Below are 57,671 nucleotides of genomic sequence, written 5' to 3'. Positions count from 1 at the left end.
GCTGTCACCCTGGCGGCTTTTGCTCAAACCGACCGACAGTTCGCGTTCGCTGCCGCTGTCTACCCGGCCATGCAGCACGTATTCCGACTGGTCATGGCGAATTACCCGCCCAGCCTGCAAGCTGCGAAAGGCGCGGCCGTGTCCGAGGGTATAAACCGCTTCAAGCACGCTGGTCTTGCCGCTGCCGTTGGCGCCCACCAGGAAGTTAAACCCCGGCGCCGGTGCCAAATCCGCCGATTCGATATTGCGGAAGTCTTTAATCAGTAAACGCGTTAATGCCATGCCAATTCCATCACCGGGAAACTACGCTCTATGTGAGGGCGTTATCGGCGCTGGCAGTTTACGTGCGAACAGCGCGCAGCAACCGGAGCGTACACAGAGTACGTGAGGATTGCGAGCACTGCCCAAGCGTAAAATGGCAAGCAAGGATAGCCCGGGTATCGATCAGAGACGCATTGGCATCACGACATAGGCGGCAGACTTGCTGGCGCCGTCTTCGATTTGCACGCTGGACACCGAGTCGGTCAACAGCAAGCGCACGTCTTCGCACTTCAACGCGTTCAATACGTCGAGCACGTAGCTGACGTTGAAGCCGATTTCCATTTCGGTGCCTTCGTAGATCACGTCGAGAATTTCTTCTGCCTCTTCCTGTTCCGGGTTGTTGGCGGTAATCTTCAGCTGGTTATGGCTGACGTACAACCGCACGCCACGGAACTTCTCGTTTGACAGAATCGCCGCACGGGCAAACGCCTGTTTCAGCAGATCGCAACCGGCCTCCAGCGTTTTGTCCGGGTTCTTCGGCAATACGCGACGATAGTCAGGGAAACGGCCGTCAACCAGCTTCGAGGTAAAGATGAAGTCGCCAACGTGAGCGCGAATGTTGTTGCTGCCGATCTGCAATTGCAGCGGCGTGTCTCCGCCGTCCAGCAGCCGCACCAGCTCCATGACACCCTTGCGCGGCACGATCACCGAATGCGACGGCAGTTGCTGGCCTATCGGCATCGCGCACACCGCCAGACGGTGGCCGTCGGTCGCCACGGTACGCAGCTCTTCCCCTTCGGTTTCGAACAGCATGCCGTTCAGGTAATAACGAACGTCCTGGTGCGCCATCGAAAACTGGGTCGCTTCAATCAGTCGTTTCAACGTAGCCTGTGGCAAGGTGAACTCTACTTCGCTCTGCCAGTCATCCAGGTTGGGGAAATCCGCCGCCGGTAACGTGGACAGCGAGAAACGGCTGCGGCCGGAGCGCACCAGCATCCGCTCACCGTCGAGCTGCACGGTGATTTCGGCCCCTTCCGGCAGGCCACGGCAGATATCAAAGAATTTACGCGCGGGGACGGTAGTCGCGCCCGCTTCATGGGGTTGGGATAGGGCAACGCGCGCCACCATCTCCATCTCCAGATCGGTACCGGTCAACAGCAGGGAGCCTTCCGTCACCTGCAACAGCAGGTTACCCAGAATCGGCAACGTTGGGCGGCCGCCCAGCGGGCTGCTCACCTGTTGCAGCGGTTTTAGCAGATGCTCACGTTCGACGATAAATTTCATAGCGCTATGAAGATAATGTTCTGATTAAGTTGGAGAAATCTTCTTTGATGTCGTGACTTTCCTCACGCAGCTGCTCAATCTTCCGGCAGGCGTGCAACACCGTGGTATGGTCGCGGCCACCAAACGCATCGCCGATTTCTGGCAGGCTGTGGTTGGTGAGCTCCTTTGCCAGCGCCATCGCCATTTGGCGCGGGCGGGCTACGGAGCGCGAACGCCGCTTGGACAGCAGATCCGCGACTTTGATTTTATAGTATTCCGCCACCGTCTTCTGGATATTGTCGATGGTGACCAGTTTTTCCTGCAATGCCAGCAGATCGCGCAGCGCTTCGCGCACGAAATCTATGGTAATGGCACGGCCGGTAAAGTTTGCGTTGGCAATCACGCGATTCAGCGCCCCTTCCAGCTCACGCACGTTGGAACGCAGACGCTTGGCAATAAAGAACGCCACTTCGCCCGGCAGGCGGATGTTGTTCTCGTCGGCCTTCTTCATCAGGATCGCCACGCGGGTTTCCAGTTCCGGCGGCTCGATGGCCACCGTCAGCCCCCAGCCGAAACGCGACTTGAGGCGATCTTCTACCCCGTTGATCTCTTTAGGGTAGCGATCCGAAGTCAGGATGATCTGTTGATTGCCTTCCAATAGCGCATTGAAGGTATGGAAAAACTCTTCCTGCGAGCGCTCTTTATTGGCAAAAAACTGGATGTCATCGATTAACAGCGCGTCGACCGAACGGTAATAACGCTTAAATTCTTCGATGGCGTTGTTCTGCAAGGCTTTGACCATATCCTGTACAAAGCGTTCCGAATGCATATAGACCACTTTAGCGTTGGCCTTGCGCGCCATGATGCCGTTACCAACCGCGTGCAACAGGTGGGTTTTACCCAGGCCGGTGCCGCCATACAGGAACAGCGGGTTGTAAGCGCCGCCAGGATTGTCCGCCACCTGGCGTGCCGCCGCGCGCGCCAGCTGGTTCGACTTACCCTCGACGAAGTTGTCGAACGTGTGCTTGGGATTGACGTTGGAGCGATAGGATAGCTCCGGCTGCGGTGCCGCATTATCCCAGCTCGGCCGCGAAGGTGCAGCAGTACGCGCCACCGGTGCCGCCGGTGCGCTGCGGTTTTCGGCCACCGCCTGGCTGACGGTTTGCACCATCGGTTTGCTGCCCACTTCAAAACGCAGCAACGGGGCGTCCGTACCGCAGAAATCATTCAGCAGTCCATTGATATTGTTTAAGTATTTATCGCGGACCCAGTCCAGCACAAAACGATTGGGCGCATACAGCGCCAGGGTGTTGTCACTCAGTTCCGCCTGCAATGGGCGTATCCACATACTAAATTCTGTGGCAGGTAACTCATCCTGCAATCGGGCAAGACACTGCTGCCAAAGCGAAAGTGACACGGCGGACTCCACTCGAACAAGATCAATAAAAGAAAAGAATCAGGCTACTTTTTTATAACTCATGATTTTTGACACACGCCCGGCATCGGCTGACCGCCTGGGGGCATGCGAACCGCCTTTCACGGTTTATGTCCTGCACGATCCCCGGCAGGAGATCGCGATCGGAATGACGGATCATAGCGCAAACGGAGCAAGAGATCCTCCCCTTCATCACAGATTAGATCCATTTTATCCACAGCCCCCGGCAGACGGCGATCTTTTCGCCCGTCAGGCGGCAATCGCCGTGCGATCTCGCGCGTTGCCACACCGGTGCGCCCTCGCCAACAGGTTATACCTGGTTATCCACGGAAGATCTTTCATTTATATGCCAGGATCGCGCGGGGATCCTTGCGATTTAACCCCGAGTCCGTATAATCTTCGCCCTACGTGTGATACCTGGTTCCTTATATGGTGCGTTATTAGCCAGACGGGATTCTGCGGTGACCACGGGCCAATAGCGGGTTTGACTCGCCGTTGGCAAGCAACCAGGTAGGCTATACCCAACGGATTTCACGCTGCAGGCAACACCCGCTGTAGCAGGAAAGATGACGGGATGGCGTGATGTGAATTGACTCAGGACTGTACAATTATTACAATCCCGCCTCTTTATGTATTGCGATTGAGGCGTCGGTCGTCTTCACGCCGAGTAGCCAAACGCGTTTACTGATCAGTAATCAATTTAAGTTTAGGTAGAAATCGCCATGAAACGCACTTTCCAACCGTCCGTATTGAAGCGCAACCGTAGCCACGGTTTCCGTGCTCGTATGGCCACCAAAAATGGTCGTCAAGTTCTGGCCCGCCGTCGTGCGAAAGGCCGTACTCGTCTGTCTGTTTCTAAGTAATAAAAGCTAACCCGCTGAGTGGTTAAGCTCGCTTTTCCCAGGGAGTTACGTTTGTTAACTCCCACTCATTTCACTTTCGTCTTCCAGCAGCCACAACGGGCCGGCACGCCGCAAATTACCATCCTCGGCCGCCTGAACCAGCTGGGGCATCCCCGCATCGGTCTTACCGTCGCCAAAAAACACGTCAAACGCGCGCATGAGCGCAATCGGATCAAACGCCTTACCCGCGAAAGCTTCCGCTTGCACCAGCACCAATTACCGGCGATGGATTTTGTGGTGGTAGCCAAAAAGGGGATAGCGGATCTGGATAACCGCGCGTTGACGGAAGCTTTGGAAAAATTATGGCGTCGCCACTGTCGCCAGGCTCCCGCATCCTGATCGGGCTGGTGCGAGCCTATCAGCTCGTTATCAGTCCGCTGCTTGGGCCACGTTGTCGCTTCCAGCCGACATGCTCTCATTACGCAATTGAGGCATTAAGCAGGTTTGGCATGATAAAAGGCAGTTGGTTGACAGTGAAACGCGTATTAAAATGCCACCCTTTGAACCCAGGTGGCGATGATCCCGTGCCGCCGAAAACCGACGATAACAGAGAACACTAACGATGGATTCGCAACGCAATCTTCTTCTCATCGCTCTGCTGTTCGTGTCTTTCATGATCTGGCAGGCTTGGCAAACGGACCACGCTCCGCAACCAGCCGCGCAGACCACGCAACAGACCACGAACGCCGCAACCGGTGATGCTGCCAGCCAGGCCGTGCCAGCCAGTGGCCAGGGTAAACTGATTACCGTTAACACTGACGTGCTGTCGCTGACCATCAACACCCGCGGCGGTGACATCGAGCAGGCTAAACTGTTGGCCTACCCGGATACTCTGGGTTCATCGACGCCTTTCCAACTGCTGGAAACCACCCCGTCGTTCGTCTATCAGGCGCAAAGCGGCCTGACAGGCAAAAACGGCCCGGACAACCCGGCCAACGGCGAACGCCCGCTGTTCCAGGCGGCACAGGATACCTTTACGCTGGCTGATGGCCAGGACGAACTGCGCATCCCGCTGACCTATACTCGCGACGGCGTTGAATACACCAAGACCTTCGTGCTCAAGCGCAACCATTACGCGGTTGGCGTTGATTACAGCGTTAACAACAAAGGCACTACTCCGCTGGAACTGTCTCTGTTCGGCCAACTGAAGCAGACTACCGAGCTGCCTAAGCACCGCGACACCGGCAGCAACAACTTTGCGCTGCACACCTTCCGCGGCGCGGCGTACTCGACCAGCGATACCAAGTACGAGAAATACGCGTTCGACAAGGACGAAAACCTGAATGTTTCCACCCAGGGCGGCTGGGTTGCGATGCTGCAACAGTATTTCGCCACCGCGTGGGTACCGGCAACGCAGGGTGCCAACACCTTCTACACCGCCAAACCGGGCGACAACCTGTCGACCATCGGCTTCAAGGCCACGCCGGTTGTAGTACAGCCGGGCGCGCAGCAGCAGCTGAACGCCACGCTGTGGGTCGGCCCGGAATTGCAGGATCAGATGGCGCAACTGGCGCCGCACCTGGACCTGACCGTCGATTACGGCTGGCTGTGGTTCATTTCCCAACCGCTGTTTAAACTGCTGAAGTTCATTCACGGCTTTATCGGCAACTGGGGCTTCTCGATCATCATCATCACCTTCATCGTGCGCGGCATCATGTACCCGCTGACCAAGGCGCAGTACACCTCGATGGCGAAAATGCGCATGCTGCAGCCAAAACTGCAGGCGATGCGTGAGCGTATCGGTGACGACAAGCAGCGTATGAGCCAGGAAATGATGGCGTTGTACAAAGCGGAGAAAGTGAACCCGCTGGGTGGCTGTCTGCCGTTGATCATCCAGATGCCAATCTTCCTGGCGCTGTATTACATGCTGATGGGCTCGGTCGAGCTGCGCCACGCGCCGTTCGCCCTGTGGATCCACGATCTGTCGGCGCAGGACCCGTACTACATCCTGCCAATCCTGATGGGCGTGACGATGTTCTTCATCCAGAAGATGTCACCTACCACCGTTACCGATCCGATGCAGCAGAAAATCATGACCTTTATGCCGGTGATTTTCACAGTGTTCTTCCTGTGGTTCCCGTCAGGTCTGGTGCTGTACTATATCGTCAGTAACCTGGTAACCATCCTCCAGCAGCAGCTGATTTATCGCGGGCTGGAAAAACGCGGTCTGCACAGCCGCGAAAAGAAAAAATCGTAAGCGTATTGTAGGGGCTCGGCACGCTGGCCCTTTGCAATAACACCAAGAGGCGGTCATTAGACCGCCTTTTTGCATATTGTCAGAACGGCAGCCAACGGCGCTGCAATGTGAAGGATTAGGCTATATGAGCACTAGCGATACCATCGTCGCCCAAGCCACCCCACCGGGACGCGGTGGCGTCGGCATTTTGCGTATTTCCGGCCGCGCAGCCCAACAGGTGGCGCAAACGCTGCTCGGCAAGCTGCCAAAACCGCGCCATGCCGATTATCTGCCGTTCCGCGATGCCGACGGCACAACCCTCGATCAGGGCATTGCACTGTGGTTCCCCGGCCCGAATTCCTTTACCGGCGAAGACGTGCTGGAACTGCAGGGTCACGGTGGGCCGGTGATCCTCGATCTGCTGCTCAAGCGCGTACTGGCGCTGCCAGGCGTGCGCATTGCGCGGCCAGGGGAGTTTTCTGAGCGCGCCTTCCTGAACGACAAGCTCGATCTGGCACAGGCCGAGGCGATTGCCGATCTGATCGACGCCAGTTCTGAGCAGGCGGCACGTTCGGCAATCAATTCGTTGCAAGGGGCATTTTCCAGCCGTATCCATCAGCTTGTGGAAGCACTTACTCACCTGCGAATCTACGTGGAAGCTGCCATCGACTTCCCGGATGAGGAAATCGACTTCCTGTCTGACGGTAAAATCGAAGCGCAGCTGAACGGCGTGATGAACGACCTGGACAGCGTGCGTGTCGAAGCACGCCAGGGCAGCCTGCTGCGCGAAGGCATGAAAGTGGTGATCGCCGGGCGCCCAAATGCTGGAAAATCCAGTTTGCTCAATGCGTTAGCCGGCCGTGAAGCGGCAATTGTCACCGATATTGCCGGCACCACCCGCGACGTGCTGCGTGAGCACATTCATATCGACGGCATGCCCCTGCACATTATCGACACCGCCGGGCTGCGGGAAGCCGGCGACGAAGTGGAGCGTATCGGCATCGAACGTGCGTGGAACGAGATTGAACAGGCGGATCGCGTGTTGTTTATGGTGGATGGTACCACCACCGAGGCGACCGAGCCCGGCGACATCTGGCCAGAGTTTATGGCGCGTCTGCCAGCCACGCTGCCGATCACCGTGGTGCGCAATAAAGCGGATATCACCGGCGAACCGCTGGGCCTAAAAGAAGTGAATGGTCACTCACTTATTCGTCTGTCGGCCCGTACCGGCCAGGGCATCGAGGTATTGCGCGATCATTTGAAGCAGAGCATCGGCTTTACCAGCAATATGGAAGGCGGGTTCCTGGCACGCCGACGCCACCTGCAGGCGCTGGAACAGGCGGCCCAGCATCTGCTTCAGGGCAAAGAACAGTTAGTAAGCGCTTACGCGGGTGAGTTGTTAGCGGAAGAATTGCGCCTGGCGCAGCAGGCGCTAAGCGAAATTACCGGCGAATTCACCTCTGACGACCTGCTGGGGCGGATTTTCTCCAGCTTCTGTATCGGCAAATAACCCTGCCCGGCACTACGGCGCCGGGTACGCCAAGCGGGAGAACGGCAACCATGAGCGATGCAAAGAACCATTGGGTAACGGCCAGCGACGTTGCACGTCTGGCTGGCGTTTCTCGTTCCGCCGTGTCGCGCACCTTTACGCCCGGCGCCTCGGTGTCGGCCAAAACGCGCCAACGGGTGGAAGCCGCAGCGGCTGAGCTGGGCTATCAGGTGAATATCATCGCGCGTTCGATGATTACCGGCAGCAGCAATTTTATCGGCCTGGTAACCGCCGGCTTTGATAACCCGTTCCGCAGCAAATTGCTGGCGCCGTTGGTGCATCACCTGGCGTTACAGGGCTTTATGCCATTGCTGCTGAATGCCGATGACCCAAAACAGCTGGCACCGCGGCTACGTGAGTTATTAAGTTATCATGTGGCCGGCGTGATCCTGACCTCTGGCGCGCCGCCGCTGTCGCTGGCGGAAGAGTATCTGGCGCGAAAAATCCCGGTAACGCTGATCAATCGTCAGGTTGAACTGAGCGGCGCCGATCAGGTTTACAGTGATAATCACCACGGCGCAGGGTTGGCCGCACGCCAACTGATGCAACACCGCGTGACCTGCCCTGGCTTTATTGGCGAAAGCGCCTCCTTCAGTAGTCAGCAGCGCCAACTGGCGTTCGAAAGCCAGTTCGACGCTCAACGCCAGCCGGTGACCAGCGTGATTTGTCCCCATGGCGGCTATCAGGCCGGCTGGGACGCCGCCGCCGCCCTACTGGCGCAACAGCCGCGGCTCGATGGCCTGTTTTGCGCCACCGATATGCTGGCGATGGGCGCCATGGACTTTATGCGCCAACAGCGCCCTGGGCAGCCATTACCGCTGGTAGGCTTCGATGACATCCCACAGGCCGCCTTCGCCCCCTATCAGCTCACCACCCTACGGCAAGACACCGAAGCATTGGCCAGTACCGCAGTAGCGTTGCTGATCGGCCGCATGCGCCATTTCGACCAGCCGGCGGTACGCAAGAGCGTGCCGGTTGAGCTTATCGTGCGCCAATCCGCCTAAAACGAAAGATCTGTTTTATGCGTAGCCGATCACGGAATAAGTTTTTCACTTTAGCCATTATCCTGTAGCACCACTGCAACAAAGCAAGGTTATCATCTTTTTTGCACACGAGTGCAATTAGTGACGGAGGGGAAATGACGGCAACAACAGAACAGGAAATCAGCACGCGCTATCACTTTGCATGCGACGTGGCGCGCCAGGCCGCCGAGCTGGCTTACGATTTTTATCAACGTCGCCAGCAGCTGGCGGTGGAACACAAGGGCGATGATTTACAGGACGTGGTCAGCCAGGCCGATCGTGAAGTCGAAGCGTTGACGCGCCGGCTGATCGCCCAACGCTTTCCGCAGGATGACTTTCTGGGCGAAGAAAGCGGTGGCGGTGGCGGTAGCGCCACCTGCACCTGGGTCGTCGATCCGATCGACGGTACCGCGTGCTTTCTCAATGGCTTGCACACCTGGTGCGTGTCGATCGGCGTGATCGTTGACGGCGATCCGGTCATTGGCGTGGTCTACGATCCCAACCATCGGGAAATGTTTCACGCCTGCAAGGGCCGGGGAGCGTTTCTCAACCATGATGCTATCCGCGTGCATGCGGGTAGCTCGTTACGCGACGGCGTGATGGGCGTCGGCACTTCCCACCGCGTCACGCCTGAAGATTTCGTGCCGTTTATCAGCCGGTTACTGCACGCCGGCGGCATGTTTATTCGCAGTGGTTCTGGCGCGTTAATGACCGCGCAGGTCGCCGCCGGGCGCCTGCTCGGCTATTACGAACCACACATGAACGCCTGGGACAGCCTGCCCGGCATCGTACTGGTGAGAGAAGCGGGCGGCGTCAGCAATGATTTCCTAGCTGACCACGGTTTGCAACGCGGTAATGTGCTTTTAATGGCCAACGCGGAAATTTATTCCCAGCTGAGCGAATTGATTCAGCAAAAAATAAAATAACGGCGTTCCCCAATTAACTCATGGAAAAGCAATTTATTCAGATTACGTGCCCTATAAATTAAATTAACAAGGATGAGTTTCTCTGCCAATGGAATAACCAGAGAGCGCTTAATCAGCGTGTATTTTGCCAATCCGCCCTACGGAGTGAAATTATGTCTGGTATATTCGCTTTTTTTAAAGCGGCGCCGGCCACGCCTTCTCATGGCCCGCTGAATGAAAAGAAGTTCCTTACCCTGCGTTGGCGAACCTTTCTGGCGATGACGGTGGCCTATGTGATGTTTTACGTTTGCCGGCTGTCGTTCACCGTGGCGAAAAGCGCCCTGGTGGATATTGGCATCAGCCCGACCGAGTTGGGCATGATCGGTTCCGCGCTGTTCTTTTGCTACGCCATTGGCAAGCTGGTCAACGGCTTCCTGGCCGATCATGCCAACGTGGTGCGCTTTATGAGCCTGGGGCTGCTGCTCAGCGCAGGCATGAACTTTATGATGGGCACCACCAGCAATGCGTTGCTGCTGACGCTGTTCTGGGGCATCAACGGCTGGGCGCAGTCAATGGGAGTTGGCCCATGCGCGGTGTCGCTGGCACGCTGGTATGGCAATAAAGAACGCGGCACCTTTTACGCCATCTGGTCCACCGCGCATAACATCGGTGAAGCCATTACCTATATGGTGATTGCAGCGGTCATTGCCGCGTTTGGCTGGCATGCCGGCTACTTCACTACCGCCATGCTGGGTGGCGTAGGTATCGTATTGATCCTGCTGTTTATGTGCGACTCACCGCAGAGCGCCGGCTATCCGCCGATCGGCGTTATTCGCCACGAGCCGCAAACGCCAGGCGAAGATCGGGGGTCGGTGCTGAAAAATCAGCTGTGGTCACTGAGCAACCCGGCGCTATGGACGCTGGCGCTGGCATCGGCCTTTATGTATATCGATCGCTATGCGGTGAATTCGTGGGGAATTTTCTTTTTGCAACAGGCCAAGCACTACTCAACGCTGGAAGCCTCCAGCATTATCGGCGTCAACGCCATTGCCGGCATCGTCGGGACCATTATTGCCGGTATGTTGTCCGATCGTTTATTCCCGCGCAATCGCAGCGTCATGGCCGGGATTATCGGCCTGCTCAATACTGCCGGGTTCGCCCTGATGGTATGGTTACCGCGCAATTACTACAGTGACATTGCCTCGATGGTGATTTTCGGCGCTACCATTGGCGCACTGACCTGTTTCCTCGGCGGTTTGATCGCGGTGGATATTTCGTCGAAGAAGGCGGCCGGCGCGGCACTGGGCACCATTGGCATAGCCAGTTATGCCGGTGCCGGACTGGGAGAGTTCCTTACCGGCGTGATTATCGATCGCACCTCGGTAATAGAAGCCGGCAAAACGCTGTATAACTTCGATACATTATCGCTATTCTGGATTGCCTGCGGGTTATTATCGGCGGCACTGACGTTTATTACCGCCACGATTGTCGCACACCGCCATGCAATAAAACGCGTGACGAGCGCATCCTGATAATTAATAGCAATATCCTGTTTGTTCGTCGTCATAAATATATTTAACCTGAAGATACGTTAACGAGGAATATATTATGTTGCTATTGCAAAAGGACTGGTCACGTCTGTTATTTGCCGTCACGCTGGGCATGATTTCCACCGTAGCCCAGGCTGAGCCGCGCTACGTATTGGAAAAGGTGGTTGAGGTCAGCCGCCACGGCGTACGCCCGCCGACCTCAGGCAACCGGCAGGCGATGCAGGCGGGAACCGGCCGAGAGTGGCCGCAATGGCTGACGCGCGACGGCGAACTCACCGGCCACGGTTATGCCGCCGCCGCGCTGAAAGGACGCTATGAAGCCGACTATTATCGCCGTCAGGGGCTGTTGGCCAGCGGCTGCCCGAGCGCGGGAGCGGTGTATGTCTGGGCCAGTCCGCTACAGCGCACGCGAGCCACCGCGCAGGCGTTGATGGACGGCGCATTTCCCGGCTGCGGGGTTGCCATTCATGCGGCCGCCACCGAACAGGATCCGCTGTTTCAGACAGATAAAATGGGCCTGGCGCCGCTCGATGCCGAACGGGCCAGCACGGCAATAAGGCAGGCGATGGGCGGCAGCCCCGAGCAGGTGAAAACGCGCTTTGGCGCTGACATACGGCGTCTGCAAGCGGCGGTCTGCCTGCCGCAACAGGCCTGTCCGGCCTTTGAACAACCCTGGGAAATCACTCAGGAGCACGACGGCCGCTTCAGCATCAACGGCCTGGGGACACTGTCCAACATGGCGGAAAGCATTCGCCTGGCATACAGCGAAAACCAGCCGACGGCACGGGTCGCCTTTGGCCACGGCGTCAACGCATCGGCCGTCGCGCCGTTGCTGCCCCTGCTCACAGCCCGCTATGACTTTACCAATGACGTGCCCTACATCGCTCAACGCGGCGGTTCGGTATTGTTGAACCAAATTGCGCTGGCGCTGGCCGCCGACCAGACCTCAGCCGGTGCTCCGCCGGCCGCGCGCTGGCTGCTGTTTGTCGCGCATGATACCAATATCGCTTATCTGCGCACCCTGCTTGGCTTTAGCTGGCAACAGGGGCTTTACCCACGCGGTAATATTCCGCCGGCCGGCAGCCTGGTATTTGAACGTTGGCGCGATAGGCAAACTGACCAACGCTTCCTGCGTCTGTACTTTCAGGCGCAATCGCTGGATCAAATCCGCCAGCTGTCACCTCTGAGCGCGCTGTCACCACCGTTAAAAACCGAGTTTAGCCACCCTGGCTGCCGCCAGTTGTCACTGGGCGTACTCTGCCCCTGGGCTGAGGCGATGCAGCGGATGCACGCGGCTATCGACCCGACGGCGCTGCCTGCCGTGCAGTACCGACCGTAATCTCCCCGTGCGGCGCGCACTCTGCAGCGCCGCAGCACTACCCACGCAATAAATAGGATAAACCGCATATGCGTTTTTAATGAAAAATCTTAAGGTTACGCATAATCTACTTCTCCAGCGACGATGCTCTTACTGACATGGAGTGAATAATGGCATGCCATTTTGCCCGATGGAGCACGACACCCACTCAGTTGAATACCCAACGGTTGAGCGCGGAGCTGATCGCCAGTAGCGTGACATTCTCCGCCAAGCGCCGTCAGCGCTTTCTGCAGGGGCGCATTCTGCTCGCCGAGATGATGTTTTATCTGTATGGCCTGGCGAAATTGCCGCCGATCGCCACCACGCCCACCGGGCGCCCGTGTTTTGCCGATCATCACCTGCCCGATTTCAGCCTGGCTTACGCCGGTAACACCGTTGGCGTTTTGCTGAGCAACGAAGGCAGAGTGGGCCTGGATATTGAAGTCATGCGCGCACGCGTCGCCAATCAGCAAAAGTTGCAGCATCAATACCAGAGCGCCAGCGAAACCGCCTGGATCGGCATGCAGGACGATCGGTTAGAGGCGGAAACCCAGCTGTGGAGCATTCGCCAAAGCGTGCTGAAAATCTCCGGCCTGGGTAATAGCGGCCAGGCGACGCTCAGCCTGCGGCCGTTTTCCGGCCAATTGCGCTCCAGCGTCACGCCTAAGGTGCAGGTGGTAAGCGACGCCGATGCATATCAAAGCTGGGCCTGTGCACGCGAACCACAACTGGAACGGTTGATATGCTGGCACTATGAACCGCAGTTGGGGCTGGAAAGAAAAGGCGAGCTCTCGGCACGTTCGTCGAGCGACTCGCTGCGCTTTATCAGGCTTTCCGGTGTGTAAAATTCACGCTAATGCCGGCAATAGACGACAAAAGGCTGGCGCAGCACCCATAGGCAGAAATAAACCACATACGGCTGTCCCCTGCGGTTTATTTGCCCTAGTATTTATCGGTGTTCCACGCTGAATCTGTTCATTAGAAAGGGAGAGTCATCATGTCAGACCAAGCATTAAAAATCGTCACTCTGCTCGGCAGCCTGCGCAAAAACTCCTACAACGCCATGGTCGCGCGTACGTTACCGAAGCTGGCACCGCCAGGTGTAACCATCGAGGCATTGCCTTCCATTCGCGATATCCCGCTTTACGACGCCGACCTGCAGCAGGACGAGGGGTTCCCGGCCACGGTCGAAGCCATCGCCGATCGGATTCGCCAGGCCGATGGCGTGATCATCGTGACGCCGGAATATAACTATTCCGTGCCGGGTGGCCTGAAGAATGCCATCGACTGGCTTTCTCGCCTGCCAAACCAGCCGCTGGCTGGCAAGCCGGTGGCCATTCAGACCAGTTCAATGGGACCCATCGGCGGCGCACGCTGTCAGTACCATCTGCGCCAGATCCTGGTATTCCTCGACGCCATGGTGATGAACAAACCGGAGTTCATGGGCGGCGTGATCCAGAACAAGGTTGACGAGCAAACCGGCGAACTGGTTGAGCCGGGTACGCTTGACTTCCTGACCGGCCAACTCTCTACCTTCAGCGACTATATCCGTCGGGTAAGATAAGGCTTGGTTAGCGGCGCCTTCCCTTACGTCAGAAGGCGCCGATGCTGGAACCCGCCACGCCTACCGCTATTTTGAAATAAAGACATAACGCCATGTATTGTTTTGTTTTAGCCTTATTGTTGGCTGTTATCACCAGACCCTTGCTTGCCGAACAGCTGCGCTACCCCGCCGGAGAGGAACCGGTGGAGTTGCCGGCACATCACCTATTGAACGCCAAATTGCCACGGGCGGCGCACAATCAGGAAGAAAAAAAGCTTGAGGCAATGTCGCTGTATTTGACCCTGATGCGCGAAGATCGGCACAACGTCTGGGCCCCCTATCAGCTGGCAGCCTCCTCTGCCGAAAAGGGGCAAACCGAGCTGGCGGAACGTTATCTGCAGCTGAGCGCCAAACGCGGACTGTGGTATTACTACAACCTGTTGGAAGACGATGCGTTCAGTAGTATTCAGCACCGCCGTACCTATCAATCTATTCTTGCACAAGCCAAAGCCCGCTATCTGCAGCGCGCCCAGCAATTTGAAGGGAAAGCCAGCTACGCCCTGCCAAGCGGCCCGACGCCCGCCGGCGGCTGGCCAACGGTGGTGTTTCTGCATGATTACGGCAAATCGGCCAGCATCAGCGCCGAAGATCGTCTGCTGTTCAGTTCCCTTGGCGCCGCCTACATTGAGCTGAACGGCACGCAAATGCTGTCGGAAAACAGTTTCCGCTGGTCCAATTACAGCGATGAAACCACCCAAAGCGCCATTCAGCGCGCGTTGGCACCGCTGACCACCGAACTGAATCTCAACCCGCAACAGGTATATTTGTCCGGTCGCGGCCAGGGTGCGTTGCACGCTGCCAACCTTCTGGCGAAGTATCCGCAGTTTTATGCCGGCGCGCTGCTGATCGCGCCGCACGGCGAAATCACCCCAGCCAGACAGACGCTGGCTGAAAACAAGCGCATCGTACTGGCCTATTACGATCGTCAGAACTTTAGCGCACGGGCGCTGGCGCTGCATTTCGCCGAACTGTTCAATACCGGCAATCAGGTGCAGCTACAGCGTTTTAATCAGGCGAAAAGCGCCATGGTTGGTTGGCAGGGGCGTTTTGCGCGGCCAATGGAATGGGTGCTGGGTAAGGCGCCGGATGCACATCCGGATGGATAAAAAACGGGCCCAGCAAGCTGGACCCGGCTTTCTGCCAACGGCATCAATGCCCGTCGACAAACACGATCTTCAGAACAAACAGCAGCGCCACCACCACCACGCAAGGGCTAATCTCACGCCAGCGGCCGGTGCCCAGCTTCATTACGCAGTAGGCGATGAACCCCAGCGCAATGCCCTCGGTAATCGAGAAACTGAACGGCATCATCACCGCAGTGACGAACGCCGGTACCGCCTCGGTAAGATCGTCCCATTTAACCCGCGCCAGACTCGAGGTCATCAGCACGCCTACGTAAATCAGCGCACCGGCGGCAGCATAGGCCGGAACCATGCCAGCCAGCGGAGACAGGAAGATCACCAGCAGGAACAGCAGACCGGTAACCACCGCGGTCAGACCGGTGCGGCCCCCCACCGACACGCCGGACGAACTTTCAATATAAGCGGTCACCGACGAAGTGCCGATAAACGCGCCGCCCACCGAGCTGATGCTGTCTACGTACAGCGCCTGCTTCATGCGCGGGAATTTGCCTTTTTCATCGGTCAGTCCGGCCTTGTCGGTGACGCCAATCAGCGTACCGGAGGAATCGAACAGGTTAACCAGCATGAACGAGAAGATAATCCCGGCCAGCCCGACGTTTAGCGCGCCGGCCAGATCGACCTGACCGACCACCGAGGTAACGCTTGGCGGCATCGAAAATACCCCGCCGTACTTCACGTCGCCCAAGGCCCAGCCAATCAGCGTGGTGACCACGATCGACACCAGCACCGCCGCGTGGATATTGCGCGAAGCCAGAATGGCGATGATAAAGAAGCCCAGTGCTCCCAGCAGTACGCTGTGTGAGGTCAGATTGCCGACCGTAACCAGCGTGTCCGGATTCGCCACCACGATCCCGGCGTTTTTCAGCCCCATCATGGCGATAAACAGGCCGATGCCGCTGGTGATGCCAATGCGCAGGCTCAGCGGAATATTGGCGATCATCCAGTAACGGATGCGGAAAATGGTCAGCAACAGCAAACCGACCGCGCCCCAGAAAATCGCCCCCATACCGACCTGCCATGAGATCCCCATCGCGCCAACCACCACAAAGGCAAAGAAGGCGTTGAGGCCCATCGCCGGGGCCAGCGCCACCGGCAGGTTGGCCAGCAGCCCCATCAGAATGCTGCCAAAGGCGGCAATCAGGCAGGTGGTAACGAACACCGCCTGTGTATCCATACCCGCAGCGCCGAGGATCTGCGGGTTGACGAATACGATGTACACCATGGTCAAAAAGGTGGTAAAGCCGGCAATCGTTTCCGTACGTACCGTAGTGCCATGCTGCTTGAGTTTAAACACGCGCCCAAGCAAGCCTTGCTCAGCGTCAAGGCCAGTGACTTGTTTGGTCATTATCAGAATTCCGAAGAAGGGAATGGACAGTCCGCCGGCTATCCTATAACAAAATTTCCGGCTTTTGACGTCGATCACAGGTTTTTTTCGCCTTTTCGGCGGTTTTGCTCGGTAATCCGATGGATTTATTGCGAATTGGCCGAAGCGGGCCATCTTGCTATCGCTTTCCTGGCGCAGCCGGTTAAAGTGGGAGTACTGTAGCAACCGCGAGGGCAAGGTTTCGATGACCCAGATTGACTGTATTCTGTTTGATTGCGACGGCACGCTGGTGGACAGCGAAGTGCTGTGCAGCATGGCCTATGTACATATGTTTGCCCAGCATGGCATCACGCTGTCGCTGGAAGAGGTATTCAAAAAATACAAGGGTATAAAACTGTACGAGATTATTGACCAGGTGAATGCTGAGCATGGCACCAGCCTGGCCAAAGAGCTGCTGGAACCGCAATATCGTCAGGAAGTTGCGCGCCTGTTTGACACCCAACTGCAACCTATCGCCGGCGCACGTGAGCTGTTGGCGCAGGTCAGCGTGCCTTTTTGCACCGTTTCCAACGGGCCGGTAAGCAAAATGCAGCATTCGCTCGGCCTGACCGGCATGCTGTCCTATTTTGATGACCGGCTGTACAGCGGCTACGATATCCAGCGTTGGAAGCCGGACCCGGCGATCGTCTACCACGCCGCGGCGCAAATGCGCGTACCGGTAGAACGCTGCATTCTGGTGGATGATTCCGCCGCCGGCGCACAGGCCGGGATCGCCGCTGGTATTCCGGTGTTTTACTTCTGCGCCGATCCGCACAATAAGCCGATCGATCACCCGCTGGTCACCCCCTTCGACGATCTCGCCCAGTTGCCGTCGCTGTGGCAGCAGCGCGGCTGGCAGTTAACTGGCCGGTAACGGCGGTTTGCGTCCTGCACGCACCAACGCTTTGGCCTGCGGGCTGAAGCGTTTGTTCAAGCCATTGGCCAGCAGATCGAGCGCCAGACAGAACGCGAAGTACACCAGCGCCACAAACAGGAACACCTCCATCGGATACGCCATGCTGCGGTTATTCACCTGGGTGGCCAAAAAGGTCAGTTCGCCGACGCCGACGATGTAGGCCAGCGAGGTATCCTTAATCAGAGAAATCCATTGGTTGATGAACGAGGGCACCATCATGCGTAACGCCTGCGGCAGCACGATCAGCGCCAGCGTTTGCCAACGCGTCAGCCCCAGCGACAGTCCGGCTTGCCACTGCCCGGGGCCAATGGCGACGATACCGGCCTTCACCGCATGGGCCAGATAGGCGGCGGCGATCAGCGCCAGCGCGCACACCACGGTGGTGATTTCCGGGATCTCCACGCCAAACACGATGGGTAACAGGAAATAGGTCCAGAAAATCAGCATGATCACCGGTATGGCACGGAAAAAGCCTAATACGGCAGCCAGTAGCCCGGCAAGCGCACCGCGTGACATCGCCAGCAGTATTCCCAGTAAAGTGCCCAGTAGTGCCGACGCCACGCCGGCCATCAGGCTGATGGCCAGGGTCAGCGCTGCGCCGCCCAGCGGGCCGTCCGGCCAGGTGCCCAACAGCAGATAACGCAGGTTTTCCTGAATAACGCTAAAATCCATTCTGCGCCCCTCGCTGCGATTTGCGCTGTTGATGCCACATGCCCCAACCTTCCAACAGCGCAATAATGGCGATGTACAGCAGCGTGGCAACGCCAAACGCCTGGAAGGTGCGTAGCGTTTCGGTTTCTACCTGGCGCGAAGCATACGACAGCTCGGCAACGCCGATCGCCATCGTCAGCGACGAGTTCTTGATAAGATTCATGTATTGGCCCAGCAGCGGCGGCAGGGCGATGGTCAACGCCTGCGGCAGCACCACATGGCGCATCGCCTGCCAGCCGGTCAGTCCCAGCGCGTTGGCGGCCTGTTTTTGCCCGACAGCCACGCCGCGTATGCCGGAACGGACTTCCTCGGCGATAAACGCGGCGGAATACAGCGTCAGCCCGCAGAAGCCGGCCAGAAACTCGAACGACGGCCAGGCCAGCCACCCAAGCTGATGTGGGGTATTCAGCCATTGCATGGCGGCAGACGGCAGCAATTGCCCGGCGGCGAAGTACCAGAAAAACAGCTGTACCAGCAGCGGCGTATTACGAAACAGCGCGCTGTAGGCAACCGCCAGCCAGCGCAGCGGCGGCAACTGGCTGGCGCGCAACGCGGCGACAGCCAGCCCCAGCAGCGTGGCCGCCAGTCCGGCACAGGCGGAAAGCCATAGCGTCAGCAGAAAACCGTGCCATAGCCAGCCAAGATATTGCGGCTCCAATAGCCAGTCCGCAAGAAATTGCACGCTCATCGTTGTTCTCTCGGCATCCATGCAGCAAGGGCACAGCTCACTGCGCCCTTGCGTTCAAGGCAGCATAACGCCTGCATCAGGCTTTAGGTTGCTGAGCCAACGGCGCAATTTTGAAGTCGCCGCGCGGTTGAGCGCTTTTGGTTTCCGGGCCGAACCAGCGCTGGTAAATCTTCAGCGCTTCACCGCCCTGTTCCAGCTTAAGCAAGCTGTCGTTGATGGTCGTCGTCAGGCGTTCTTCGCCCTTGGGAATGCCGATGCCTTGATATTCTTTGGTAATACTGAACGGTGAAATTTCAAAATCGGCTTTTTGCGCCGGCGTCAGGTTGCCGAGCAGGCCGACCAGCTTGGCGTCATCCTGAGTGATCGCCTGTACGTTGCCGTTACGCAGCGCCACAAACGCCAGTGGGGTATCGTCATAGGAAATCACTTTGGCGGTCGGGTAATGTTCGCGCAGGGTTATTTCCTGTACCGTGCCTTTATCCGCGCCGATACGCAGCGTTTTGATGTCCTCCGGGGTCTTCAGCACCCCTTTACGCGCGATGAATTTCTGCCCGGTGGCGAAATATGGCACGCTGAAATTCACTTCCTTGGCTCGTTGATCGGTAATGGTAAAGTTGGCGGCAATCAGATCCACTTTTTTGGCTACCAGCAGCGGAATGCGGTTAGCCGGGTTGGTGGCGCGCAGTTCGACCTTCACCCCGAGAGCCTTGCCTATCGCATCGGCAATGTCGACGTCGTAACCCACCAGCTTTTTGCTCTGCGGATCGATATAGCCAAACGGTGGATTGCTGTCGAATACCGCGATGCGCACCACGCCGGCCTGTTTGATGTCGTCGAGTTTGTCCGCCTGCGCGGCACCGCTAGCGAGACCGGCCAAGCCGGCCAACAAGGTTAAAGCCAAAGCGCGCTGTTTCATGAAAAGCTCCCAAGTGGTTGATGTCCTGCTGATGGATAAGCTAGCAACTGCCACTTAGGTCAGGAAATAATATAAAAAGCTATATTTATAACCGTTTTAACTTCAAGGTTATTGGTCGTAAAAAAGGCGCAGCACGCTGCGCCTTTGCCGGGAGAACGGAACCGTTACTCGCCGGTAACGTCCGGTGGCGTTTTGCCATCGGCCAACAGTTTATCCAGCGCATCACCGCCGATATGGCGGAAATCCTGCCCCTTAACAAAGTAGAAGATGAATTCGCAGATATTCTGACAACGGTCGCCGATACGCTCGATCGAACGCGCGCAGAACAGCGCAGTCAGCACGCTGGGAATGGTGCGTGAGTCTTCCATCATATAGGTCATCAGTTGACGCACGATACCTTCATATTCCTGATCGACCTTCTTGTCTTCGCGGTAGATACGCACGGCTTCGTCGAGATCCATGCGGGCAAAGGCATCCAGCACGTCGTGCAGCATTTGCACGGTGTGACGGCCAAGGGATTCCAGGCTGACCAGCAGCGGTTGATGCTGATGCGAAAACTTTTCCAACGCGGTGCGGCAGATTTTATCTGCCACGTCGCCGATACGTTCCAGCTCCGAAATGGTCTTGATGATCGCCATCACCAGACGCAGGTCACTGGCGGTCGGTTGGCGTTTGGCAATAATACGCACGCAGGCTTCGTCGATCGCCACTTCCATCATGTTGACCTTGTCGTCGCCGTCGATCACTCGCTTGGCCAGCTCGCCGTCCTGGTTGTGCATCGCGGTAATGGCATCGGTCAATTGCTGTTCCACCAGCCCGCCCATGGTCAATACCTGGGTACGGATGTGCTCGAGTTCAGCGTTAAACTGGCCGGAAATGTGTTTGTTTAAATTCAGGTTATCCATGATGCATCCTCATCAACCATAACGGCCAGTGATGTAATCTTCAGTCTGTTTTTTCTGCGGCGCGGTGAATAGGGTGTCAGTATCACTGAACTCAATCAATTCGCCCAGATACATAAATGCTGTCGAATCAGAACAACGCGCGGCCTGCTGCATGTTATGGGTCACTATCACCACGGTGTAGTCCGACTTCAGCTCACTGATCAGTTCTTCAATCTTACCGGTAGAGATCGGATCCAGCGCCGAACAGGGTTCATCCAGCAACAGCACGTCGGGTCGAATGGCAATGCCACGGGCGATGCACAGACGCTGCTGCTGGCCACCGGACAGGCTGTAACCGCTCTGGTGCAGCTTGTCTTTGGTTTCATTCCACAACGCCGCTTTGCTTAATGCCCACTGTACGCGCTCATCCATGTCGGCACGCGACAGTTTTTCAAACAGGCGAACGCCGAAGGCGATGTTGTCGTAAATAGACATCGGGAACGGCGTCGGCTTTTGGAACACCATACCCACCTTGGCACGCAACAGCGCGATATCCTGGTTATCGGTCAGAATGTTCTGGCCATCCAGCAGAATATCACCTTCGGCGCGCTGCTCCGGATACAGCTGGTACATTTTGTTGAAGGTGCGCAGCAGCGTGGACTTGCCGCAGCCGGAGGGGCCGATAAACGCGGTCACTTTGTTCTTGGCGATGTCCAGCGTGATATTTTTCAGCGCATGGAATTTGCCGTAATAAAAGTTCAGATCGCGTACCTGAATCTTGCTGGCGGAAGCGAGGTCAATATTACTCATCTAGACTTCTCTCTTTTCACAGCGCCGCCGCGGCGGCGCTTAAATTTTTATGAATGCTTTTTCTTGGCGAAAATCACACGCGCCAGGATATTCAGTAACAGTACGCACAGGGTGATCAGCAACACCCCGGCCCAGGCCAGTTGCTGCCATTCGGCAAACGGGCTCATGGCGAACTTGAAAATGGTGACCGGCAGGTTGGCGATCGGCTGCATCAGGTCGGTGGTCCAGAACTGGTTCGACAACGAGGTAAACAGCAGCGGTGCCGTTTCGCCGGCAATGCGTGCAATCGCCAACAGCACGCCGGTAATGATGCCGGACACCGACGCCTTCAGCGTAATGGCGGAAATCATGCGCCACTTCGGCGTGCCGAGCGCATAGGCAGCTTCTCGCAGCGTATCCGGTACCAGCTTGAGCATGTTTTCGGTGGTGCGAATGACGATCGGCACCTGCAGCAGCGCCAGCGCGATAATGCCCGCCCAGCCGGAAAAGTGCTCCATCTTCGCCACCACAATGGTGTACACGAACAGGCCGACCACGATTGACGGTGCCGACAGCAAAATGTCGTTAATAAAACGAATCACTTCTGCCAACCACGATTTACGGCCGTACTCTGCCAGATAAATCCCCGCCAGAATGCCGAGCGGGGTACCGAAGATGGTCGCCCACAGGATTAACAGCCCGCTACCGGCGATGGCGTTGGCCAGCCCGCCACCAGCGGTGTTAGGCGGCGGTGTCATTTCGGTAAACAGCGCCAGCGACATGCCGTCGATGCCCTTGGTGACGGTAGAAAACAGGATCCATACCAGCCAGAACAGGCCGAACACCATGGTGGCCATCGACAGGAACAGCGCGATGCGGTTCTTCTGGCGGCGCCAGGCCTGCATTTTGCGGCGGCTTTCCGCCAGTGCCAGGTTATGTTGCATATCCATCGTCGCCACGTTAGCGTCCCTCATTCTTGGCCAGGCGCATAATCATCAGTTTCGACAACGCCAGCACGATAAAGGTGATAACAAACAGAATCAGACCCAGCTCCATCAGTGCTGCGGTGTGCAGCCCGGATTCCGCTTCGGCGAATTCGTTGGCCAGCGCCGAGGTAATGCTGTTGCCCGGCATATACAGCGAGGCGCTGTCGAGCTGGTAGGTGTTGCCGATGATGAAGGTCACCGCCATGGTTTCTCCCAGCGCTCGGCCCAGACCCAGCATTACGCCGCCGATCACGCCGTTTTTGGTGAACGGCAGGACGATGCGCCAGATAACTTCCCAGGTGGTACAGCCGATACCGTAGGCCGACTCTTTCATCATTACCGGCGTCTGTTCAAACACGTCGCGCATTACCGCGGCGATGTAAGGAATAATCATGATCGCCAGAATCACCCCGGCGGCCAGGATGCCGATGCCGAAGGCCGGGCCGGAGAACAGTTCACCGACGATAGGAATACCGGACAGGACATCGCCAACCGGTGTCTGGAAATATTCGGCAAACAGCGGGGCAAATACGAACAGACCCCACATGCCGTAAACGATGCTCGGAATGGCCGCCAGCAGTTCAATCGCCACGCCCAACGGGCGCTTGAGCCAGTTCGGCGCCAGCTCGGTCAGGAACAGTGCGATGCCGAAGCTCACCGGGACCGCAATGATCAAGGCGATAAGCGAGGTAACGATGGTGCCGTATATCGGTACCAGTGCACCAAACTGCTCCGCCGGTGCGTCCCACTCTTTGGTCCACAGGAAGGAGAAGCCAAACTTCTGCATGCTCGGCCAGGAAGCGAAGACGAGTGAAACAATGATGCCACCCAGCAGCAATAGGGTAATCAGCGCCGCCAGTTTCACTAGCGCGCTGAACAGGATGTCACCATTTTTGCCTGGAGCCTTAATGGTCGGCTTGTACTCAGCCATAGATTACTCTTCTGTTTAAAGCTGGGAGGGCCCGGCATGCCGGGCCCCTATATGACGGCTAACCAAACGCTTGCCGCTTAGTACAATGCTTTGCCTGAGCTGTCTTTCACGTTGGTTTTCCAGGCCGCACGCACCTGTTCAACCACTTCTTCAGGCAGGGTGGCGTAATCCAGCGCTTTGGCTTCGTCGCCACCGGACTTGTAAGCCCAGTCGAAGAATTTCAACACTTCAGCGCCTTGCTCAGGCTTCTTCTGTGCCTTGTGAACCAGGATGAAGGTGGTGGAGGTAATCGGCCACGCGCCCTCGCCTTTCTGATTGGTCAGGTCCTGGGCGAAGGTTTTGCTCCAGTCCACGCCTTTGGCCGCGTTGCTGAACGCATCTTCCGTCGGGTTGACCGCTTTGCCATCGGCAGACACCAGCTTGGTGTAGGCCAGATTGTTCTGTTTGGCGTAGGCGTACTCTACGTAGCCAATGGCACCCGGCAGACGTTGCACGAATGCCGCAATACCGTCGTTGCCCTTACCACCCAGACCGGTCGGCCAGTTAACCGTTGAGCCAGCGCCGATTTTCTCTTTCCACTGCGCGTTGACTTTGGCCAGGTAGCTGGTGAAGACGAATGACGTACCGGAACCGTCAGCGCGGCGTACCACGGCAATGTTCTGATCTGGCAGTTTTACGCCCGGGTTGAGTTTGGTGATGGCTGGGTCATTCCATTTTTTGATGTTCCCCAGGTAGATGTCACCCAACGTTTTACCATCAAGGGTCAAATCACCAGATTTGATGCCCGGAATATTGACCGCCAGCACTACGCCGCCAATTACGGTCGGGAACTGGAACAGGCCATCAGCAGCCAGCTTTTCATCGGACAACGGCGCATCGGAGGCACCAAAGTCAACGGTATTGGCGATGATTTGCTTCACACCGCCAGAGGAACCAATCCCCTGATAGTTAACTTTGTTGCCAGTTTCTTTTTGATAAGAATCTGCCCACTTGGCATACACCGGTGCGGGGAATGTCGCACCTGCACCGGTCAGGTTGGCAGCAGCGAAAGCAGACACAGAGGCCAGGGAGAAAGTCGCTGCCACAATACTGGCGACGGTGGTACGCATCAGTTTCATAATCCCTCCTAATGGGATATTCAAAAATCGACTTCGAGTCGTTTTCATCAGAGTAAGTATTGCTGCAGGAGGGAAAATAGGACAGTTTGGTGACAGAAAAATGTATGAAATATGACAGTTATATGACAGGCGACGGCATTTAAAATTAATTTATTAAAAATCATCGCGTTATAAAAAAATCCGCCTGATTGGCGTGTTTTTTTAATCTGCGGACTTTCTGAAAATTGCGGTTTTTCTGGTGGTTAATCAACCGATTATCGTTGGAATTATTCTCGTTAAAACGGCGGTTTCGGCCGCCGAACGATAACGCTGATGCGACAATCGCTCACCCAGCGGCGCTACCGTGTCGGCAATCCCACCGCCATCTCATGCACTAGGTTAACGTTTGATGACGCTTCTACGCTGTGAGTTACTGCGCAGCGCTGTCAGCATGCGGATCATCAGCGTCAAGCATACGCGTGCGGCAAACCTGCAGGATCTCGTCCGCCAATGCCGAACCTTGCGGACAGGCACGCGACAGCACCAGCGCCCCCACCAGACGGGCAAGCGTGTCGATACCCGCAGCTCGGGTTTCGCCCGCGCCATCGCCCCGCTGCGTCAGCATGGCCAGCTGGCGTTCAATGCCTGCGGCAAATAATTCCTTAACCGACTCGGGCTGGCGCGCCGCATCGGTAGACAGCGCAGCCATCACACAGCCGTCGCCGACATGGTTGCGATGCTCGCGGGACAGATACTGTTCGACGATCTGCGCGACATCCTTTCCTTCGATTTTTGCCTGCGACTGGGCAAACCCGCAGGCTACCGCTTCCAACATCAGATCGGCTTTGGAGCCAAAGTGTTTGTAAAACCCGCCATGGGTAAAACCGGCGGCCGACATCAACTCGGCAATGCCGACGCCGTCGTAGCCGCGCTCGCGAAACAGCACCGAGGCCGTTTCCACGATGCGCATCCGGTTTTCTTGCGCCTGCGCTTTGCTCACTTTCATTTTTATCGCCCCTCACCCTTTGAAAATCATGGCGTCAGTATACATTGATGATGCTCGTAATCAAACCGATTGACAAGTTAGATTATGATCATCATTATTAATCGCGCCAGCCAGCCATAGCCCAATCGTGGAAAACCGGCTGGTTAGCCGTGATCCTACGCAACCCCCTTCGGCCCAAAGATGCATATCGCCGATACTCATTAAACAAGAGAGTGAATATATGACTACTTCTGCCATCCTGATTACCGGCGCATCCACCGGTATCGGTGCCGTGTACGCCGAACGCTTCGCCCGCCGTGGCCACGATCTGGTGCTGGTTGCACGGGATCAGGCACGACTTGATGCTCTTGCCGCACGCCTGCGGCAAGAAACCGGCGTGGCCGTTGATGTCTTGCCAGCCGATCTTACCCAATCTGACCATCTGGCCAGGGTCGAATCGCGTCTGCGTGAAGACTCGCGCATCACCACCCTGATCAATAACGCTGGCATTGGTCAGTCAGGTGGCTTCGCCGAGCAGACGTCGGCGTCGATTGAACAACTTATCATGCTCAACATTACCGCATTGACGCGGCTGGCCAACGCCATTACGCCACGCCTGGTGCAAGCAGGTAGCGGCTCGATCGTTAATATCAGTTCTGCCCTCAGCCTGATGCCCGAGTTCGGGGCGACGGTTTATGGCGCCACCAAGGCCTTCGTGCTGTATCTGTCGCAGGGCATGCATCTGGAACTGTCACCCAAGGGCATTTATGTTCAGGCGGTGCTGCCAGCCGGCACCTACACCGAAATCTGGCAGCGTGCTGGCATCGACAGCAGCACCCTGCCGCCGATGATGGAAGTGGGCGAACTGGTCGATGCGGCGCTGGTCGGTTTCGATCGTCGCGAACGGGTGACCATCCCCCCACTGCACAACGCCGAAAGTTGGGATGCATTTGATGGCGCAAGACTGGCCATGCTGGCAGATATCAAACAGGACGAAGCCGCTGCAAGATACAAAAACGGCCAATAAATCGCTGAAACCCGCCATGCAATACCGTGCCTTTCCTTAAACGCAGCGAGAAGAACATGCAATGAACAATCAGACGATGAAGGCACTCACCCTCAGGCGCTATGGCAAATCGCCCGAGGTAGGGTTCGACCAGGTTTCTCTGCCTGCGCTGCAGGCCAATGAAATCAGGGTAAAGGTTCATGCTGCCGGCCTGAATCCGATCGATAACATCATCCCGACCGGCATGTTCAAGGCGGTACTGCATTTGCCGCTCCCGACAACGCTGGGCAGCGATCTGGCAGGCGTCGTCACCGAGGTGGGCAACGGCGTAACCCGCTTCACGCCCGGTGACGCCGTTTTTGCCAGCCTGTTCGATCTGGGATCGGGATCCTTTGCCGAGTTCGCGACGGTGCCGGAAAGCGCCGCCGCACTCAAACCGGCCAATCTGAGCTTCGTGCAGGCTGCCGCCATGCCGATGGTGGCGTTGACCGTCTGGCAAGCACTACGTGAGCGTGCCAGGCTGCACGCCGGGCAGAAGGTGTTTATCCCTGCCGGATCCGGCGGTATCGGCACCTTTGCCATCCAACTGGCAAAACATCTGGGCGCAACGGTGGCTACCACCACCAGTAGCCATAATGTCACCCTGGTACGCAGCCTGGGCGCAGACCAGGTGATTGACTACCACCAGCAGGATTTCGCGAGCGTACTCAGCGGCTACGATGCGGTACTTGGCACCCTCAAGGGGGAGACGATTGAAAAATCCGTCGGTATTCTCAAGCGGGGAGGCAGCATCATCTCGCTGACCGGGCCATTGGACGTTGCCTTCGCCCGGACCAGAAAGCTTAACGTCTTTTTGCAGTTCATCTTCTCATTGATGAGCCACAAGATGATGCGTCTGGCGAAACAGCACGGCGTGAATTATTCATTCCTGTTTGTGCGCGCCGACGGCACCCAGCTCGCCGAGATCGGCAAACTGCTTGAAACCGAGCGTATCAAGCCGGTTATCGATACGGTATTCCCGTTCGAACAGGCCAAGGAAGCGCTGGCTTATCTTGCCCAGGGTCGGGCGAAAGGAAAAGTCGTGATCGAGATGCAGCCGTAGTCCAGCGTTCAGCCCGCCGGATACCGCCATGCTGCGTCCGGCATAAAAAAATCCGGTATGCGGGTAAACGGCATACCGGATTGGCTGTTTGCGGTTTCGCGCATTGCGCCGGCAATGGCGCGCAGCGCGACGCATTACTCTACGGTGACGGACTTCGCCAGGTTACGCGGCTGATCGACGTCAGTGCCTTTGATCAGCGCAACGTGATAGGACAACAGTTGCAATGGCACGGTGTAGAAGATAGGCGCGACGATTTCTTCGACGTGCGGCAGAGGAACGATGGTCATCCCCTCGCTACTGACGAAACCGGCATCCTGATCGGCGAACACATACAGTTGGCCGCCGCGTGCTCGGACTTCTTCAATATTGGACTTCAGCTTTTCCAGCAGTTCGTTGTTTGGCGCTACCACGATCACCGGCATATCGGCATCAATCAGCGCCAATGGGCCGTGCTTCAGTTCGCCAGCTGCATAGGCTTCGGCGTGAATGTAGGAGATCTCTTTCAGCTTCAGCGCGCCTTCCATGGCAATCGGATACTGATCGCCACGGCCGAGGAACAGCGCATGATGCTTGTCGGAGAAGCCTTCCGCCAGCGCTTCGATGCTCTTGTCCAGCGACAGCATCTGCTCAATGCGCGCCGGCAACGCCTGCAGGGCGTGCACAATATCATGTTCAACGCTTTCCGCCATGCCTTTCAGACGTCCCAGACGCGCCACCAGCATCAGCAAAACGGCAAGTTGGGTCGTGAAGGCCTTGGTCGACGCCACGCCGATTTCCGTGCCGGCCTTGGTCATCAGCGCCAGATCGGATTCACGTACCAGAGAAGATCCCGCCACGTTGCACACCGCCAGCGAGCCCAGGTATCCCAGCTCTTTCGACAGGCGCAGCGCCGCCAGCGTGTCGGCGGTTTCGCCTGACTGTGACAGAGTGATGATCAGGCTGCCCGGGCGCACCGCGGACTTGCGGTAACGGAATTCGGAGGCGATTTCGACATCGCACGGCACGCCGGCCAGTGATTCGAACCAGTAACGCGCTACCATGCCGGAATGGTAAGAAGTACCGCAGGCGATAATCTGCACGTGCTGCACCTTCGCCAGCAGTTGATCGGCGCCTTCGCCAAGCTCGCTCAGGTTGATCTGGCCATGGCTGAAACGCCCTTCCAGGGTGTTTTTCAATGCCAGCGGCTGTTCAAAAATTTCTTTCTGCATGTAATGACGATAAGCGCCTTTGTCACCCGCGTCATATTGCACCTGGGATTCGATTTCCGGGCGCTCGACCGCATTGCCTTGCTTGTCGAATACGTTGACGGTACGACGAGTCATTTCCACCACATCGCCTTCTTCCAGGAAGATGAAACGACGGGTCACCGGCAGCAGCGCCAGCTGATCGGACGCGATAAAGTTTTCGCCGACGCCGCGGCCAATCACCAGCGGGCTGCCAGAACGCGCGGCGACCAGCACGCTCGGATCGCGGCTGTCCATCACCACGGTGCCGTAAGCGCCGCGCAGCTGTGGAATAACGCGTTTGACCACTTCCAGCAGCGTACCGCCCTGCAGCTGTTCCCAATGCACCAGGTGCGCGATCACTTCGGTGTCGGTTTCGGACGCAAAGCGGTAACCGCGTTCAATCAGCAGTTCACGCAGCGGTTCGTGGTTTTCAATGATGCCGTTATGCACCACGGTGATGTAATCGGACACATGCGGGTGAGCGTTGGCTTCGGTCGGTTCGCCGTGGGTTGCCCAACGGGTGTGCGCGATGCCGGTACCGCCATGCAAAGGATGCTGTTCTGCAGCTTCAGCCAGTTTCTGCACCTTGCCGACGCGGCGTAAACGGCTGACGTTGCCTTGCGCGTCAACCACTGCCAAACCGGCCGAGTCATAACCGCGGTACTCAAGACGGCGTAAGCCTTCCAACAGAATCTCTGCAATATCACGTTGCGCTACTGCGCCTACAATTCCACACATCAGTTGTATTCCTAATGAAACGCCATGCTGGCGCTTTTCGATGTCTCGACCTGATTTTGCCGGTTTTACCGTGCAGCCCCCGAGCCTGTAGATGGTGGGGATTATTATGTTTTGTATTGGGCTCTACATTGGAGCCCAATACAAAACATATTATTTCTACTACATGTTACCGCCCAATAGATTTCGAGTTGCGGCCAGGCGGCAAATGTCAGAATCCCCAGGAGCTTACTCAAGTAAGTGACTGGGGTTCTGTCATAAAGGCAACAACGCTATAAAGGGCTGTCTCTATCTCTTTTTAATCGGGCGCTGCCAGCCCTGAATGTGCACCTGCCTGACGCGGCTCAGCACCAGCTCATCGTCGCCGATATCGCGAGTGACCGTGGTGCCGGCGGCGATGGTGGAGCCTTTACCGACCGATACCGGCGCCACCAGTTGGGTGTCCGAACCGACAAACACCCCATCGCCGATAATGGTCTTATGCTTATTGGCACCGTCATAGTTACAGGTAATGGTACCCGCGCCAATATTGACATCGTCACCAATCTCGGCATCGCCCAGATAGCTGAGATGCCCGGCCTTGGAGCCTTTGCCCAACCGCGCTTTCTTCATTTCGACAAAATTGCCGACGTGAGCGCCCTGCGCCAGCTCCGCGCCTGGACGCAAGCGTGCAAACGGCCCGACGGTACACTCGGCGCCCAGCACCGCGTCTTCCAGCACGCTGTACGGGCTGATTTCGCAGTCATCGCCCACCACGCAGTTTTTCAGAACGCTGCCAGCACCGATTTTCACCCGGTCGCCCAGTTGCACCTGACCTTCGATAATCACGTTGGCGTCGATTGACACGTCGCGACCGTGCGTCAGTTCACCGCGCAAATCGAAACGCGCCGGATCGAGCAGCATCACGCCGGCCAGCAGCAGCGCTTGCGCCTGCTCGGCCTGATACACCCGCTCAAGTCGTGCGAGCTGAAGGCGGTTGTTAACCCCTTCGACTTCGCTGAGGCGATCGGGGTGCACCGTTTCGATGGTTCTGCCGTCGGCATGGGCCAATGCGATGATATCAGTGATGTAATATTCACCCTGCGCATTGTCATTGGTCAGCTTGCCCAGCCAGCGCTTCAGATCGCCGCCGTTGGCAACCAGTATGCCGGTATTGATTTCATTGATTTGACGCTGTTGCTCACTGGCATCCTTATGCTCGACGATGCCGACCACGCTACCGTTTTCCCGCACGATGCGGCCATAGCCGCTTGGATCGTCCAGTTTAACCGTCAACAGGCCGATACCGCCCTGCGGCTTGGCGGCCAGCAGGCGCGTCAACGTATCGACGGAAATCAGCGGCACGTCGCCGTACAGCATCAGGACGTCTTCATCTTCGGCAAAATGCGGTGCAGCCTGCTGCATGGCGTGACCGGTGCCCAGCTGTTCGGCTTGCAGCACCCAATTCAACGCGCCGTCTGTCAGCGTGCTTTTCAGCAGATCGCCGCCATGGCCGTAAACCAAATGGATATTTTCCGCGCCCATACTGGTGGCCGCGTCGATAACATGCTGCACCATCGGCTTACCCGCCAGTGGGTGCAGCACTTTGGGAAGATCGGAATACATGCGTGTTCCCTTGCCCGCGGCGAGGATCACCACACTCATTGCGCTGTTCGACATAAGCAACCTGATAACTCCAATTTAATAGACGAAAGTAAACCCGTTTAGTGACGAAATTACTACATATTTCTTTGCACGAAGCCGGCTCAGCCCTTGCGGCTCTAGGCATGCCGTCAGTCGGAGCATTCCGATTCCCCGATCGAAAAACTGTCGGCGATCGGAGACATAATTTCCGGCTGGCAGCGCTTAATACACCACCGGCAGCCTCGGCGACAAACGCTTATTTTAAAGCAAAAAAAAAGCGACCACATGGGTCGCTTTCTTATTTCGGTATTGCTTACATCGCTTTTCTGGTGAGTTCGATGACGCGCAACTTCGCGATCGCCTTCGCCAGTTCAGCGGATGCCTGAGCATAGTCGACATCACCATGAGAGCTACGGATGTGCTCTTCAGCTTTGCGCTTGGCTTCCAGCGCTCTCGCTTCGTCAAGGTCCGTTCCACGGATGGCAGTGTCCGCCAGCACGGTCACCACGCTCGGCTGTACCTCAAGGATACCGCCGGACAGGTAGATGAACTCTTCTTCACCATGCTGTTTAACAATACGCACCATGCCAGGCTTGATGGCAGTCAGCAGCGGCGCATGCCCCGGGAAAATACCCAGTTCGCCTTCGCTGCCTGTCACCTGGATCTTTTGCACCAGGCCGGAAAACATCTGTTTTTCCGCGCTGACTACATCCAGATGGTAAGTCATAGCCATATCACCCTCCTCTCAAGGCGTTACAGTTTCTTGGCTTTTTCCACTGCTTCTTCAATGGTGCCAACCATGTAGAACGCCTGCTCCGGCAGGTGGTCATAGTCGCCGTCCATAATGCCTTTGAAACCACGGATGGTGTCTTTCAGCGATACGAACTTGCCCGGAGAACCGGTAAAGACTTCTGCCACGAAGAACGGCTGAGACAGGAAGCGCTGGATTTTACGCGCACGGGATACGACCAGTTTGTCATCTTCTGACAGTTCGTCCATACCCAGGATTGCGATGATGTCCTTCAGTTCCTGATAGCGTTGCAGAATCGACTGCACGCCACGCGCTACGTCGTAGTGCTCCTGGCCAACCACCAGCGGATCCAGCTGACGGCTGGTAGAATCCAGCGGGTCAACGGCCGGGTAGATACCCAGGGAGGCAATGTTACGGCTCAGTACCACGGTTGCGTCCAAGTGCGCAAAGGTGGTGGCTGGTGACGGGTCAGTCAAGTCATCCGCAGGTACGTAAACGGCCTGTACGGAGGTGATAGAACCGGTCTTGGTCGAGGTGATACGTTCTTGCAGAACGCCCATCTCTTCCGCCAGCGTTGGCTGATAACCTACCGCCGATGGCATACGGCCCAGAAGTGCGGACACTTCGGTACCGGCCAGGGTATAACGGTAAATGTTATCAACGAACAGCAGAACGTCACGACCTTCGTCACGGAATTTCTCGGCCATGGTCAGACCGGTCAGCGCAACGCGCAGACGGTTACCCGGTGGCTCGTTCATCTGGCCGTAAACCAGGGAAACCTTGTCCAGTACGTTGGAGTCGGTCATTTCGTGGTAGAAGTCGTTACCCTCACGAGTACGCTCACCCACGCCCGCAAACACCGAATAACCGGAGTGTTCGATCGCGATGTTACGGATCAGCTCCATCATGTTTACGGTTTTACCAACACCCGCACCACCGAACAGACCGACTTTACCACCCTTGGCGAACGGGCAGATCAGGTCCATAACCTTGATACCGGTTTCCAGCAGATCCTGGGAGTTGGACAGTTCTTCGTAGCTTGGCGCCGCGCGGTGAATCGCCCAACGCTCTTCTTCGCCGATGTCGCCTTTCATGTCGATTGGCTGACCCAATACGTTCATGATACGACCCAGCGTAGCCTTGCCAACCGGGACTTCGATTGGGTGTTGCAGATCGTTCACTTTCAGGCCGCGACGCAAACCGTCGGAGGTGCCCATAGCGATACAACGAACCACGCCACCGCCCAGCTGCTGCTGAACTTCCAGCACCAGAGTTTCGGTACCGTTTTCTACCTCAAGGGCATCGTACACTTTTGGTACGGCATCCTGAGGGAACTCGACGTCCACCACGGCGCCGATTACCTGGATAATCTTTCCAGTAGCCATCTTGAATCCTCTACGTAATTCGTTTACCCGGTCCTGTTGCAGATTGCAGGCGCGTTGACCGCCTTCCGTAACCTGGACCATTCCGGGTAATAACCTGGTTAAACCGCGGAGGCTCCCGAAACGATCTCGGTGAGTTCCTGAGTGATGCTGGCCTGACGAGCCTTGTTGTATACCAACTGCAGCTCTTTGATCAGGCTACCGCCGTTATCGGTTGCGGCTTTCATCGCGACCATTCGTGCGGCCTGCTCGCTGGCCAGGTTTTCCACGACGCCCTGATAAACTTGCGATTCCACATAGCGGCGCAGCAAGGTATCAAGCAGCACTTTTGGATCGGGTTCATACAGGTAATCCCAGGCTTTTTTCTTCAGCTCACCGTCATCGGCTGGCGGTAACGGCAGCAGCTGAATGACCTGCGGCTCCTGGGACATCGTATTGACAAATTTATTGCTGACAATGTACAGCTTGTCCAAACGACCTTCGTCGTAAGCCTGCAGCATCACTTTCACCGGCCCGATCAGATCCGACAGGGAAGGGTTATCCCCCATGCCGGTCACCTGGGCAACCACGTTGCCGCCCACGGAGCCAAAGAAAGAGGCCGCTTTGGAGCCAATCAGCGCCAAATCAGCTTCAACGCCTTTTTCGGACCAGCCTTTCATCTCCGCCAGCAGCTTTTTGAACAGGTTGATGTTCAAGCCGCCGCAGAGACCACGGTCAGTAGACACCACCAGATACCCGACGCGCTTGACGTCGCGTTCGTCCAGGTACGGGTGCTTGTATTCCAGATTCCCCAACGCAAGGTGACCAATCACTTTGCGCATGGTCTCTGCATAAGGACGGCTGGCCGCCATGCGATCCTGCGATTTACGCATTTTGGAGGCGGCGACCATCTCCATCGCTTTAGTGATCTTCTGCGTGTTTTGCACGCTTGCGATCTTACTACGTATCTCTTTTGCGCCGGCCATCTCTGCTTCTCCTCATTGCCAGACGGCCTGCTGTCTTTCAACAGCAGGCCGCTGCGCGTTACCAGGACTGGGTTTTCTTGAAGGTCTCGAGGACGTTTTTCAACTTGCCCTCGATCTCATCGTTGAAGTTCCCAGTTTGGTTGATTTGATTCAGCAGCTCGGCGTGCTCACGGTCGGCGTAAGCGACCAGGGCCGCTTCGAAGCTCACCACTTTGGCGACTTCAACGTCTTCCAGGTAGCCACGTTCGGCGGCAAACAGCACCAGAGACTGTTGTGCGACGGACATCGGCGCATACTGTTTCTGTTTCAGCAGTTCGGTCACTTTCTGACCGTGGCTCAGCTGTTTGCGGGTCGCGTCATCCAGATCGGAAGCGAACTGGGAGAATGCCGCCAGTTCACGATACTGTGCCAGTGCGGTACGGATACCACCGGACAGTTTCTTCATGATCTTGGTCTGCGCTGCGCCACCAACACGGGATACCGAGATACCCGGGTTAACTGCCGGCCGAATACCGGAGTTGAACAGGTTGGATTCCAGGAAGATCTGACCATCGGTAATCGAGATTACGTTGGTCGGAACGAACGCGGAAACGTCACCCGCCTGGGTTTCGATGATCGGCAGAGCGGTCAGAGAACCGGTTTTCCCTTTCACTTCGCCTTTGGTAAAGGCCTCAACGTACTCGGCGTTAACACGCGCAGCACGCTCCAGCAGACGGGAGTGGAGATAGAAAACGTCACCTGGGTAAGCTTCACGACCTGGCGGACGACGAAGCAGCAGGGAGATCTGGCGATAGGCAACCGCCTGCTTGGACAGATCGTCATAAACGATCAGTGCGTCTTCGCCGCGGTCACGGAAGTATTCGCCCATTGCGCAACCGGCATACGGAGCCAGGTATTGCAGTGCTGCAGATTCGGATGCGGTAGCGACCACCACGATGGTGTTGGCCAGCGCGCCGTGTTCTTCCAGCTTGCGCACCACGTTAGCGATGGTGGAGGCTTTCTGGCCGATGGCGACGTAAACACATTTGATGCCGGAATCACGTTGGTTGATGATGGCATCGATCGCCAGCGCGGTTTTACCGGTCTGACGGTCACCGATCACCAGCTCACGCTGGCCACGGCCGATTGGAATCATGGCATCAACGGATTTGTAACCGGTCTGAACCGGCTGATCGACCGACTGACGCTCGATAACGCCCGGCGCGATGGTTTCTACCGGAGAAAAGCCGTCGTGCTCAACCGGGCCCTTGCCGTCGATAGGCGCACCCAGGGTGTTGACCACACGGCCCAGCAGGCCACGGCCAACCGGTACTTCCAGAATACGGCCGGTGCATTTTACCTTCATGCCTTCGGCCAGATCCGAATACGGACCCATTACCACGGCACCTACGGAGTCGCGCTCCAGGTTCAATGCGATTGCATAACGGTTGCCTGGCAGTGCGATCATTTCGCCCTGCATTACGTCGGCCAGACCGTGTACGCGGATGATTCCGTCGCTGACGGAAACGATAGTACCTTCATTGTGAGCTTCGCTCACCACATTGAACTGAGCAATGCGCTGCTTGATCAGTTCGCTGATTTCGGTGGAATTCAGTTGCATGCTCCAGTCCCCTTAAGACTGCAAGACGTCTGCCAGGCGTTCAAGACGACCGCGAACGCTGCCATCAATCACCATATCACCAGCGCGGATAATTACGCCGGCCAGTACAGACTTGTCAATTTTGCAATTCAGCTTAACTTTGCGTGACAGACGTTTTTCCATCGCAGCGGCAATCTTGGCCTGCTGTTCGTCATTCAGCGCGCTCGAAGAGAGCACCTCGACTTCGACGGTAGACTCCAGCGCTGCGCGCAGTTCGATGAACTGCTGCAAAACCGCTGGAAGAACCAGTAAACGTCCATTTTCGGCCATTACGCGGATAAAGTTCTGGCCATTTTCGTCGAGTTGATCGCCGCAAACCTCAATGAACGTTTTCGACAGCGTTTCTGGCGCAACCGCGCCAGACAGCAATTCGGAAATCTGTTCGTTTTGGGTGACGACAGCCGCAAACGCCAGCATTTGCTGCCAGCGTTCTACGCTTTGATGCTCAACGGCAAAGTCAAAAGCTGCTTTGGCGTAGGGGCGAGCTACAGTAACAAATTCAGACATCAGCCCCTCCCTCCTTACAGTTCAGCGACCAGTTTATCAACGATGTCGCTGTTAGCAGCTTCATCCACGGAACGTTCGATGATTTTCTCGGCGCCGGCAATTGCCAGCATCGCGACTTGCTTACGCAACTCTTCACGAGCGCGCTTACGTTCGGCTTCGATCTCAGCCTGAGCCTGCGCCACGATTTTGTTACGTTCCTGCTCGGCTTCGGCTTTCGCTTCATCCATGATCTGAGCTTTGCGTTTGTTTGCTTGCTCGATGATCACCTGAGCTTCTGCTTTGGCAGTTTTCAGCTGGTCGGTCGCGTTGGCTTGCGCTAAGTCCAAATCTTTTTTGGCGCGTTCTGCGGAAGCGAGACCGTCAGCAATTTCTTTCTGACGCTTCTCGATGGCTGCCATAATTGGCGGCCATACATACTTCATGCAGAACCAGACAAACAGGACGAACGCGATGGCCTGGCCGAGGATTGTTGCGTTAAGATTCACAGCACAATGCCTCTTTTAAAGTTAAATAGTATGGTTAGTCGCAGAGATATTCTCTGCTTACGCGACAGCAAACATCACGTACAGACCCAGACCAACAGCGATCATCGGGATGGCGTCAACCAGACCCATAACGATAAAGAACTGTGTACGCAGCAGAGGAATCAGGTCAGGCTGACGTGCAGCGCCTTCCAAGAATTTACCACCCAGGATGCCGATACCGATCGCAGCACCGATTGCCGCTAAACCCATCATCACAGCGGCAGCCATGTACAGCAGATCCATACTCAGGTTTTCCATGACAGTCTCCAGTTTGTTTCAGTTTAAAAGTGCAAGTGTTTTAAGAAAATCAGTGCTCTTCAGATGCCATCGACAGATAGACAATCGTCAGAACCATGAAAATAAAGGCTTGAAGCGTAATGATCAGGATGTGGAAGATAGCCCAAGGCAAGCTCAGGACCCACTGTGACCACCACGGCAACAGGCCGGCAATCAGGATGAAGATCAACTCACCCGCATACATGTTGCCGAACAGTCGCAGACCCAGTGAAACAGGTTTGGACAGCAGGCTGACACCTTCCAGAATCAGGTTGATTGGAATGAATACAGGGTGGTTGAACGGCTGCATGGTCAACTCTTTGACGAACCCACCAACGCCTTTCATTTTGATGCTGTAGAACAAGATCAGAATAAACACGCCCAGCGCCATCGACAGGGTAACGTTCACGTCAGCGGTAGGCACCACGCGCAGCGCAGGCAGACCGAGGTGAGTACCGATGTACGGCAGGAAGTCTACCGGGATCAGGTCCATCAGGTTCATCAGGAACACCCAGACGAACACGGTCAGCGCCAGCGGAGCAATCACCTTGCTCTTGCCGTGATACATATCCTTGACGCTGCTATCGACAAACCCGACGATCAGTTCCACTGCGGTTTGCAGTTTGCCCGGCACGCCGCTGGTGGCGTTTTTGGCAACCCGACGGAAAACCACCAGGAACAGTACCCCGAGGACAACGGAGAAAAACATCGAGTCGAGGTTAATCGACCAAAACCCAGTCCCGACCTGAAGCTGCGTCAGGTGGTGACCGATATACTCCTGTGGACTGTTGTATCCCTCTGCAGACATGATGCCTCTACCCTTATTGAGTTAATTTCGGTAACTGTTCAACACGGCGGGTGCCACTATCTGCACCACCAACACCGCTAAATAGGTCAGGCCAAGCGGTACAAACGCCGCTTTGAACACCCCCAGCGCCACGATCAGCAAAACGATGGTGATCATGACCTTCAGCCCCTCGCCAATGGCGAACGACCAGGCAACCCGACCGGGCGCCGGCGTTTGCGCCTGATGGCGCAAGGCAAACAGCATAAACAAGGCATTTGGCAACCAGGCAGCAAGACCGCCCGCCAATGCCGAACCGCTCCATTCCAGATTTTTAAGGCCGAAAGCAGCGCTGATCAGAACAAAAGTCATCAACTGCAAAAAAAGCAGTTTGCGTGCAACTTTCCCACTGTAAAGGGACACAGACATGACGTTTGTTCTCTCCGTACCCCTGAAGGGGTATGCTGAGTGACGTATAAAACTGCCTTTGCCGTTTTGAGTCAAGCAGCAAAAAACGAGCAAATTATACGGGGCACACCAACGAATTCAATCGATAAGTAGCGAAAAGGTGAACAATTATTTAATTTTCCCCATTTAGGGCTATTTTCACAAGAAAACGGTCGGAATAATCTCATCGATTTAATGGTCTGATTATTTCAACATTGCGCTACAAAACGTGCACCCGATCACAATAATGACCACTGCTATTTTATAGACCATCGGTAACCCCACGGTCTTTAGCTAATCGGGCGAAATAAAAACATTATAAATCAAAAAATTATGCGTTAACCGTTCGAAAACACCCTTTCCACTCGACAAAAACATTTTATTGACATTATCTGAAGGGTATTGCAACCAGCACGTAACACGATCGACAAATACAAAACCTGTGCGCATGGTTGCTAACGAAACTATTTCCTACTGCAATTACGCTATTGTCGCGAATTAGCTGCGGCTTTTGTGTTAATAAAAAGTAAATTAACTAAAAAAAGCAGACAATTAATTAGCGCGCTAAGTTATTCAGGCTATCGCCAAACAATCTGACGCCGTTTTGATCAAAAACAAACTTAGTTGGCCTTAAGTATCACCAAATGACGTTCCCCTGCCAGCTCAGGCACCTGTAAACGAATCACCGTTTCAAGCGCAACGCCTGCGGGCAATTGAGCCAGCTCCTCATCAGGACGAACGCCTTTCAACGCATAAAAACGCCCCTGCCCTTTCGCCGGCAGATGGTGACACCATGCCAGCATATCCTGCAATGAAGCAAACGCGCGGCTGATGACACCGTCAAACGGTGGCTCGGCCACAAACGCCTCTACGCGGCTCTGTACCGGTTCGATATTATTCAATCCCAGTTCATGCTGCACCTGACGCAGGAAGCGTACGCGCTTGCCCAGGCTGTCGAGCAAGGTGAAATGCGCATCAGGACGAACGATGGCCAACGGAATACCGGGCAATCCAGGGCCGGTGCCGACGTCAATAAAACGCGTACCTGCCAGATGCGGATTAACCACGATGCTGTCGAGAATATGGCGAACCAGCATTTGCTGCGGATCGCGCACCGACGTCAGATTGTAGGCTTTGTTCCACTTGTCCAGCATGCCGACATACCCCAGCAACTGCTGTTTTTGACGATCGGGAAGTGAAATACCGGCCGCAGCGAGCAGCGAGTCTAACTTTTTGTCCACAACGGAATCCTCTGACGGGCGCGATACTGTCAGCAAACCGGGCTGACCAAACGAGGCGACTATGATAGTTCAGGCTGGAAGTGATGTCAGCGGCCGTTTGTACATCCGTTAGGCAAACGACCGCTGAAAACGTCGATTTATGCGCTGCGGCGCAACAACCCCTGTTTTTTCAACCACACCAAAAGAATGGATATCGCCGCCGGCGTAATACCAGAGATGCGAGAAGCCTGGCCGATCGAGTTTGGCTTGTGGTCATTCAGCTTGGCGATCACTTCGTTCGACAAACCGGAAACCTGGCGATAATCCAGATCCAACGGCAATACGGTATTTTCATTGCGTTGCTGCTTGTCGATCTCGTCTTGCTGACGAGCGATGTAACCTTCGTATTTTACCTGGATTTCAACCTGCTCGGCGGCCTGCGTATCGGCCAACGGCGGTGCGAAGGCGTCAACGGCGGTCAGTTGGGCGTAGTCCATTTCCGGCCGGCGCAACAGCTCTTCGCCGTTGGCTTCACGTGACAGCGGAGCCTTCAGCAGGCTGTTCACCTGCGAGACATGGTCGGAGTGCGGGTGCACCCAAACGTCACGCAGACGCTGACGCTCGCGTTCGATCAGTTCCAGTTTTTCGCTGTAGCGCGCCCAGCGAACGTCGTCCACCAGGCCCAGTTCGCGGCCTTTTTCCGTCAGCCGCAGATCGGCGTTGTCTTCACGCAGCATCAGGCGGTATTCCGCGCGTGAAGTAAACATGCGGTACGGCTCTTTGGTGCCGAGGGTGCTCAGATCGTCCACCAGCACCCCGAGATAAGCCTGATCGCGGCGTGGCGACCAACCTTCGTCATCAACGGCATAGCGGCCAGCGTTCAAACCGGCCAGCAGGCCTTGGGCTGCGGCCTCTTCATAACCGGTGGTGCCGTTGATCTGCCCAGCGAAGAACAGACCCTGGATGAATTTGCTTTCCAGCGTTGGCTTCAGATCGCGCGGATCGAAGAAATCGTACTCGATGGCGTAACCAGGTCGCACGATACGCGCGTTTTGCATGCCTTCCATCGAGCGGACGATTTGCATCTGCACATCGAACGGTAGACTGGTGGAAATACCGTTCGGGTAAACTTCGTTGCTGGTCAAGCCTTCTGGCTCGAGGAAGATCTGGTGCGCGTTACGATCGGCAAAGCGCATGACCTTGTCTTCGATCGACGGGCAGTAACGTGGGCCGATCCCTTCGATGATCCCGGCGTACATTGGGCTACGATCGAGGTTGTTACGGATCACGTCGTGCGTTTTTTCATTGGTATGCGTGATATAGCACGGTACCTGCTGCGGATGCTGGCCGGCATTGCCCATGAACGAAAACACCGGCGTCGGCGTATCGCCGTGCTGTTCAGCCAGTACGCTGAAATCAATGGTGCGGGCGTCAATGCGTGGCGGTGTACCGGTCTTCAGGCGATTAACCCGCAGCGGCAGTTCACGCAGGCGCTGTGACAGCGAAATGGACGGCGGATCGCCGGCTCGGCCACCGCTGTAGTTTTCCAGGCCGATATGGATCTTACCGTCCAGGAAGGTACCCACGGTAAGCACCACCGCCTTGGCACGGAACTTGAGACCCATTTGGGTAACGGCACCGACCACACGATCGTTTTCGACAATCAGATCCTCAACCGGCTGCTGGAAGAGAGTCAGGTTCGGCTGGTTCTCCAGCGCGCTACGAACTGCCTGGCGATATAACACGCGGTCGGCTTGCGCTCGGGTAGCGCGAACCGCTGGCCCCTTGCTGGCGTTTAGTATCCTAAACTGAATACCGGCATGGTCGATCGCCGTGGCCATCAGGCCGCCAAGTGCATCAATTTCCTTTACCAGATGCCCCTTGCCAATACCGCCAATCGCCGGGTTGCAAGACATTTGTCCCAGCGTATCGATATTGTGCGTCAGTAATAACGTTTGACGTCCCATGCGTGCCGCAGCCATGGCGGCTTCGGTACCGGCATGGCCACCACCGATGATGATGACGTCAAATTGATCTGGATAAAACATGGAACTGCACCTCGCCGTATTGCCAACGACCGTTATTTGCCCGGGGTGGGGATTCTACTCAAGTTTAGACGATCGACCAAGTGGTGCGGATCGTCGGTAATTAAAAGAAGATCTTTTTTATTTAAAGATCTCTTTATTAGATCTCTTATTAGGATCGCGATCCTCTGTGGATAACCGATTATTCATCATGTAGATCAGCGCATTAAGGAGGATCGTTAGCTGTGAATGATCGGTGATCCTGCGGCTTATAAGCTGGGATCTAAATGGTGACTTATGCACAGCATGAAAAGCGTACTGCGGTTGTTAGTTGGATAACTACCGGTTTTACCCTGCTTTTAAGCGTAGTTATACACAATCGTTAGCGCGATCTTTGTACGAATTAGAGTAAATTAATCCAATTCTTGGCCCATTCTTCTGCCGGATCCTCGGGAATTTCATGTTTGGTGACGTCGATCTCGAGACGATCACCGATCCTTTTCGCGCCGCGCGCCTGTAAAAGATCGTCGATCTGGACGATCGCACCGCAGAAGGTGTCGTATTCGGAACTGCCTAAACCGACTGCACCGAACTGCACGCGGGAAAGATCGGGTTGTTGTTCGGTAATCTGTTCCAACAGCGGTTGCAGATTATCCGGCAACTCCCCGGCGCCGTGGGTTGAGGTCACCACCAGCCAACGACCGGACAGCGTTAATTCATCCAGCTCAGGGCCATGCAGCATTTCGGTGGAGAAACCGGCTTCTTCCAGTTTTTCAGCCAAATGTTCAGCTACATATTCAGCACTGCCAAGCGTACTGCCACTGATCAGCGTAATGTCTGCCATGAATGAACGATCCCAATCTTGCCAAAGAGGCAGCATTGTACGCTGTGAAACGGCTGGGATCTACCTGTGGATAATATGGGTATAGTAAATTATGCGCTACGGCTTGATGGTACGCATGATGGGGTTTTGCAGCGAGATCAGCGTCTCTGTCGACTGGATCTCATCAATCGTCTGGATCTTGTTGATAAGTACCTGTTGCAATGCGTCAATTGAGCGACACATCACTTTGATAAACACGCTGTAGTGGCCGGTGGTGTAGTACGCCTCCACCACTTCCTCCAGGCTTTCGAGCTTTTTCAGTGCTGAAGGATAGTCTTTGGCACTCTTTAATATGATGCCGATAAAACAGCAGACGTCATAACCCAGCTGTTTTGGGTTCACGTCGACCCGCGCACCGGTAATGATCCCCGCCTGCTTCATTTTCTCTACCCGCACGTGGATGGTGCCGGGGCTGACGGCAAAGGTTTTTGCCAGTTCGGCATACGCCGTGCGCGCATTGGCCATCAAGGCGTTGAGGATGCCGCGATCGAGATTATCGATCTGATAAATTTCTGCCATTTAATCCCCCGTTGATTATTGTTTATAGAATTATCACCGTCTAAAAATGAACGATTAAAAGTGAAAAGGCAATATTGTTTGTGGGTTATTGAATGTGGTGCCGTATGTGTTGCTTAATCGTTAGCAACAGACACAGATTTCGAGAGTAACGGCAATGAAAAAACGGTTTATCCAAAAGCAACAACAAATCAGCTTCGTCAAATCCTTCTTCTCACGCCAGCTTGAACAGCAGCTGGGCCTGATCGAAGTGCAGGCACCGATCCTCAGCCGCCTGGGTGATGGCACGCAGGACAACCTTTCCGGCAGTGAAAAAGCGGTACAGGTAAAGGTCAAGGCGTTGCCGGACGCCAGCTTTGAAGTGGTGCACTCATTGGCCAAGTGGAAACGTAAAACCCTCGGCAGCCATGATTTTAGCGCCGGCGAAGGCGTATATACCCATATGAAAGCACTGCGCCCGGATGAAGATCGCCTGAGCGCCATCCACTCGGTGTATGTCGATCAGTGGGATTGGGAACGGGTGATGGGCGACGGTCAACGTAACCTGGATTACCTGCAAGACACCGTACGCCACATTTATGCGGCAATAAAGGAAACGGAAGCGGCGGTAAGCCGTGAATATGGCCTGGCGCCGTTCCTGCCGGAACAGATCCATTTTGTGCACAGCGAAACCCTGTTGCAGCGTTTCCCACAGCTGGATGCCAAAGGGCGTGAACGCGCGATAGCCAAAGAACTGGGCGCGGTATTTCTGATTGGCATTGGCGGCGCATTGTCGCACGGCAAATCGCACGATGTACGCGCACCGGATTATGATGACTGGACCACGCCGTCGGCGGATGGTCTGGCTGGGCTGAACGGCGATATCCTGGTGTGGAACCCGGTGCTGGAAGACGCGTTCGAGATTTCCTCAATGGGCATCCGCGTCGACGCCGAAGCGCTTAAACGTCAGCTGGCGCAGACCGGTGACGGCGAACGTCTGGCGCTGGAATGGCATCAGTCGCTGCTGCGCGGTGAAATGCCGCAGACCATTGGGGGCGGTATTGGTCAGTCGCGTCTGGTGATGCTGCTGCTACAACTGTCGCATATCGGCCAGGTGCAATGTGGCGTGTGGTCGCCGGAACTGCGCGACGTGGTGGAAGGATTACTGTAAATCTCAGCGCCGCCAGCGGCGCATCAAACGGCTTTTTAACCCGGTATCAAAGCGCCAGATATGATCGAAAATGCGCATAATGCCGGGTTTGCCATACGCCGACATTGCCACCGCATGGAAACGTTGCTGGTGGCTTTGCTGTTGTTGCCTTACCTTCTTTATTACCTCTTCAGGCAGCCGCTGGGCAATAAAGTCGGAAATGATCACCGCGTCGGCGTCAAACCAGCCGCTTTCCGCCATTTTCCCCGCCGTTGCGCTCAGGCAGGCTGCCAAATCGGTACCGCCGCGAAAATGTTGCCCAAGGAAACGTACCGCTTGTTCAATGCCGCTGGCTGCGGTGAGTTCATAATGCACAATCTGGTTGGCAAACAGCATGATATAGCAGCGCCGATTGTCCGCCAGCGCGATGCGCAGCAGGGCCAGGCAAAACGCCTTGGCGCACTGTTCGTTGAAACCGCCCATCGAACCGGAAGTATCGACGCAGACGATAAACGGCCCGCGCGGCTGCCGATCCTGTTGCTGATGCGTAACCTGACGTACCACCACCTTTTCCTGCCAGGCGTCGCCCTGCAGGCGGTAACTCAGCAGACGCTTTTCCAGCAGTCGACGATAAAACTCGAACTCCAGCTCGTCGACGCCCAGCGTCGCCAGTTCGGCCGGCAGCAAGCGCAGGATATCGTCGCTCTGATGCACGCCGTTCACTTCTTCCGGCAGGGTGGCCGGTACCTGTACCAGCACGCGAAACGGTTCCGGCACCGCGTCCTGCTGCGGTACCGCTTTGGCTTCATAACTGCGGCCGAGCTGCTGCGCCAGCTGTTTCAATTCAGGCTGCGTTTGCAGGAAGTTGCCGTATTCCACCAGCCGCTGATAGTCACCGCGTTGCAATTGCCCTTTGCTCATATCCCACAGCCGCCCGGCGGCGGTGTCGTTTTCCGCCAACACCGGCTCCAGCGCCCCGCTTAACGCCAAGCGCTCCTGCAGTTCCGCCATCAACTGTTCGCGCTCCTGTTCCAGCAACTGGTGGTGCAGCATGGTGGCTTGCAGCGTCAGACTGATACGCCAGCGTTGCAGGAATAGCGTCTGAAAACTGTCGTCGAGCGGGTGGTTAGGCAAATCGGCGGCATCCACCAGCTTGCACGCCTGTTCGTAAAACGGCGACACCAGTTGGCGTAGCAGATCCAGCGTGTCGTTGAGGTTATGGTAAAACTGACCGTTGTTTTCCAGTTGGCACTGCTGATAGCGATAGAATTCCTGCGCCAGTGCCGGGGGAACCATTGCCTCATGGATCCGTTCTTTTAACTGTAACTTCCAGCGTGGCAAATCGCGATCCAGCGCGCGTCGAATCGCCGGAAATTTTTTGAAGAATACCGACAGTTGCGGTGCCGCCAGCATGGCGACGATCATCTCTTCGATCAGTTCGCCTTCGGTGATCGCCAGCAACAGGTCGAGCGTTTCCAGGCTGAGCATGGTTAGTGGCCGCGCATTTGCTGGTGCTGCTGTTTGATTTGCTCGGCGGCCTGCAACAGACTGGCCTCAATCTTCGCCAAACCGGCCGCAGCGGTAAACAGGCATGGCTGATGCTGGCTGAACAATCGGCGCTGTTCGGCCAACCGCTGCGCCAGCGTTTCCATTTCCTCCAGCAGTTCCGGCGGCGTGGCGCTGGTCTGTTTGCCGGGCAATGCCAGCAATGAGGGCTGGCGGCTGACGTCGAGCACCGCCAGATGCAATTGTTCATCGACTTCCAGATCGATTTGCTGGGCAAAGCCGATGCCGTTCAGCTTGGCACGTACCTCGCCACCCTTTTGCAACCAGCTTTCCAGTGCACTGATGTCGATGCTGAGGTGATTGACTTGAATATCATGCAGTTGCAGGGGTTTTTGCAACAGCAGCGTCAACGTGGTGCCGCTCAGCGGCGTGGCCAGGGCATATTGCGGCTTGCGGCTGAACATGCCGCCCTTCTTCACCAGACTGATGGCCTGGCGATCGCTTTGCCGTTGCTGGTGCTGCATCCAGCGCGTATGGATTTGCTGGAGCTGGATTAACAGGGACTGCTGTTGATAAGCCTGTTCGGTCAGCAACTGGTCGATTTGTTGCTGGATCAGCTTCAACGAGGTCATATCGTGCCACAGGCAGTCTTTCAGCAGCATCAGATCGATTGGCGCAATGGTGTCTCTGCCGCTGAAAAAGGCGCAGGCCTGCAACAGGCGCAGCGCTTTTTTCCAGCGGCGGTCAGAAACGTAAGGCGCCTGTTCCAACGCATCCAGCCGCTGGCGCAGCTGGAAAATCAGATCAAAACAGCTTTCCGGCAGCGCGACGCTGTCAATCTGCGCCTGCCACTGATGATACTCTTCATCACTGACGCTCAGCGCGTCCGGTACCGGGTTGTGGCTGTCGTTTTGTCGACTGGTCAACAGTGCGCGGAAATTCTGCTTGTCTTGCACTTTGTCCAGCCACAGGCGGATCAGCATGCGGTCATACAGCGCTTCCAGGCTACTGTCGGATTCTGGCAGCTCATTTGATGCGGTGACCAGCAGGCGCAGCGGGATCGGCTCTTCGCTGTTGCCGTTGCGAAAGCGGCGTTCGTTGATGGCGGTCAGCAGGGTATTGAGGATCGCCGGCCCGGCCTTCCATATTTCATCAAGAAAAACGATTTCCGCTTCCGGCAGGTAACCGGCGGTCAGACGTTGATAGCGCCCCTCGTCTTTCAGCGCCTGAATCGACAATGGGCCGAATACTTCTTCCGGCGTGGAGAAACGCGTCATTAAATATTCGAACGAACGGGCGCTGCGAAAGGCAAACTTCAGGCGACGGGCGATCAGGCTTTTCGCGATACCCGGCGGGCCAAGCAAAAATACGCTCTCGCCGCTCAAGGCCGCCAGCAGGCATAGCCTAATCGCCTCCTGCCGTTCATAAAGGCCGCTCTCCAGTGCGCTGCTGAGACGGGAAATTCGTTCTGCCAAAAGTGATGAAGACGCCATAATTTTGCCGCGTTGTCCGAGAGTTAGCCAATATTGTTCGAGAAGCCGATAATAAACCACCATTATTTTTAATGGTATAGCTTGTTGATTAGTAAAATTTTTCTATTATCAAAAAGGTTGCCCACTCACATTTTGTGATTTTTTCGCGCCATATTAAAGGGTAGGCAAGCAGGATAATTCGTGCATACTGTGCGCCTTTTGGTGGACGTAACGGATCTTAGAGCCCGTATCCCTGGTTGATGCGGATGCATCGCTAACGGTTGTTCTAGTTAAAGAAACGCATATGAGCACAGAACGCAAGCAGTCCTTATCCGCAGTAACCCTGGCGGCCATCGGCGTGGTATACGGTGATATCGGCACCAGCCCGCTTTATACCCTCAGAGAGTGTTTCTCTGGCCATTATGGTTTTGATGTCCGACCCGATGTGGTCTTCGGCTTTTTGTCGCTGATTTTCTGGATGCTGGTGATCATCGTCTCACTGAAGTACCTGACGTATGTAATGCGCGCGGACAACGCCGGCGAAGGCGGCATCTTGACCCTGATGTCGTTGGCCGGGCGCAATACCACCGCGCGTTCGACCGCCGTGCTGGTGATCCTCGGTCTGATCGGCGGTAGCTTCTTTTATGGCGAAGTGGTGATCACCCCGGCTATCTCGGTGATGTCGGCCATTGAAGGGCTGGAAATCGCCGCACCGTCGCTGGATCCCTTTATTGTCCCGCTGTCGATACTGGTGCTGACCCTGCTGTTTGTCATCCAGAAACACGGTACCGGTAGCGTCGGCAAACTGTTCGCGCCGGTGATGCTGGTCTGGTTCCTGACGCTGGCGGTGCTGGGCGTACGCAGCATCATCGCCAATCCAGAAGTGTTGCAAGCGCTGAACCCGAGCTGGGCGCTGAATTTTTTCCTCGAATACAAAAAAGTCTCGTTCTTCGCGCTGGGTGCGGTGGTGCTGGCAATTACCGGGGTGGAAGCGCTGTATGCCGATATGGGGCACTTCGGCAAGTTCCCGATTCGCCTGGCCTGGTTTACCGTGGTATTGCCGTCACTGGTGCTCAACTATTTTGGCCAGGGTGCGCTGTTGCTGAAAGATCCCGAGGCGATTAAAAACCCGTTCTTCCTGCTGGCGCCGGACTGGGCACTGGTTCCACTGCTGATACTGGCGACGCTGGCCACGGTTATCGCCTCACAGGCGGTGATTTCCGGCGTGTTTTCCCTGACGCGTCAGGCGGTGCGTTTGGGGTATCTGTCACCGATGCGCATTATCCATACCTCGGAAATGGAGTCCGGTCAGATCTACATTCCGGTGGTGAACTGGATGCTGTATATCGCGGTCGTGCTGGTGATCCTCGGCTTTGAACATTCCAGCAACCTGGCGGCGGCCTACGGCATCGCGGTAACCGGTACCATGGTGCTGACCAGCATTCTGGTGACCTCGGTGGCGATCAAGAACTGGCACTGGAACCGCTTTTTGGCCGTCGGCATTTTAGCCATTCTGCTGTTTATTGACGTACCGATGTTTTCCGCCAATGCGTTGAAATTGTTCTCGGGCGGCTGGCTACCGCTGACCATTGGTCTGGTGATGTTTATCGTGATGACCACCTGGAAGAGCGAGCGTTTCCGCCTGCTACGCCGGATGCATGAACATGGCAATTCCCTGGAGGCGCTGATCGCATCGCTGGAAAAATCGCCACCGGTACGCGTGCCGGGCACCGCAGTGTTTATGTCGCGGGCGATTAATGTGATCCCGTTTGCTCTGCTGCATAACCTCAAGCACAACAAAGTGCTGCATGAACGTGTTGTGCTGCTGACGCTGCGCACCGAAGACGCGCCCTATGTGCATAACGTGCGTCGGGTGACCATTGAACAGCTGTCGCCGAGCTTCTGGCGTGTAGTGGCTAGCTACGGCTGGCGTGAAACGCCAAACGTGGAGGAAGTGTTCCATCGCTGCGGGCTGGAAGGGTTGCCGTGCCGCATGATGGAAACGTCGTTCTTCATGTCGCACGAATCGCTGATCCTCACCAAGCGACCGTGGTATCTGTTCCTGCGCGGTAAATTGTTTATCGCGCTGAGCCGCAATGCGCTGCGCGCACCGGATCAGTTCGAAATACCTCCGAACCGGGTGATCGAACTGGGTACCCAGGTCGAGATCTGATTTCGCCGGAGTGCAACCAGGCTCTGCCACCGTGCAGAGCCTTTTTCATTTGTATCGTTTGCCCAGCGTGAGCGAAACGTTTCGATAGCGATCACATTTCCCACTATTCACCGTTGCCTTCCCCTGCCGATTTTTTACACTCTATGGCGAGCGAAACGTTTCGCTCACGAAGTAACGTGGAGTGATAAATGAAAAAAGGTCTGCTACTCAATTCTGACATTTCTGCGCTGGTGGCGCGGTTGGGCCATACCGACCAGATAACCATTTGCGATGCCGGGTTGCCGATTCCGGCTGCAACACCGCGCATCGATCTGGCGTTGACACAAGGCGTGCCGACGTTTTTGCAGGTGTTTGCAACGGTAACGCAGGAAATGCAGGTCGAAAGCGCTCTGCTGGCGGAGGAGATCGTCAAGCAAAACCCATCGCTCCATGACGCTCTGCTGGCGCAATTGGCACAACTAGGCCAGGCACAGGGCAATACCGTCAGCGTGCGCTACATCAGCCATGCCGAATTCAAGGCGCAAACCGAACACAGTCGTGCGGTGATACGCAGTGGCGAATGTTCGCCGTACGCGAACGTGATCCTGTGCGCCGGCGTAACTTTCTGAGGCATTTATGCAACCTTTATTGCAACTGAAAGGGATTGATAAGGCCTTCCCCGGCGTGAAAGCTCTGTCCGGCGCAGCGCTCAGCGTCTATCCCGGCAGGGTGATGGCGCTGGTGGGTGAAAACGGTGCCGGCAAATCCACCATGATGAAAGTGCTGACTGGTATCTACAGCAAAGACGCCGGCAGCCAGCATTTTCTCGGCAAAGAGGTGGCGTTTCATGGCCCAAAAGATTCGCAGGACGCCGGCATCGGCATTATTCACCAGGAATTGAACCTGATCCCGCAGCTGACTATTGCGGAGAACATCTTTCTTGGCCGCGAGTTCGTCAACCGGTTTGGCCGTATCGACTGGCCGCGCATGTACGCCGAAGCCGACAAACTGTTGGCGCGGCTCAACTTGCGTTACAGCAGTCACCGGCTGGTGGGCGAGCTGTCGATCGGAGATCAGCAGATGGTGGAAATTGCCAAGGTGCTGAGCTTCGAGTCGAAAGTGATCATTATGGATGAGCCGACCGATGCGCTAACCGACACCGAAACCGCCTCTTTATTTAAGGTTATCAACGAACTGAAAGCGGAAGGGCGCGGTATTGTTTACATCTCGCACCGCCTGAAAGAGATTTTTGAAATCTGCGATGACGTTACGGTGTTCCGCGACGGACAGTTTATTGCCGAACGTCCGGTCAGCGATCTACACGAAGACTCGCTGATCGAAATGATGGTTGGCCGCAAACTGGAAGAGCAGTATCCACGCCTGAATTTGCCGCGCGGTAACAAGCGTTTGCAGGTCAGCCACCTTTCCGGTCCCGGGGTAGATGACGTCAGTTTCGATCTCTACCAGGGCGAAATCCTTGGCGTATCCGGCTTGATGGGCGCCGGGCGCACCGAACTGATGAAGATTCTTTACGGCGCCGCCGCGCGCCGCAGCGGGAGCGTCACCCTGGACGGCCGCGAGGTGAACCCCCATTCTCCGCAGGACGGTCTGGCCAACGGTATCGTCTACATTTCGGAAGACCGTAAGCGTGACGGGCTGGTGTTGGGCATGTCGGTGAAGGAAAACATGTCGCTGACCGCCCTGCGTTATTTCAGCCGCGCCGGCGGTGGGCTTAAGCATGCGGAAGAACGGCTGGCTGTCGGGGACTTCATTCGTTTGTTCAATGTAAAAACCCCTTCAATGGATCAGCCCATCGGCCTGCTTTCCGGTGGCAACCAGCAGAAAGTGGCGATCGCCCGTGGGCTGATGACCCGGCCGAAGGTGTTGATCCTTGATGAACCGACGCGTGGCGTCGACGTCGGGGCCAAAAAAGAAATCTACCAGTTGATCAACCAGTTTAAACAGGAAGGGCTCAGCATCATTTTGGTGTCTTCCGAAATGCCGGAAGTGCTGGGGATGAGCGATCGCGTACTGGTGATGCATGAAGGCCACCTCAGCGGGGAATTCCCGATTGAGCAGGCTACTCAGGAAGCGTTGATGGCTGCGGCCGTCGGCAAGCAATACGGCGTAAGGCAGGAGTAATCAGATATGAGTTCCCAGACTATCGCAGCTAAGCGCTGGTTCAGTAAAGAATGGCTGTTAGAACAGAAGTCGCTGATTGCGCTACTGGTGCTGATCGCCGTGGTTTCATCCATGAGCCCGAACTTCTTCACCGTGAACAACCTGTTCAACATTCTGCAACAGACCTCGGTGAATGCCATTATGGCGGTCGGCATGACGCTGGTCATTCTGACCTCCGGCATCGATCTGTCGGTGGGGTCATTACTGGCCCTGACCGGCGCGGTTGCCGCGTCGATCGTCGGATTTGAAGTCAACGCCGTGGTGGCGGTTGCCGCCGCGCTGGCGCTGGGGGCCGCGGTAGGCGCCTGTACCGGCGTGATCGTCGCCAAAGGCAAAGTACAGGCGTTTATCGCCACGCTGGTCATGATGCTGTTGCTGCGCGGGGTGACCATGGTGTACACCAACGGCAGCCCGATCAATACCGGCTTTACCGACGTGGCGGATACCTTCGGCTGGTTTGGCATCGGCCGTCCGCTGGGCGTGCCGACGCCGATCTGGATCATGGCCATCGTGTTTATTGCCGCCTGGTACATGCTGCACCATACCCGTCTGGGCCGCTATATTTACGCTCTGGGAGGCAACGAAGCGGCGACCCGTCTGTCCGGCATCAGCGTTGACCGTGTCAAGATCATCGTTTATTCGCTGTGCGGCCTGTTGGCAGCGCTGGCCGGGGTGATCGAAGTTGCTCGCCTTTCTTCTGCGCAACCGACCGCCGGCACCGGTTATGAACTGGACGCCATCGCCGCGGTGGTGCTGGGCGGTACCAGCCTGGCGGGCGGTAAAGGACGGATCGTCGGTACGCTGATCGGTGCGCTTATCCTCGGCTTCTTGAATAATGGACTGAATTTGCTGGGTGTTTCTTCCTACTACCAAATGATCGTGAAGGCGGTAGTCATACTGCTGGCGGTTCTGGTAGACAATAAAAGTAACAAGTAACCTCCCCCTACAGGAATCACGACCATGAAAATGAAAAAACTGGCAGTTCTGGCTTCAGCTTTTGCGCTGAGCGCCACTCTGAGCGCTAACGCGCTGGCGAAAGACACCATCGCGCTGGTGGTATCCACGTTGAATAACCCGTTCTTTGTTTCAATGAAGGATGGCGCGCAACAGGAAGCCAACAAGCTGGGTTACAACCTGGTAGTGCTGGATTCACAAAATAATCCGGCGAAGGAATTGGCCAACGTGCAGGATCTGATGGTGCAGAACCCGAAGCTGCTGTTGATCAACCCAACCGACTCTGATGCGGTCGGCAATGCCATTAAAATGGCCAACCAGGCTAAAATCCCGGTAATTACGCTCGATCGCGTGGCGTCAAAAGGTGAGGTGGTCAGCCACATCGCCTCGGATAACCGCGTGGGAGGTAAAATGGCCGGTGACTTTATCGCCAAGAAGGTAGGGACCGACGCCAAGGTGATTCAGTTGGAAGGGATTGCCGGCACCTCTGCCGCGCGTGAGCGGGGCGAAGGCTTCAAACAGTCGCTGGAACAGAACAAATTCACGCTGTTGGCCAGCCAGCCAGCCGATTTCGACCGTACCAAGGGTCTGAACGTAATGCAGAACCTGCTGACTGCACACCCGCAGGTTCAGGCGGTGTTCGCGCAAAATGATGAAATGGCGCTCGGTGCCCTGCGCGCACTGCAGACCGCCGGTAAAACCGACGTGGTGGTGGTGGGCTTTGATGGCACTGCCGACGGGGTGAAAGCGGTTGAAGGTGGCAAACTGGCGGCAACCGTGGCGCAGCGTCCGGATCAGATCGGCGTTATCGGCGTCGAAACCGCCGATAAAGTCCTGAAAGGCGAGAAAGTACCGGCTACTATCCCGGTAGATCTGAAACTGGTCACTCAATAAGTGTGTTAGCGTGCCGCCGGAACGGGCGTGTTCGGTGGCACGCACTGCAAGCAGGAAACAAAGCGATGGAAACAGGAAAGCTGGTGGTTCTGGGTAGCATCAATGCTGACCATATCCTTAATGTCGACCAGTTCCCCCGGCCGGGCGAAACGGTGATCGGGAAGCAGTATAAGGTGGCGTTTGGCGGTAAGGGCGCCAACCAGGCTGTGGCTGCCGGCCGCAGCGGCGCGGATATCGCCTTTATTGCCTGCGTGGGGGCGGATGATATTGGCGAACGCATTCGCCAACAGCTGGCCGCTGACCACATTGATACCCAACCTGTTGAAGCCATCGATGGTAGTACCACCGGCGTAGCGCTGATATTCGTTAATGGTGACGGTGAGAATGTGATTGGCATCGATGCTGGCGCCAACGCGGCGCTCACGCCGCAATATCTTGAACGTTACCGGCAGTCGGTGATCGACGCTACGGCGCTACTGATGCAACTGGAGTCGCCGCTGGAAAGCGTTATCGCCGCGGCGCGGCTGGCAAAACAGCACGCTACCCAGGTGATCCTCAACCCGGCACCGGCGCGGGAATTGCCGGACGAACTGTTGGCCATGATCGACATGATTACTCCCAACGAAACCGAAGCGCAGCGTTTGACCGGTATTGCCGTCAATAATGATGCTGATGCGGCGCGTGCTGCCGGCGTGCTGCATGATAAAGGCATCAAAACGGTGCTGATCACCCTCGGCAGCCGTGGCGTGTGGCTGAGTGAAAACGGTGACGGCAAGCTGGTGCCGGGCTTTCGGGTCAAGGCAGTCGACACCATCGCCGCTGGCGACACCTTCAACGGCGCGCTGTTGACGGCGTTGCTGGAAGGACAGTCCATGCACCATGCGGTGCGGTTCGCGCATGCGGCGGCGGCTATTGCCGTTACGCGTGCGGGCGCGCAGCCTTCGGTACCCTGGCGTGCCGAGATCGACGCCTTCTTGCAACAGCAGAGGTAAACGCCTTGGCCACCATGAAAGATGTCGCCCGCCTGGCGGGCGTTTCAACCTCTACGGTTTCGCACGTTATCAATAATAATCGTTTTGTCAGCGACAGCGTGCGCGGCAAGGTCATGGCGGCCGTCGAACGGCTCAACTATGCGCCTTCCGCGCTGGCGCGCAGCCTAAAGATCAACCAGACGCGTACCATCGGCATGCTGGTGACCGCCAGCAACAACCCGTTTTACGCCGAGGTAGTGCGCGGGGTAGAGCGAAGCTGTTATGAGCGTGGCTACAGCCTGATTCTGTGTAATACCGAAGAGGACGCGGCGCGTATGAATCGCAGCATGGAAACCCTGCTGCAAAAACGCGTCGATGGGCTGTTGCTGATGTGTACCGAAAACCACCGCCCCTCTCAGGAGGCGCTGAGCCGTTATCCTTCGCTGCCGATTGTCATGATGGATTGGGCGCCGTTTGAAGGTGCCAACGATATTATTCAGGATAACTCGCTGCTGGGTGGCGAAATGGCTACCGATCACCTGATTGCGCGCGGTTATCGCCATATTGCCTGCATTGCCGGGCCGCAGGACAAAACTACCGCTCGCCATCGCCTGGAGGGCTATCGCCGGGCTATGCAACGTGCCGGTTTGGCGATCCTGCCAGGCTATGAAGTGCATTGTGACTTTGAGTTTGAAGGCGGCGTGCGCGCCATGCAGCAGCTATTGGCGCTGGATACCCCTCCGCATGCGGTATTTGCCGGTAACGATGCGGTGGCGGTTGGCGTTTATCAGGCCTTGTTTCAGGCCGGGTTACGCGTACCGCAGGATATGGCGGTAATGGGTTACGATGATATCGAGTTGGCGAAATATTTAGCGCCGCCGTTGAGCACCATTCATCAACCGAAAGATTCATTGGGCGAACTGGCGATTGACGCGTTAATCAATCGCCTGCAAAACCCGGCTCGTGACGCCCAGGTGCTGGTGCTGACTCCTGAGCTGGTGGAGCGAGCCTCGGTCGGCCGTCGTTAACCTGTCGTCTTCGCCGGCTGTTCGCGCTTCTCTTTGCCGGTAATCAGGTTGCGTCCGTCCTTTTTGCGTAACAGCATGAACACAAAGGCCGATACCATGGTGACGATGCCCATGGTAATAAAGGTATAGTGGAAGTGGTCGATCATGGTGCCGATCGACAGCGAATCATAAAAACGCAGTACCGCTGCGCTCACCGCAATGCCAAAACTGATCGATAACTGCTGAGTGACCGCCAATACGCTGTTGCCGGAGCTGGCATTGCCGTCATTCAAGTCTGCCAGGCTGATGGTATTCATCGCAGTGAACTGGGTCGACATCGCCATGCCGAGTACAAACAACGGCACAATCAACAGCCATAACGACATTCCCGGGCTTTGCAGGGCGAACTGGGCAATCAGTACCCCGATAACCAGGGTAATGCCGACCAGGGTTTTACGATAGCCAAACCAGCGTAAGACCTGGGTTACGGTGGATTTTGCCATCAGCGAACCTACGGCTGTTGGCGCCATCATGCATCCGGCAATAATCGCCGAATAGCCAAAAGCAACCTGCAACATCAGCGGCATCAAGAAGGGTACACAGCCGGTTCCGAGTCGTGATGCCACGTTGCCGGCAATGCCGACCGAAAAGGTTCGAGTCTTGAACAGGTCCAGGCCAATCAGCGGCTGGGTGTGGCGACGGGCGTGCGCGATATAACCCCATAGCACGACAAACCCGCTCAGCAGCACGCCGAGTGAAATATAGCTGGCCATTACCCGCTCGCCGAACAGTTCCAGCCCGGTGGAAATCAACACCAGGCTAAGTCCGAACAGCATAAATCCGACGAAATCAAATGGCCGTTTCGGCGTGGTGAAATCCGGCATGTATTTGCGTGCGTACAGAATGCCGAGCAAACCAATTGGAATATTGATCAGGAAAATCCAATGCCAGGTGGCGTAGGTCACCAGCCAGCCGCCGAGCAACGGCCCGAGGATTGGCCCAATCAGCCCCGGCATGGTGACAAAGTTGAGCACCGGCAGCAGCTCACTGCGTGGGTAGGCACGCAACAACGCCAACCGAGCCACCGGCATCATCATTGCACCGCCAATGCCCTGTACGATGCGCGAAATGACCAGGAAGCTCAGGCTGGGCGACAGGGCGCACAGCAATGACCCCAGGGTAAACAGCAAGACGGCGATAATAAACACCCGTCGGGTGCCATAGCGGTCTGCCAGCCAGCCGCTGACCGGGATCAGCATCGCGACGGTTAACGTATAGCTGATGACTGCCGACTGCATTGCCAACGGTGAGCGCGCCAAACTGTGGGCAATTGCCGGTAAGGCGGTGTTAAGAATGGTGGCATCTAACGCCTGCATAAAGAACGCCATGGCGGCGATCCACGGTAACCCTGCCATGCTGCGCGCGGATTTTGTCATTACGGTTCCTGGTTGATTGTCGGCACGTTGTTTTCCTCTATCTATATAGAAGACGGATTTTTCTCGTTTAACAGAACCTGGCATGCAGCCAGCGCGGCGTTGCCATCGGCGGCCAGAATGGCATCCACAATCGCCTGATGGTGCGGCAGCTTAATCACTTCATTGCCGGTAATGGCGCGGAAGTAACTTTGGTAAACCGAATTGAACAGGTTGGCGAATGAGGTAAGAAACGGATTACCGCTGGCTTTATAAATAAGCTGGTGGAATTGCGTATCGACCAGTATCCAGCGTTCGCGATCGAATTCGCCATGCAGCGCGCGCATTTCCGCCATCAGCGTTTCTAACTGTGCTTTTTGTTGTTTGCTGGCGTGGGTTGCCGCTAACGCGCAGGCCTGTGGTTCCAGCGAGGTGCGCATAATCAGGAAATGCTGCATGACCTGATCAAAGTTTTCCCGCGTCATCCACCAGGTGAGCAGCTCCTGGTCGAGGAAATTCCACTGGCTTTGCGGCATAACGCGGGTGCCAATACGTGGGCGCGGCAACAACATGCCTTTCGCCGCCAATATTTTCACCGCTTCTCGCACTGCGGTACGGCTGACGCCTGAGGCTTCTGCCAATTCCATCTCTCCGGGCAGAATACTGCCCGCAGCAAATTCGCCCGCGAGTATCTGTTGACCGAGTTTTTCCGCTAACAGATAAGAAAGATTACGTTGGGCGGCCCGTTGTTGAGCATTAAATTGCATGGCTGCGGATCCTTGGCTTACATCGTTATTGTCATTTTACTCTACTGTCAGCCGGCGTTAGTGGCTGTTTTGCTGAAAAACTGCCGAAAAAACACCCTTTTTCATCACTTTTGTCGAAAAAAGCCGCGCTTGAAAAGTTTTTTGAAATTAGGGGTTGCGGCCTTCTGAGAACTCCCTATAATGCG

General features: G+C 56.2%; 54 protein-coding genes and 1 pseudogene (1 of these 55 running past the window's edge). 23 read left to right on the top strand and 32 right to left on the bottom strand.

Features of this window, described 5'->3' with window-relative positions; genetic code table 11:
- The 3 genes from recF to dnaA all read right to left on the bottom strand — a co-directional run.
- Positions 1-282: the 5' portion of a DNA replication/repair protein RecF gene (recF, locus tag NYE85_RS04880; RefSeq protein ID WP_259003450.1), read on the bottom strand. 807 nt of this gene lie to the left of the window's left edge; the window shows 282 of its 1,089 coding nt (coding positions 1-282); its start codon is at positions 280-282; the stop codon falls past the left edge of the window.
- A 162-nt stretch (positions 283-444) separates the two neighbouring features.
- Positions 445-1,545, bottom strand: coding sequence for a DNA polymerase III subunit beta (gene dnaN / locus NYE85_RS04875; RefSeq protein ID WP_004956990.1), 1,101 nt, complete (start codon positions 1,543-1,545; stop codon positions 445-447).
- Positions 1,546-1,549: 4 nt separating this feature from the next.
- On the bottom strand, positions 1,550-2,941 hold the full coding sequence (gene dnaA / locus NYE85_RS04870; RefSeq protein WP_259003447.1) for a chromosomal replication initiator protein DnaA: 1,392 nt from the start codon (positions 2,939-2,941) through the stop codon (positions 1,550-1,552).
- Between the two features lie 740 nt (positions 2,942-3,681).
- Here dnaA and rpmH point away from each other — a divergent pair.
- The 12 genes from rpmH to NYE85_RS04810 all read left to right on the top strand — a co-directional run bounded on the left by rpmH (position 3,682) and on the right by NYE85_RS04810 (position 15,129).
- Positions 3,682-3,822: a 50S ribosomal protein L34 gene (rpmH, locus tag NYE85_RS04865; protein ID WP_005976668.1), complete on the top strand. Its 141-nt coding sequence runs from the start codon at positions 3,682-3,684 to the stop codon at positions 3,820-3,822.
- Positions 3,823-3,840: 18 nt separating this feature from the next.
- Complete coding sequence (gene rnpA / locus NYE85_RS04860) at positions 3,841-4,200, top strand: ribonuclease P protein component (RefSeq protein ID WP_071586644.1); 360 nt, start codon at positions 3,841-3,843, stop codon at positions 4,198-4,200.
- Entirely contained in the window at positions 4,164-4,421 is a 258-nt protein-coding gene (gene yidD, locus NYE85_RS04855) for a membrane protein insertion efficiency factor YidD (protein WP_071586643.1), read from the top strand. Before rnpA ends, yidD begins: the two co-directional genes overlap by 37 nt.
- A gap of 2 nt (positions 4,422-4,423) precedes the next feature.
- Entirely contained in the window at positions 4,424-6,058 is a 1,635-nt protein-coding gene (gene yidC / locus NYE85_RS04850) for a membrane protein insertase YidC (RefSeq protein ID WP_259003439.1), read from the top strand.
- Positions 6,059-6,182: 124 nt separating this feature from the next.
- A complete protein-coding gene (mnmE, locus tag NYE85_RS04845) occupies positions 6,183-7,547 on the top strand; it encodes a tRNA uridine-5-carboxymethylaminomethyl(34) synthesis GTPase MnmE (protein ID WP_259003438.1) in 1,365 nt (454 codons plus the stop codon).
- Positions 7,548-7,597: 50 nt separating this feature from the next.
- The gene (locus tag NYE85_RS04840; RefSeq protein WP_259003436.1) at positions 7,598-8,590 is read left to right on the top strand and encodes a LacI family DNA-binding transcriptional regulator; all 993 of its coding nucleotides are present in this window, start codon (positions 7,598-7,600) and stop codon (positions 8,588-8,590) included.
- A 134-nt stretch (positions 8,591-8,724) separates the two neighbouring features.
- Positions 8,725-9,534, top strand: coding sequence for an inositol monophosphatase family protein (locus tag NYE85_RS04835; RefSeq protein ID WP_259003434.1), 810 nt, complete (start codon positions 8,725-8,727; stop codon positions 9,532-9,534).
- A gap of 152 nt (positions 9,535-9,686) precedes the next feature.
- Positions 9,687-11,045, top strand: a complete 1,359-nt coding sequence (locus NYE85_RS04830; RefSeq protein ID WP_259003432.1) for an MFS transporter — start codon at positions 9,687-9,689, stop codon at positions 11,043-11,045.
- A 76-nt stretch (positions 11,046-11,121) separates the two neighbouring features.
- Positions 11,122-12,402 carry a histidine-type phosphatase gene (locus NYE85_RS04825; RefSeq protein ID WP_259003431.1) on the top strand — a complete coding sequence of 427 codons (1,281 nt, stop codon included), beginning with the start codon at positions 11,122-11,124 and terminating at the stop codon, positions 12,400-12,402.
- A gap of 149 nt (positions 12,403-12,551) precedes the next feature.
- Complete coding sequence (locus NYE85_RS04820) at positions 12,552-13,265, top strand: 4'-phosphopantetheinyl transferase superfamily protein (protein ID WP_259003428.1); 714 nt, start codon at positions 12,552-12,554, stop codon at positions 13,263-13,265.
- A 152-nt stretch (positions 13,266-13,417) separates the two neighbouring features.
- Complete coding sequence (locus NYE85_RS04815; RefSeq protein WP_259003426.1) at positions 13,418-13,984, top strand: NADPH-dependent FMN reductase; 567 nt, start codon at positions 13,418-13,420, stop codon at positions 13,982-13,984.
- Between the two features lie 92 nt (positions 13,985-14,076).
- Positions 14,077-15,129 (top strand): hypothetical protein, encoded by a 1,053-nt coding sequence (locus NYE85_RS04810; protein ID WP_259003424.1) that lies wholly within the window; start codon positions 14,077-14,079, stop codon positions 15,127-15,129.
- Positions 15,130-15,172: 43 nt separating this feature from the next.
- Here the strand turns inward: NYE85_RS04810 and NYE85_RS04805 are convergent, their stop codons facing one another.
- Positions 15,173-16,510, bottom strand: a complete 1,338-nt coding sequence (locus NYE85_RS04805) for an NCS2 family permease (protein WP_259003422.1) — start codon at positions 16,508-16,510, stop codon at positions 15,173-15,175.
- A 223-nt stretch (positions 16,511-16,733) separates the two neighbouring features.
- Here NYE85_RS04805 and yieH point away from each other — a divergent pair, with 223 nt between their 5' ends.
- Positions 16,734-17,402 carry a 6-phosphogluconate phosphatase gene (gene yieH / locus NYE85_RS04800; RefSeq protein ID WP_259003421.1) on the top strand — a complete coding sequence of 223 codons (669 nt, stop codon included), beginning with the start codon at positions 16,734-16,736 and terminating at the stop codon, positions 17,400-17,402.
- A gap of 36 nt (positions 17,403-17,438) precedes the next feature.
- Here yieH and NYE85_RS04795 read toward each other — a convergent pair.
- From NYE85_RS04795 to NYE85_RS04755, 9 genes and pseudogenes are all read right to left on the bottom strand, one after another.
- A pseudogene (locus NYE85_RS04795) lies at positions 17,439-18,116 on the bottom strand (amino acid ABC transporter permease); the annotation flags it as partial.
- Positions 18,106-18,843 carry an amino acid ABC transporter permease gene (locus NYE85_RS04790; RefSeq protein WP_259003417.1) on the bottom strand — a complete coding sequence of 246 codons (738 nt, stop codon included), beginning with the start codon at positions 18,841-18,843 and terminating at the stop codon, positions 18,106-18,108. The pseudogene NYE85_RS04795 and the gene NYE85_RS04790, both read right to left, overlap by 11 nt.
- 76 nt (positions 18,844-18,919) lie before the next feature.
- Positions 18,920-19,759, bottom strand: coding sequence for an ABC transporter substrate-binding protein (locus NYE85_RS04785; RefSeq protein WP_259003415.1), 840 nt, complete (start codon positions 19,757-19,759; stop codon positions 18,920-18,922).
- A gap of 164 nt (positions 19,760-19,923) precedes the next feature.
- Complete coding sequence (gene phoU / locus NYE85_RS04780) at positions 19,924-20,664, bottom strand: phosphate signaling complex protein PhoU (RefSeq protein ID WP_259003413.1); 741 nt, start codon at positions 20,662-20,664, stop codon at positions 19,924-19,926.
- Positions 20,665-20,676: 12 nt separating this feature from the next.
- Positions 20,677-21,453, bottom strand: a complete 777-nt coding sequence (gene pstB, locus NYE85_RS04775; protein ID WP_004956947.1) for a phosphate ABC transporter ATP-binding protein PstB — start codon at positions 21,451-21,453, stop codon at positions 20,677-20,679.
- A gap of 47 nt (positions 21,454-21,500) precedes the next feature.
- Entirely contained in the window at positions 21,501-22,382 is an 882-nt protein-coding gene (gene pstA, locus NYE85_RS04770) for a phosphate ABC transporter permease PstA (protein ID WP_371902056.1), read from the bottom strand.
- Between the two features lie 10 nt (positions 22,383-22,392).
- On the bottom strand, positions 22,393-23,349 hold the full coding sequence (gene pstC, locus NYE85_RS04765; RefSeq protein ID WP_259003412.1) for a phosphate ABC transporter permease PstC: 957 nt from the start codon (positions 23,347-23,349) through the stop codon (positions 22,393-22,395).
- A 77-nt stretch (positions 23,350-23,426) separates the two neighbouring features.
- Positions 23,427-24,467: a phosphate ABC transporter substrate-binding protein PstS gene (pstS, locus tag NYE85_RS04760; RefSeq protein WP_259003411.1), complete on the bottom strand. Its 1,041-nt coding sequence runs from the start codon at positions 24,465-24,467 to the stop codon at positions 23,427-23,429.
- A 409-nt stretch (positions 24,468-24,876) separates the two neighbouring features.
- Positions 24,877-25,452: a TetR/AcrR family transcriptional regulator gene (locus NYE85_RS04755; protein WP_259003409.1), complete on the bottom strand. Its 576-nt coding sequence runs from the start codon at positions 25,450-25,452 to the stop codon at positions 24,877-24,879.
- A 220-nt stretch (positions 25,453-25,672) separates the two neighbouring features.
- Here NYE85_RS04755 and NYE85_RS04750 point away from each other — a divergent pair, with 220 nt between their 5' ends.
- Together NYE85_RS04750 and NYE85_RS04745 are read left to right on the top strand one after the other, a co-directional pair.
- Positions 25,673-26,458 (top strand): SDR family oxidoreductase, encoded by a 786-nt coding sequence (locus NYE85_RS04750; protein ID WP_259003407.1) that lies wholly within the window; start codon positions 25,673-25,675, stop codon positions 26,456-26,458.
- 61 nt (positions 26,459-26,519) lie between these two features.
- Entirely contained in the window at positions 26,520-27,539 is a 1,020-nt protein-coding gene (locus tag NYE85_RS04745) for an NADP-dependent oxidoreductase (protein ID WP_259003405.1), read from the top strand.
- 134 nt (positions 27,540-27,673) lie between these two features.
- Here the strand turns inward: NYE85_RS04745 and glmS are convergent, their stop codons facing one another.
- The 15 genes from glmS to asnC all read right to left on the bottom strand — a co-directional run bounded on the left by glmS (position 27,674) and on the right by asnC (position 43,044).
- Positions 27,674-29,503, bottom strand: coding sequence for a glutamine--fructose-6-phosphate transaminase (isomerizing) (gene glmS, locus NYE85_RS04740; protein ID WP_259003403.1), 1,830 nt, complete (start codon positions 29,501-29,503; stop codon positions 27,674-27,676).
- 285 nt (positions 29,504-29,788) lie between these two features.
- On the bottom strand, positions 29,789-31,159 hold the full coding sequence (glmU, locus tag NYE85_RS04735) for a bifunctional UDP-N-acetylglucosamine diphosphorylase/glucosamine-1-phosphate N-acetyltransferase GlmU (protein WP_259003401.1): 1,371 nt from the start codon (positions 31,157-31,159) through the stop codon (positions 29,789-29,791).
- Positions 31,160-31,436: 277 nt separating this feature from the next.
- Positions 31,437-31,856 carry a F0F1 ATP synthase subunit epsilon gene (locus NYE85_RS04730; RefSeq protein ID WP_004933814.1) on the bottom strand — a complete coding sequence of 140 codons (420 nt, stop codon included), beginning with the start codon at positions 31,854-31,856 and terminating at the stop codon, positions 31,437-31,439.
- A gap of 20 nt (positions 31,857-31,876) precedes the next feature.
- Positions 31,877-33,259, bottom strand: a complete 1,383-nt coding sequence (gene atpD / locus NYE85_RS04725) for a F0F1 ATP synthase subunit beta (protein ID WP_004956918.1) — start codon at positions 33,257-33,259, stop codon at positions 31,877-31,879.
- Positions 33,260-33,357: 98 nt separating this feature from the next.
- On the bottom strand, positions 33,358-34,221 hold the full coding sequence (gene atpG / locus NYE85_RS04720) for a F0F1 ATP synthase subunit gamma (RefSeq protein ID WP_004956916.1): 864 nt from the start codon (positions 34,219-34,221) through the stop codon (positions 33,358-33,360).
- Positions 34,222-34,279: 58 nt separating this feature from the next.
- Positions 34,280-35,821, bottom strand: a complete 1,542-nt coding sequence (atpA, locus tag NYE85_RS04715; RefSeq protein ID WP_259003394.1) for a F0F1 ATP synthase subunit alpha — start codon at positions 35,819-35,821, stop codon at positions 34,280-34,282.
- A gap of 12 nt (positions 35,822-35,833) precedes the next feature.
- A complete protein-coding gene (gene atpH, locus NYE85_RS04710) occupies positions 35,834-36,367 on the bottom strand; it encodes a F0F1 ATP synthase subunit delta (protein ID WP_259003392.1) in 534 nt (177 codons plus the stop codon).
- Between the two features lie 14 nt (positions 36,368-36,381).
- The gene (atpF, locus tag NYE85_RS04705) at positions 36,382-36,852 is read right to left on the bottom strand and encodes a F0F1 ATP synthase subunit B (protein ID WP_004933804.1); all 471 of its coding nucleotides are present in this window, start codon (positions 36,850-36,852) and stop codon (positions 36,382-36,384) included.
- A gap of 57 nt (positions 36,853-36,909) precedes the next feature.
- Positions 36,910-37,149, bottom strand: coding sequence for a F0F1 ATP synthase subunit C (gene atpE / locus NYE85_RS04700; RefSeq protein WP_004093904.1), 240 nt, complete (start codon positions 37,147-37,149; stop codon positions 36,910-36,912).
- A gap of 49 nt (positions 37,150-37,198) precedes the next feature.
- Positions 37,199-37,975, bottom strand: coding sequence for a F0F1 ATP synthase subunit A (atpB, locus tag NYE85_RS04695; protein ID WP_004956906.1), 777 nt, complete (start codon positions 37,973-37,975; stop codon positions 37,199-37,201).
- Positions 37,976-37,996: 21 nt separating this feature from the next.
- A complete protein-coding gene (gene atpI, locus NYE85_RS04690) occupies positions 37,997-38,380 on the bottom strand; it encodes a F0F1 ATP synthase subunit I (RefSeq protein WP_259003309.1) in 384 nt (127 codons plus the stop codon).
- 638 nt (positions 38,381-39,018) lie between these two features.
- Positions 39,019-39,639, bottom strand: coding sequence for a 16S rRNA (guanine(527)-N(7))-methyltransferase RsmG (gene rsmG, locus NYE85_RS04685; RefSeq protein WP_259003307.1), 621 nt, complete (start codon positions 39,637-39,639; stop codon positions 39,019-39,021).
- Positions 39,640-39,776: 137 nt separating this feature from the next.
- A complete protein-coding gene (mnmG, locus tag NYE85_RS04680) occupies positions 39,777-41,666 on the bottom strand; it encodes a tRNA uridine-5-carboxymethylaminomethyl(34) synthesis enzyme MnmG (protein ID WP_259003305.1) in 1,890 nt (629 codons plus the stop codon).
- Between the two features lie 379 nt (positions 41,667-42,045).
- Complete coding sequence (mioC, locus tag NYE85_RS04675; RefSeq protein ID WP_259003303.1) at positions 42,046-42,486, bottom strand: FMN-binding protein MioC; 441 nt, start codon at positions 42,484-42,486, stop codon at positions 42,046-42,048.
- 96 nt (positions 42,487-42,582) lie between these two features.
- Positions 42,583-43,044: a transcriptional regulator AsnC gene (asnC, locus tag NYE85_RS04670; RefSeq protein WP_259003301.1), complete on the bottom strand. Its 462-nt coding sequence runs from the start codon at positions 43,042-43,044 to the stop codon at positions 42,583-42,585.
- A gap of 154 nt (positions 43,045-43,198) precedes the next feature.
- Here asnC and asnA point away from each other — a divergent pair, with 154 nt between their 5' ends.
- Complete coding sequence (asnA, locus tag NYE85_RS04665) at positions 43,199-44,191, top strand: aspartate--ammonia ligase (protein ID WP_259003298.1); 993 nt, start codon at positions 43,199-43,201, stop codon at positions 44,189-44,191.
- Positions 44,192-44,194: 3 nt separating this feature from the next.
- Here the strand turns inward: asnA and viaA are convergent, their stop codons facing one another.
- Together viaA and ravA are read right to left on the bottom strand one after the other, a co-directional pair.
- A complete protein-coding gene (viaA, locus tag NYE85_RS04660; protein ID WP_259003296.1) occupies positions 44,195-45,658 on the bottom strand; it encodes an ATPase RavA stimulator ViaA in 1,464 nt (487 codons plus the stop codon).
- Positions 45,659-45,660: 2 nt separating this feature from the next.
- A complete protein-coding gene (ravA, locus tag NYE85_RS04655; protein WP_259003294.1) occupies positions 45,661-47,169 on the bottom strand; it encodes an ATPase RavA in 1,509 nt (502 codons plus the stop codon).
- A 283-nt stretch (positions 47,170-47,452) separates the two neighbouring features.
- On the opposite strand from ravA, the gene kup reads away from it, so the two are divergent.
- From kup to rbsR, 7 genes are all read left to right on the top strand, one after another.
- A complete protein-coding gene (gene kup / locus NYE85_RS04650) occupies positions 47,453-49,321 on the top strand; it encodes a low affinity potassium transporter Kup (protein WP_004956870.1) in 1,869 nt (622 codons plus the stop codon).
- Positions 49,322-49,509: 188 nt separating this feature from the next.
- Positions 49,510-49,929 (top strand): D-ribose pyranase, encoded by a 420-nt coding sequence (rbsD, locus tag NYE85_RS04645; RefSeq protein ID WP_259003291.1) that lies wholly within the window; start codon positions 49,510-49,512, stop codon positions 49,927-49,929.
- Between the two features lie 7 nt (positions 49,930-49,936).
- Entirely contained in the window at positions 49,937-51,442 is a 1,506-nt protein-coding gene (gene rbsA / locus NYE85_RS04640; protein WP_259003289.1) for a ribose ABC transporter ATP-binding protein RbsA, read from the top strand.
- Positions 51,443-51,448: 6 nt separating this feature from the next.
- Positions 51,449-52,417 (top strand): ribose ABC transporter permease, encoded by a 969-nt coding sequence (rbsC, locus tag NYE85_RS04635; protein WP_259003287.1) that lies wholly within the window; start codon positions 51,449-51,451, stop codon positions 52,415-52,417.
- 24 nt (positions 52,418-52,441) lie between these two features.
- Positions 52,442-53,329: a ribose ABC transporter substrate-binding protein RbsB gene (gene rbsB / locus NYE85_RS04630; protein ID WP_259003285.1), complete on the top strand. Its 888-nt coding sequence runs from the start codon at positions 52,442-52,444 to the stop codon at positions 53,327-53,329.
- A 65-nt stretch (positions 53,330-53,394) separates the two neighbouring features.
- Positions 53,395-54,321: a ribokinase gene (gene rbsK, locus NYE85_RS04625; RefSeq protein ID WP_259003283.1), complete on the top strand. Its 927-nt coding sequence runs from the start codon at positions 53,395-53,397 to the stop codon at positions 54,319-54,321.
- A 5-nt stretch (positions 54,322-54,326) separates the two neighbouring features.
- Positions 54,327-55,328 carry a ribose operon transcriptional repressor RbsR gene (gene rbsR / locus NYE85_RS04620; protein WP_259003281.1) on the top strand — a complete coding sequence of 334 codons (1,002 nt, stop codon included), beginning with the start codon at positions 54,327-54,329 and terminating at the stop codon, positions 55,326-55,328.
- Here rbsR and mdtD read toward each other — a convergent pair.
- Together mdtD and NYE85_RS04610 are read right to left on the bottom strand one after the other, a co-directional pair.
- On the bottom strand, positions 55,325-56,743 hold the full coding sequence (gene mdtD / locus NYE85_RS04615; RefSeq protein ID WP_259003279.1) for a multidrug transporter subunit MdtD: 1,419 nt from the start codon (positions 56,741-56,743) through the stop codon (positions 55,325-55,327). The two genes, rbsR and mdtD, sit on opposite strands and share 4 nt — an antisense overlap.
- Before the next feature lie 41 nt (positions 56,744-56,784).
- A complete protein-coding gene (locus NYE85_RS04610; protein ID WP_259003277.1) occupies positions 56,785-57,486 on the bottom strand; it encodes a FadR/GntR family transcriptional regulator in 702 nt (233 codons plus the stop codon).
- Positions 57,487-57,671 lie beyond the last annotated feature (185 nt).

Origin of the sequence: Serratia sp. AKBS12 (assembly GCF_024793895.1) — a bacterium.
Lineage (GTDB): Bacteria > Pseudomonadota > Gammaproteobacteria > Enterobacterales > Enterobacteriaceae > Serratia_F.
Note: the sequence above shows the minus strand (reverse complement) of the source record. Positions and strands in the feature narration are given on the sequence as shown.

Excerpts from the sequence above, each read along its gene's own strand:
- NYE85_RS04610 (WP_259003277.1), bottom strand. The coding sequence starts at position 57,486 with ATGCAATTTAATGCTCAACAACGGGCCGCCCAACGTAATCTTTCTTAT.
- NYE85_RS04785 (WP_259003415.1), bottom strand. The coding sequence starts at position 19,759 with ATGAAACAGCGCGCTTTGGCTTTAACCTTGTTGGCCGGCTTGGCCGGT.
- atpH (WP_259003392.1), bottom strand. The coding sequence starts at position 36,367 with ATGTCTGAATTTGTTACTGTAGCTCGCCCCTACGCCAAAGCAGCTTTT.
- atpG (WP_004956916.1), bottom strand. The coding sequence starts at position 34,221 with ATGGCCGGCGCAAAAGAGATACGTAGTAAGATCGCAAGCGTGCAAAAC.
- pstA (WP_371902056.1), bottom strand. The coding sequence starts at position 22,382 with ATGGATATGCAACATAACCTGGCACTGGCGGAAAGCCGCCGCAAAATG.
- rbsB (WP_259003285.1), top strand. The coding sequence starts at position 52,442 with ATGAAAATGAAAAAACTGGCAGTTCTGGCTTCAGCTTTTGCGCTGAGC.
- NYE85_RS04815 (WP_259003426.1), top strand. The coding sequence starts at position 13,418 with ATGTCAGACCAAGCATTAAAAATCGTCACTCTGCTCGGCAGCCTGCGC.
- NYE85_RS04810 (WP_259003424.1), top strand. The coding sequence starts at position 14,077 with ATGTATTGTTTTGTTTTAGCCTTATTGTTGGCTGTTATCACCAGACCC.
- atpI (WP_259003309.1), bottom strand. The coding sequence starts at position 38,380 with ATGTCTGTGTCCCTTTACAGTGGGAAAGTTGCACGCAAACTGCTTTTT.
- NYE85_RS04750 (WP_259003407.1), top strand. The coding sequence starts at position 25,673 with ATGACTACTTCTGCCATCCTGATTACCGGCGCATCCACCGGTATCGGT.
- NYE85_RS04830 (WP_259003432.1), top strand. The coding sequence starts at position 9,687 with ATGTCTGGTATATTCGCTTTTTTTAAAGCGGCGCCGGCCACGCCTTCT.
- yidD (WP_071586643.1), top strand. The coding sequence starts at position 4,164 with ATGGCGTCGCCACTGTCGCCAGGCTCCCGCATCCTGATCGGGCTGGTG.
- rbsD (WP_259003291.1), top strand. The coding sequence starts at position 49,510 with ATGAAAAAAGGTCTGCTACTCAATTCTGACATTTCTGCGCTGGTGGCG.
- viaA (WP_259003296.1), bottom strand. The coding sequence starts at position 45,658 with ATGCTCAGCCTGGAAACGCTCGACCTGTTGCTGGCGATCACCGAAGGC.
- pstB (WP_004956947.1), bottom strand. The coding sequence starts at position 21,453 with ATGAGTAATATTGACCTCGCTTCCGCCAGCAAGATTCAGGTACGCGAT.
- asnA (WP_259003298.1), top strand. The coding sequence starts at position 43,199 with ATGAAAAAACGGTTTATCCAAAAGCAACAACAAATCAGCTTCGTCAAA.
- NYE85_RS04835 (WP_259003434.1), top strand. The coding sequence starts at position 8,725 with ATGACGGCAACAACAGAACAGGAAATCAGCACGCGCTATCACTTTGCA.
- mnmG (WP_259003305.1), bottom strand. The coding sequence starts at position 41,666 with ATGTTTTATCCAGATCAATTTGACGTCATCATCATCGGTGGTGGCCAT.
- yieH (WP_259003421.1), top strand. The coding sequence starts at position 16,734 with ATGACCCAGATTGACTGTATTCTGTTTGATTGCGACGGCACGCTGGTG.
- NYE85_RS04825 (WP_259003431.1), top strand. The coding sequence starts at position 11,122 with ATGTTGCTATTGCAAAAGGACTGGTCACGTCTGTTATTTGCCGTCACG.
- NYE85_RS04820 (WP_259003428.1), top strand. The coding sequence starts at position 12,552 with ATGGCATGCCATTTTGCCCGATGGAGCACGACACCCACTCAGTTGAAT.
- pstC (WP_259003412.1), bottom strand. The coding sequence starts at position 23,349 with ATGGCTGAGTACAAGCCGACCATTAAGGCTCCAGGCAAAAATGGTGAC.
- NYE85_RS04805 (WP_259003422.1), bottom strand. The coding sequence starts at position 16,510 with ATGACCAAACAAGTCACTGGCCTTGACGCTGAGCAAGGCTTGCTTGGG.
- mioC (WP_259003303.1), bottom strand. The coding sequence starts at position 42,486 with ATGGCAGACATTACGCTGATCAGTGGCAGTACGCTTGGCAGTGCTGAA.
- phoU (WP_259003413.1), bottom strand. The coding sequence starts at position 20,664 with ATGGATAACCTGAATTTAAACAAACACATTTCCGGCCAGTTTAACGCT.
- atpA (WP_259003394.1), bottom strand. The coding sequence starts at position 35,821 with ATGCAACTGAATTCCACCGAAATCAGCGAACTGATCAAGCAGCGCATT.
- atpE (WP_004093904.1), bottom strand. The coding sequence starts at position 37,149 with ATGGAAAACCTGAGTATGGATCTGCTGTACATGGCTGCCGCTGTGATG.
- mnmE (WP_259003438.1), top strand. The coding sequence starts at position 6,183 with ATGAGCACTAGCGATACCATCGTCGCCCAAGCCACCCCACCGGGACGC.
- NYE85_RS04745 (WP_259003405.1), top strand. The coding sequence starts at position 26,520 with ATGAACAATCAGACGATGAAGGCACTCACCCTCAGGCGCTATGGCAAA.
- NYE85_RS04790 (WP_259003417.1), bottom strand. The coding sequence starts at position 18,843 with ATGAGCGTGCAATTTCTTGCGGACTGGCTATTGGAGCCGCAATATCTT.
- atpD (WP_004956918.1), bottom strand. The coding sequence starts at position 33,259 with ATGGCTACTGGAAAGATTATCCAGGTAATCGGCGCCGTGGTGGACGTC.
- kup (WP_004956870.1), top strand. The coding sequence starts at position 47,453 with ATGAGCACAGAACGCAAGCAGTCCTTATCCGCAGTAACCCTGGCGGCC.
- glmU (WP_259003401.1), bottom strand. The coding sequence starts at position 31,159 with ATGTCGAACAGCGCAATGAGTGTGGTGATCCTCGCCGCGGGCAAGGGA.
- rbsK (WP_259003283.1), top strand. The coding sequence starts at position 53,395 with ATGGAAACAGGAAAGCTGGTGGTTCTGGGTAGCATCAATGCTGACCAT.
- pstS (WP_259003411.1), bottom strand. The coding sequence starts at position 24,467 with ATGAAACTGATGCGTACCACCGTCGCCAGTATTGTGGCAGCGACTTTC.
- rpmH (WP_005976668.1), top strand. The coding sequence starts at position 3,682 with ATGAAACGCACTTTCCAACCGTCCGTATTGAAGCGCAACCGTAGCCAC.
- mdtD (WP_259003279.1), bottom strand. The coding sequence starts at position 56,743 with ATGACAAAATCCGCGCGCAGCATGGCAGGGTTACCGTGGATCGCCGCC.
- asnC (WP_259003301.1), bottom strand. The coding sequence starts at position 43,044 with ATGGCAGAAATTTATCAGATCGATAATCTCGATCGCGGCATCCTCAAC.
- dnaN (WP_004956990.1), bottom strand. The coding sequence starts at position 1,545 with ATGAAATTTATCGTCGAACGTGAGCATCTGCTAAAACCGCTGCAACAG.
- atpB (WP_004956906.1), bottom strand. The coding sequence starts at position 37,975 with ATGTCTGCAGAGGGATACAACAGTCCACAGGAGTATATCGGTCACCAC.
- yidC (WP_259003439.1), top strand. The coding sequence starts at position 4,424 with ATGGATTCGCAACGCAATCTTCTTCTCATCGCTCTGCTGTTCGTGTCT.
- rbsA (WP_259003289.1), top strand. The coding sequence starts at position 49,937 with ATGCAACCTTTATTGCAACTGAAAGGGATTGATAAGGCCTTCCCCGGC.
- rbsC (WP_259003287.1), top strand. The coding sequence starts at position 51,449 with ATGAGTTCCCAGACTATCGCAGCTAAGCGCTGGTTCAGTAAAGAATGG.
- NYE85_RS04730 (WP_004933814.1), bottom strand. The coding sequence starts at position 31,856 with ATGGCTATGACTTACCATCTGGATGTAGTCAGCGCGGAAAAACAGATG.
- NYE85_RS04840 (WP_259003436.1), top strand. The coding sequence starts at position 7,598 with ATGAGCGATGCAAAGAACCATTGGGTAACGGCCAGCGACGTTGCACGT.
- NYE85_RS04755 (WP_259003409.1), bottom strand. The coding sequence starts at position 25,452 with ATGAAAGTGAGCAAAGCGCAGGCGCAAGAAAACCGGATGCGCATCGTG.
- glmS (WP_259003403.1), bottom strand. The coding sequence starts at position 29,503 with ATGTGTGGAATTGTAGGCGCAGTAGCGCAACGTGATATTGCAGAGATT.
- ravA (WP_259003294.1), bottom strand. The coding sequence starts at position 47,169 with ATGGCGTCTTCATCACTTTTGGCAGAACGAATTTCCCGTCTCAGCAGC.